Source organism: Arthrobacter sp. UYEF20 (assembly GCF_040546335.1).
Classification (GTDB): Bacteria; Actinomycetota; Actinomycetes; order Actinomycetales; family Micrococcaceae; genus Arthrobacter.
The window spans coordinates 284,278-341,948 of record NZ_JBEPNP010000002.1 but is presented as its reverse complement, the minus strand read 5'-3'; the positions used below and the strand labels follow the sequence as shown (position 1 = coordinate 341,948).

The window sequence follows — 57,671 nt, the reverse complement described above, 5'->3', positions numbered from 1 at the left end:
CTCCCCCTTGGGTGCGAGATTTTCCCAACCGTGCCTATGTTTCCGGCCAGAACTGGCCTCGCTGTCGGCAGTGCCCCAGAATACACGATCCCTCCATTCTACGGGAAGGCACCAAGCGCGCCAGCCAAGGCCGTCCGGAAAGGGATCCCGGGGTGCCCCGGCGGGGTGCCCGGCGCGTCGGGACGGAGTGCCGGAGAGCGCGCCCGGGGCGTCGGGACGGCGCGTCGCGGCGGGGTGCCCGGCGCGTCGGAACGGGCCTCCGGAGAGCGCCCCCGGCGCGACGATTCAGCGCACCGAGCCGGGATAGGCTGGAATAATGCACCAGTTCCGCGCCCCGGTTTCCGCACGCCTGCTTCGACTTCTGGCGATCGCCACAGCCTCCGCAGCGGTCCTTACGGCGTGTTCTCCCGCCGTGGACGTTACCCCGGCGAAGGACAGCGCAAACGCCGCCTGCGCCCCCATGATGGTGGCCCTGCCTGATGCCCTGGGCGAGGCCAAACTTCGCAAGACGAACAGCCAGGCAACGGCTGCCTGGGGGGATCCGTCACTGGTAATCCTGCGCTGTGGTGTCAACGTCCCAGGACCCACAACGGACCGCTGCGTAACGGTGAACGGCGTCGACTGGGTCATCAAGGAAGGCAGCCCGGTGTGGACCTTGACAACGTTCGGGCGCGAACCGGCCACTGAAATCCTGATGGACCCGGACAAGATCAGTTCGGCCACCGTCCTGGCCGACCTTTCCGCCTCCGCCTCGAAGATCAAGGCGACCCGGGGCTGCGTCGGCCAGGAAGAGCTCCAGAACCTGCCGCCCGGCAAGTAGGGCCGGGCGCCTACCGGGCCGGTCCGGGGCCGGTCCAGGAAGCACTACGGCTTAGAAGCAACGGCGGACTGTTGCAGATAGGTACGGAGGGTGTCGTTCTTCAGAGCGTCCCCGATATCAGCAATCGCCGCGTCATCGCGGAGGACAATGGACTGGCCGTCGGCCGAAGTCCCGATACCCAGTGTGGTCAGAGTGAAACTGCTGACATCGGACGCTCTGACATCCCGTAGCCCCACCGCGAGGGCCGCCACCTTTCCGGCGTCCAGGGATGCGTCCACACTGACATACGGCGAGACGGTGTCCACCAGTTTGCTGATCGTCACGGGATTGGAGAGCGTTTCGGCCGTGAGGAACCGGGACAAGATGGCCTTCAGGAACACCTGCTGGTTCTTGACCCGCTGGTAGTCACCGTCGCTGAATGCCTTGCGTTCGCGGACGAAGGCCAGCGCCTGCTCCCCCGTCAGCTCCTGTTTGCCGGCAGGGAAGGCGAACTGCTGGGTGTTGAACGCTTTAGGGACATTCACGTCGACGCCGCCCAGGGCGTCGGTCATGGCTTTGAAGCCCTCGAAGTCGATGATGGCAACGTTGTCCAGCCGGGTATCGAACATGTTTTCCAGGGTCTGCACCGTCAGGGGGATGCCGCCGAAGGCCATCGCGGAGTTAATCTTGGACTCCCCGTGGCCGGGAACATCAACCCAGGTGTCGCGCATAATGGACATGATGTAGATGTTCTTCCGGTCCGCCGGAATGTGGACCCACATCATGGCGTCTGACCGCTGGTCGGTCGGAGCGCCGGCACCGGCCTCATCCACGCCTGCCGCACGGCTGTCGCTTCCGAGCAGCAGCATATTGGTGGCGCCTTCTGCCCCGGCCTTGTCCGGCCGAGTCGATTCGTCGGGGAACACGTTCTCGATCTTCTGCGCCTTGGAATCAAAACTCTGGGCGAGGTTGAAGGCGAACACCCCGGCCACGGCGCCGACGACGAGGAAGAACGCTACGAAGCCCAGCAGCAAGTTGCGGCCAGTGTGCCGTTTCCGGTCCCTCCGCCGCCGCCGCGGCCGGCGGCTGTCGTCTGAAGTCTGCTGCTCGGTTTCAAAACTCATGTGTTCTTTCCCAAAAAGTGTGTTCTTTCCCAACAGTGTGGATCCGGAGGACAAAAAAGCCGTGCTAGCGCAGCCCGGTCTTACGGTGCAGGGCAAGGTAGATCAGCTCGTCGATCAGCTCCGCGTAACTTAGGCCCGAGGCCTTCCACATCTGCGGGTACATGCTCTTGGGCGTGAACCCCGGCATCGTGTTGATCTCGTTGATGATCAACTCGCCGTCAGGGGTGTAGAAGAAGTCGACCCGGCTCAGTCCTTCGGCTCCGACGGCGTCGAACGCGACGGCGGCCAGCTCGCGGACCCGGGTGATGGCCTCTTCGGGGAGGTCGGCCGGGCAACTCAGCGCGGCGGCGTCGTCCTCCACGTATTTGGCGTTGAAGTCGTAGAACTCGTGTCCGCCGCCGGCGACGGAGATCTCCCCGGGCATCGACGCGCGCGGAGCGTCGGTTCCCCGGCCCTCCAGCACGGCGCATTCGATCTCGCGGCCCACGATGCCGGCCTCGATGACGAGCTTCGGATCATGCTTGCGGGCCTCCTGGATGGCGGCGTCGAGCCCCTCGAGGGAGTCCACCTTGGAGATGCCCATGGAGGATCCTGCCCGGGCCGGCTTGACGAACACCGGGAAGCCGAGCTGGTCCACGCGCTTGCGGACCTTCTCCGGGTCGTTGCGCCACTGCCGGTCTGTGACGGCGATGTACGGCCCCACTTGGAGCCCGGCGGATTCGAACACCACCTTCATGAAATGCTTGTCCATGCCGACGGCGGAGGCCAGCACGCCTGCGCCGACATAACGGGTGTCGGACAGCTCAAGAAGGCCCTGGATGGTGCCGTCCTCGCCGAACGGCCCGTGCAGCAGCGGGAAGACGACGTCCACAGAACCCAGCTCCTGCGGGACCTCGTTCGGGGAGGCCACGATCAGCTGGTGTTCGCCACCGATCTCGGCCAGCGCCACGGTCTGCTCCGAGGGAGCGACCTCCGGCAGCGAGGACGCCGATAGCGACCACTCGCGCGTGTCGCCGGAAACCAGCACCCATTGGCCGGTCTTGGCGATGCCGATGGGGATGACCTCGTACTTGGTCTGGTCAATGGCCCCGAGGACCCCCGCCGCGGTCACGCAGCTCACCGCGTGTTCGCTGGAGCGGCCGCCGAACAGCACCGCCACCCGGGGCCTGGACCGGACTGGACGGCCCGCTGTGCTCACGTTATCTTCGGACACTCTCAGTAATCGCCTTCGGGTTTCAGGTCCCGGGACAGCAGCAGCGGTCCCAGTTCGTCGATGGACAGATTTCCGGCCAGCACAGCGACGACGGCAGCGGTGATGGGCATCTCGACGCCGAGCTTTCCGGCCAGTTCGTGAACGGCCAGGCTGGACTTGATGCCCTCAGCCGTTTGATTCATTTCAGCGGTGACCTGCTCGAGGGTGAGGCCCTTGCCCAGCAGCCGCCCGGCGGTGTGGTTCCGGGACAGCGGGGAGGAGCATGTGGCCACGAGGTCGCCCAGACCCGCCAGCCCGGCCATGGTCCGCGCCTCGCCGCCCAGGGCGAGTGTCAGGCGGGAGGTCTCCGCAAGGCCGCGGGTGATGACGGAGGCCTTGGTGTTGTCCCCCATCCGCTTGCCTTCGCAGATTCCGACGGCCAGGGCAATGACGTTCTTGACGATGCCGCCGATTTCGACGCCGATCACATCGGTGGTGGTGTACGGGCGGAAGTAGGGCGCCGTGCAGCTGCGGGCGATCCAGCCGGCTGCCTCGGAGTCGGAGCACGCAACGACGGAGGCTGTGGGCTCCTCGCGCGCGATCTCCATGGCCAGATTGGGGCCAGAGACCACGGCCACCCGTTCGGCGGGAATCCCCAGCTCCGCGCAGATGACCTCGCTCATGCGCGCGTCGGAGTGCAGCTCGAGGCCCTTCATGAGGGACACCACGAATGCGCCCGGCGGCACGAGGTTCTTCCATTCGCGCAGCTGCGGCCGCAGGGTCTGGGCCGGAACGGCGAGAATGACCAGCTCGGCGCCGTCGAGGACCTCTGCGACGTCGGCCGATGCGCTGATGCTGGGCGGAAGGACGATGTCCTTGAGGTACTGCTCATTCCGGTGCTTGAGGTTGATTTGGTCCACGACTTCGGCGCGCCGGCCCCACAGCCGGATCCTGCGTTCGACGCCGGAAGCGCTGGCTGCGTCGGCGACGATCTTCGCGAAGGTGGTTCCCCACGAGCCTGCCCCGAGGACGGCTACGGTGCTGGCGGATGTTGCTCGTTCAAGATTGACCGTCATGCGGTGCTATCCCCAATATTCTCGTTTGACGCGCCGCCGTCGGACGCTTTAGCGGATCCGCCGGTGGCCGTGCCTGGACCGTTCTCGCCACGTTCGATGAAGCGGCCGTGCGCTGACTGGTTGTGTACCGAAGGATCCCAGCGTACCGCCGGCGGCTTTTCGCCGCGCAGTGTGACGAGGAGCCCCGTGATGGCCTCCATAATGACATTTGTTGCCTCGGTGAGCGTCGCCTTGTCCAACGGGCGTCCGGCGAAGGCACTGAGGTCCACGGGTTCACCGACGATCAGGCGCGAGGTCTTCCTCGGGAAGATGTGGAGCCGCTTGGCGTAGCGGGGAAAGACCTCGTGGGCTCCCCAGTGGGCGATCGGCACCACGGGGATGCCGCTCTCAAGCGCCATCCGGGCCGCGCCCGTGTGGCCCCTCATCGGCCACAGCGCCGGATCCCGGGTCAGCGTGCCCTCGGGGTAGATGACGATGGCACCGCCCTCGTCAACTACCTCCCTGGCGATCTGCAGCGATCGGTTGGCGCCCGACGTCGAGCGTTCCACCGGAATCTGCTTGGTGGCCCGCAGCACCGCTCCCACGACCGGGACCTTGAACAATCCTGCCTTGGCCAGGAAGTGCGGCATCCGTTTCTGGTTGTAGAGCATGTGCCCGACCACGAGGGGATCGATTTCGGTGCAGTGATTGGGCGCTGCGATGAAGCCGCCTGCCGGCAGCTTCTCGAGGCCCTGCCATTTCTTCCGCATCAGGAGGTTCATCGCGGGCCGGACGATGCCGGCCACAATGACAAAGGTGATGTGGCTCTTCGCCGGTTCCTTCACAGGTCCCAGCTACTCGGCTGCGGAGATGTCGAAATCGGCGCCAAGCCCGGCGAGCTTCTCGGTGAAGCGCTCATAACCGCGGTTGATGATGTCGATTCCGGTGACCCGCGAGGTGCCGGTGGCCGCGAGGGCCGCGATCAGGTGGCTGAACCCGCCGCGCAGATCGGGCACGTCGATGTTGGTGCCGGTCAGCTGCGTCGGGCCGGAGATCACGGCGGAATGCAGGAAGTTGCGCTGGCCGAAGCGGCACGGCACGCTGCCGAGGCATTCGCGGTGCACCTGGATGTTGGCGCCCATCCGGATCAGGGCATCGGTGAATCCGAAGCGGTTCTCGTAGACGGTCTCGTGCACGATCGAGACACCCTCGGCCTGGGTCAGGGCGACGATCAGCGGCTGCTGCCAGTCGGTCATGAAGCCGGGGTGCACGTCCGTTTCGAGCACCAGCGGGTTGAGCTTGCCGCCCCGGTGGTAGAAGCGGATGCCGTCGTCGCCGATGTCCATTCCGCCGCCGACCTTGCGGTAGGTGTTCAGGAAGGTCATCATGTCGCGCTGGGTGGCGCCCTGGACAAAGATGTCGCCGCGCGTGACGAGGGCCGCCGAGGCCCAGGAAGCGGATTCGTTGCGGTCCGAGAGCGCGCGGTGGTTGTAGCCGCCGAGGTCCTGGACGCCTTCGATCCGGATGGTGCGGTCCGTCTGGACGCTGATGATCGCGCCCATTTTCTGCAGCACGGCGATGAGGTCCACGATTTCCGGCTCGGTGGCCGCGCCGGCAAGCTCGGTGATGCCTTCGGCGCGGGTGGCGCTCAGCAGCACCTGCTCGGTGGCACCGACGGACGGGTACGGCAGGGAGATTTTGGACCCCTTGAGGCCCTGGGGCGCAGAGATGTGGATGCCGCCGGGCCGCTTTTCCACGACGGCGCCGAACTGGCGGAGCACGTCCAGGTGGAAGTCGATCGGGCGGTCGCCGATCTTGCAGCCGCCGAGGTCAGGGATGAAGGCCTCGCCAATCGCATGGATCAAGGGCCCGCAGAGCAGGATCGGAATGCGGGAGTCTCCGGCGTGGGCATCGATTGCCGTGTGGGAGGCCGTCTTCGCGTTGGTCGGGTCCAGGGTCAGGTCCCCCGTGACGGGATCCTTCTCCACCGTGACACCATGGAGCTGGAGCAGGCTGGTGACAACCTCGACGTCCTTGATTTCAGGGACGTTGCGCAGCACGGACGGCTCGTTGCCCAGCAGGGCGGCGACCATTGCCTTCGGGACAAGATTCTTTGCCCCTCGCACGGTGACGCGGCCAGTCAGCGGGACGCCTCCGCGGATTGTCAGAACACTACTCATTTACCGGTTTCCTCACGACTACTCGCCCCCAAATCCTTACAAACGCTCCAGCTAAGCATAGGAGCTTGCCCTACCGATCCGAAATATGGGTTGGTTTGACAGGGGCCACGTTGGTGGCGTGGCCTGCCCTTGCGCTTACGAGCCGCCGTCCCGGCGGCAGATCCGTATTGTGCACCGCGTGTTGGAATGCGCGGGAGGCAGGCTGGGGTCTCACGCCCGCTACAATCACGAGGTCCGTCGTTCGCGGACGCAATAATTGCGGCGGTCTCGCCGCGCGAGCCTGGGGGGCCTGTTGGTGAGCACCAACATTAAATCTGGAACCGCCGTCGCCGTTTGTCTGGCGATCTTTACAATGCTTTCGCTTATCACGGCACTTTCGCTTATCATGGCGCCGGTCGCCAGCGCAGCTTCGGATATCACCGGGCCCGTACTCGTCAGTTCCACCGTGACGCCGAAGTCGCTGAACATCGCCACGGGGCCCGCCGCCGTTAAGATCACCGTTCGCCTGACCGACCGGACCGGAACCAGCGACCCCGTCCTCAGCGTCAGCCACGATGGCACCGGGCAAAGCCACGGCTTTGGCCGCATGACCCTCGTCTCCGGCACCGCCAAAGACGGAACCTGGGAACGATCAGTCGCAATCCCCAAGGGCTCAGCCACCGGCAACTGGACCGTGACGCTCTTCCCGCTCACTGACACCCTCGGCAACGGCTCCGGCGGCTTCCGGGACCTCGCCACCCTCACCGTCACCGGGACGCCGTCGGATATCGCAGGGCCCGTACTCGTCAGCTCCACCGTGACGCCGAAGTCGCTGAACATCGCCACGGGGCCCGCAACCGTTAAGATCACCGTTCGCCTGACCGACCGCACCGGAACCAGCGACCCCGTCCTCAGCGTCAGCCACGATGGCACCGGGCAAAGCCACGGCTTTGGCCGCATGACCCTCCTCTCCGGCACCGCCAAAGACGGAACCTGGGAACGATCAGTCGCAATCCCCAAGGGCTCAGCCACCGGCAACTGGACCGTGACGCTCTTCCCGCTCTCCGACACCCTCGGCAACGGCTCCGGCGGCTTCCTGGACCTCGCCACCCTCAACGTCACGGCGACCATTCCTAAGCTTTCCCTGACAGCTGCGCCTGTACCCATCGTGGCGGGAACAACAAAAGTCGGCTCGACCCTCACCGCCGCCGCAGGGACTTGGTCCCCCGCGCCCGTCACGCTGAGCTACCAGTGGTACCGGTCCGGCGTCGCGATCACCGGCGCCACCGCCGCCACATACAAGCCCACGGCCAGCGACGCAGGGAAGACCATGACGGTTCGCGTAACCGGCAGCAAGAGCGGCTACAGCACCGCAGCCAGAACCTCCGTACCCACGGCGACGATCACGGCCCGCGCACTGACGGCGCCCACACCGTCGGTGACAGGCACGGTCAAAGTCGGCTCGACCCTCACCGCCGCCGCGGGGACTTGGTCCCCCGCGCCCGTCACGCTCAGCTACCAGTGGTACCGGTCCGGCGCCGCGATCACCGGCGCCACCGCTGCCACAAAGAAACTCACAGCGAGCGACACAGGCAAGACCATGACGGTTCGCATAACCGGGACCAAGACGGGGTTTACCACCGCAACCAAAACCTCCGCAGCAACGCGCGCGGTGGCGGGCTAGCGGAACCTGTCCCGGCGCAGGCTGCCGGGCCCGGCCGGCTGACCTGCCGACCTGCTGACCTGCTGACCTGCTGACCTGCTGACCTGCTGACCAACGCATGGTGCCCCCCCAACGCACGGTGCCGCCGTCGACAGATTTCAACGGCGGCCCGTTGCGTTGGAAGTGCGGCACCAAGGTCGAGCCCTGACGAGGGCATGAACGCCAGCCTTGGCGACGGCGGCCCGTTGGGTCATGAATTCGTCAGTTTCCCACGACCTCTTTATTGTCTGACCCCACTTCTAGACTGGGTTCATGGACGGCAAGCGGGAGCCCGAAGTGGTTCCGGGAGGACGGTGCGGCGCTGGGGGCGGCGCGACGGTCCCGGACGTCGTCCGCCTGCTCGGTACTGTCCGGCCCTGCCACACCACGGACGACGACGGCGGCGCCGGGCTGATCGACCAGCTCCGGCAGCTGGAGGACCTGAAGTCCGCCGCGGCCGCACTGCAAGCACGTGTTGCGGTCGCCTTCGATGCCGCCCAGCGGCGGGTCCAGCGCGCGGCGGGGATGCCGGCGGCCGAACTCGGGGCCGGGGTCGCGGCGCAGATCGCCCTGGCCCGGCGCGAATCCCCGGCCCGCGGCGGCCGGCTCCTGGGCCTGGCCAACGCCCTCGTCACCGAAATGCCCCACACGTTGGCCGCCCTGGACACCGGGCAGCTCAACGAATGGCGTGCCACACTGCTCGTGAAGGAAACCGCCTGCCTGAGTGCGGCGGACCGCTGCGCCGTGGACGAGGAACTGGCCGCCGATATGGGCACCTTTGACGGGGTCGGGGACCGCGCCATCGTTGCCGCCGCCCGGAGCGCCGCCTACCAGCTGGACCCCCGCTCCATCACCCAACGCGCCAGCCACGCCGCCACCGAACGGCACGTCAGCCTCCGCCCGGCCCCGGACACCATGTGTTACCTCACCGCACTGCTCCCCGTCGCCGAGGGCGTCGCCGCGCACGCCGCCCTCACCCGCCACGCCGCCGCGCTCGTCGCCAGCGGGGACCCCCGCTCCCGCGGCCAGCTCATGGCCGATGACCTGGTTGAACGCATCACCGGGAAGGCCGGTGGAATCAGCGGCATCGAGATCCAGCTCGTCATCACCGACCGCACCCTGTTCCAAGGAGACAGCGAACCCGCGAGGCTCCCCGGCTACGGCATCGTCCCCGCCGGCTGGGCCCGGAACCTGCTCCAGGACACGCACGTCGGCGACGGCGGCACGCGTGGCGGTGCAGGCGGAAGCAGCAGCGCAGGTCCGGCCGGTGACGGCAAGCTGGACGGACGTCGCCGCGGGGACGGCGCCGGCGGCGACAAAGAAATGGACATCTGGCTCCGCCGGCTCTACACCGCCCCGGCAACCGGAGACCTCGTCGCGATGGACTCCCGCGCCCGGCTCTTCCCCGCCGGGCTCCGCCGCTTCCTCCAAGTCCGGGACAGCACCTGCCGCACCCCCTACTGCGACGCCCCCATCCGGCACATGGACCACGTCATTCCGTGGTCTGAAGGCGGAACGACCAGCGGAGGAAACGGCGCCGGAGCCTGTGAAGCCTGCAACCACACCAAAGAAAACCCCGGCTGGACCGCACGGCCACGTCCTGGGCCTGCCGGCAACAATAGTCACAGGCACACCCTCGACCTCAGCACTCCCACCGGCCACAGCTACCACTCCACCGCGCCACCACTGCCCGGAACAGCCATTTCCCGGGGCACGGCCATGACCCGAAAACCAGGCGGACCGCGGGACCCGGGCGGACCTCCGGACACCACGGACCCCGCCGGTGGACGCCGCAGGAAGGAACTCAAGCACAAGGTGAAAGCACAAAAACGGCCGCGCCCAGCGAGGCAGCCAGCGGCCTGATCCGGCCTTGCCCGGCGAGGGCCTCGTTAAAAGAAGTGTCGCCGTCAGAAGTGCCGCCGTCAGAAGTGCCGCCGTCAGGAGTGCCGCCGTCGAACTCGACGGCGGCACCTCGACAATCGAAGCGGCACTTCGACAGTCGAGGCGGCCGGGGGCCTGGGTGTCGGACGGGCCGAACGGGCCGAACGGGCGGAACGGTGACAGTGGCGCTGCAGCGGTCCCGGCTACAGAAAAAAGCAACGCGGGTCATTTGCGGCCCATCCCAAGTCTCCGGATGGTCCTCAAGTGACCCGCGTTGCAGCGGTGGTGTGGTGCTGTGGTGCGATGCAGTGGTGCTGTGAAGAGTGTCAGGACAGCTTGGCAGGCAACGTCTTCGGCATGAAGGCGGGCCGGGTGGCCTCGAAGGCGGTGATGTCTTCCTCGTGCTTGAGGGTCAGCCCGATGTCGTCCAGGCCCTCCAGCAGGCGCCAGCGGGTGTAGTCGTCGATCTCGAACGGTGCCACGATGTTGCTGCACTGCACGGTCTTGGAGACCAGGTCCACCGTGACCTCGGTGCCGGGCGCGTTTTCGAGCTCTTTCCAGATGAGCTCAATGTCGTCCTGGGCCAGTTCGGCGGCAAGCAGGCCCTGCTTGCCGGAGTTGCCCCGGAAGATGTCCGCGAAGCGCGAGGACAGCACGGTCTTGAAGCCGTAGTCCTTCAGCGCCCAGACGGCGTGTTCCCGGGATGACCCCGTGCCGAAATCGGGTCCGGCCACCAGCACGGATCCGGCGTCGAAGGGTGCCTGGTTCAGGATGAACGCCGGGTCCTTGCGCCACGCAGCGAAGAGGGCGTCCTCGAAGCCCGTGCGGGTGATGCGCTTGAGGTAGACGGCGGGGATGATCTGGTCCGTGTCGACGTTGCTCTGGCGCAGCGGTACACCGATTCCGGTGTGGGTGGTGAACTTTTCCATGCGGATCCTTCCGGGCTGTGTGGATCGAAGGCTGTGTGGATCGGGGCTGTCGGCAGCTACGCTGCGTCGATGCGGGTGGCAACGGACTCGGGAGCGGGCTCCAGATCCGACGGCGAGCTCAGGGTGCCGCGCACCGCCGTCGCCGCTGCTACCACCGGCGAAACCAGGTGGGTGCGGCCGCCCTTGCCCTGGCGGCCCTCGAAGTTGCGGTTGGACGTGGAGGCGCAGCGCTCCCCCACTTCCAGCTGGTCCGGGTTCATGCCCAGGCACATGGAGCAGCCGGCGAAGCGCCATTCGGCCCCGAAGTCCTTGAAGACCTTGTCCAGCCCTTCGGCCTCGGCCTCGAGGCGCACGCGGGCGGAGCCGGGAACCACGAGCATCCGGATGTTCGGGTCCTTGGTACGGCCGCGGATGATGTCCGCGGCGGCCCGGAGGTCCTCCATCCGGGAGTTGGTGCAGGAGCCCAGGAAGACCGTGTCCACCCGGATGTCCCTCATTGGCGTGCCGGCTTCCAGGCCCATGTATTGCAGCGCGCGTTCCGCCGCGGCCTTCGCGTTCTCGTCACCGAAGTCCTCGGGCGAGGGCACCTTCGCGGAGAGGGACACGCCCTGGCCGGGGTTGGTTCCCCAGGTCACAAACGGCTCCAGGGTATCGGCGTCGAGGTCCACCTCGACGTCGAACGTGGCGTCATCGTCCGTGCGCAAGGTGTTCCAGTACTCGACGGCGGCGTCCCACTCGGCGCCCTGGGGCGCGTGCGGGCGGCCGTCCATGTAGTCGTACGTCGTCTGGTCCGGGGCAACGAGCCCGGCGCGGGCGCCGGCTTCGATGGACATATTGCAGATGGTCATCCGGGCTTCCATGGACAGCGCCCGGATCGCGGAGCCGCGGTATTCGAGCACGTAGCCCTGCCCGCCGCCCGTGCCGATCTTGGCGATGACGGCCAGGATGATGTCCTTGGCGGTAACCCCCGGACGCAGGGTGCCCTCGACGTTGATGGCCATGGTCTTGAACGGCTTCAGGGACAGGGTCTGGGTGGCCATGACGTGCTCCACCTCGGAGGTGCCGATGCCCATGGCCAGCGCGCCGAACGCCCCGTGCGTGGAGGTGTGCGAGTCGCCGCAGACCACGGTCATGCCCGGCTGAGTGAGGCCCAGCTGCGGGCCCACCACATGGACGATTCCCTGCTCGGCGTCACCGAGGGAGTGCAGGCGGACGCCGAACTCCTGGCAGTTGTTCCGCAGTGTCTGGATCTGGGTGCGGCTGGTCAGATCGGCAATCGGTTTGTCGATGTCCAGCGTCGGCGTGTTGTGGTCCTCGGTGGCGATGGTGAGGTCCGGCCGGCGCAGCTTGCGGCCGGCCAGGCGCAGACCTTCGAAAGCCTGCGGGGAGGTCACCTCGTGCACCAGGTGGAGGTCGATGAAGAGAAGATCTGGCTGGGCGTTGGCTCCTTCGCCGTCCCCCTTGCGCACCACATGGGCGTCCCAGACTTTCTCGGCCAGTGTCTTTGCCACGGCCTTCTCCCTTCACTGCGGTGATTCGTACTTGCCGACTTGTCTTCTCCACTGAATCAGCAGTCCCCCGCACCGCGCCAGCGAAATGACTTGCATCTCAGATAATGAGACGGCAATATCATTACATGGACAATTCTAGTGGAGTCGGCGTCATCGATAAAGCGGCCCATGTGCTTGACGCACTTGAGGCCGGCCCCACCACCCTGGCGCAGCTTGTGGCCGCCACGGGACTGGCGCGACCCACCGTGCACCGGCTTGCGCTGGCACTGGTCCACCACCGGCTCGTCAGCCGCGATATCCAGGGCCGGTTCGTCCTCGGCAGCCGCCTCGTGGAACTCGCCGCCGCCGCCGGCGAGGACCGCCTGATCGCGTCCGCCGGACCGGTCCTGATGCAGCTGCGCGATGCCACCGGGGAGAGCGCCCAGATCTTCCGCCGGCAGGGCGACTGGCGCGTGTGCGTCGCCTCCGCCGAGCGTCCCATCGGCCTGCGCGACACCATTCCCGTCGGCACGCAGCTGTCCATGAAAGCCGGTTCCGCCGCCCAGGTGCTGCTCGCATGGGAGGACCACGACCGTCTCCTGGAAGGCCTGCAGGCAGCCCGCTTCACGCCCACCGTCCTGGCCGGAGTACGACGCCGGGGCTGGGGACAGAGCCTCGGTGAACGCGAGCCTGGGGTCGCCTCAGTGTCCGCCCCCGTCCGCGGACCGTCCGGCCGGGTGATCGCCGCCGTCTCGATTTCCGGGCCCATCGAGCGCCTGACGCGCCAGCCCGGCCGGCTGCACGCCGAAGTCGTGTGCACCGCCGCCCGCGTCCTGACCGAGGCGCTGCGCAAGACGAGCGACTGACCGCCGCGCTGCGGCTGCCGCCAAGAGCGATGCTGACCGCAGCCGGCTGACGGCAGCGGTGCTGACCGCAGCCCGGCGGAGAGCATAGGCTGTGCGCATGAACAGCTATGCGGTGTTCCTGCGCGGCGTCAACGTGGGCGGGATCAACATCAAGATGGCCGAGCTCAAGGAAGCCTTGAAGGCCCGGCCTTTTTCCGGGGTGAAGACGCTGCTCGCCAGCGGCAACGTGGTGCTTGCCAGCGAACTGCCGCCGGCCGGGGTCAAGGCCGAGTTCGAAGCCTGCCTCCGGGAGGCCTTCGGCTACGACGCGTGGGTGGTGGTGCTGGATGCAGGGCGCGTGGCGGAGCTGGTGGCGGCGTGCCCCTACCCCGCGGACGATGCCTCCACCCATACCTACCTCACCATTGCCTCGGACCCGGAGGTACTCACGGAGCTCCACCACGCCGGAACAGCTTTGGACGGGGTGGACCTGACCCGTCTGGGGCCGGAGGCCATGGCCTGGCTGGCCCCCGCGGGCGGCACGTTGGACAGCCCGTTCAGCAAGCTGTCCTCGAAGCCGAAGTACAAGGCCACCACCACCACGCGGAACCTGCGCACCATGATCAAGGTCCGCGACGCCGCTATGGTGGTCTGACTGAAGCCGCACGACCATAGATTTTTCAAGGCTCCCTGGTCCACGATGGCCGAGGAAGCGCTGTAAGCCGGGTGAAAGACGGATCGTCATGTTCGTGACACGTAGAAGCGCCATAATCGCCGGAGGTCTCGGACTAGCTGCCGCCCCTCAGGGTATCCAGGGCGTCCAAGGCGTCCAAGGCGTCCAAGGCCAAGCCACCACGGCGCTGGATCCCCGATCCGGCCAGGGCGGAGTTTTCGTCAACGCCCGGGATTACGGGGTGACCGGCAACGGAACCACGGATGACCGGGCGGCGTTGCTGGCGGCGGCGAACGCGGCGGTGGCCCTCGGCTACCCGCTGACCATTCCGGCCACCTTCACCATGATCCTCGGCGCTCCCCTGGTCCTCCCCGCGGGGCTCCGGCTGCACACCAACGGCGCGAGGTTCCGGGCCCGTGCCCAGACCGGCCGCGTCCCGCAGATCCGGATCGGCTCGCACACCACCGTCACCGGCGGCATCTACATCACCACACTGGGCGGCGCCAGCGGCTCGGGCCTGTCCATCCAGGATGCAACGAACGTCCGGATCGACGTGGTGGATGTCGAATCGACCACCCCGGGGCAGGGCAGCGGGAACGTCCGGGACAATGGGCTGAACATCAACGGCTCCAGCTATGTCACCATTGACCGGGCCCGGATCAAGAACTTCGACTACGCCCTGTTTGCCGAGACTGTTCCGAACCTGACGATCAACTGGCTCGAAATCGAAAGGTACGTCCGCGGCGCGGACTTCCGCGACGTATCGCACCTCCGCCTCAACGGCGGCTGGATCCGAGGCGCTTCGCCGAACTCGAGATACACGCCCGGACACAACGGGATCCTGCTGGAATCGAATAACCCGGCCGAAGACCTCCGCATTGACAACGTGGCCGTGCACGACGCCGGCGAGCACGGTTTCCGGATCTCCGGCCCGGCGCAGATCAAGAACCTTTGGATCAACAACTGCTCCGCCATCAACTGCACCGGCACCGGGTTCAAGGTCCTCGGCAGCCTTCGCGCCTTGAGCGTCTACAACGAGAACCTGTTCCTTCTGAACTGCCTCGCGGAAGACTGTGGCCTCGTGAACCGGAACACGTGCGGGTTCCTGATCCAGATGGCCAACTACGTCAAGATCGTCAGCCCCATCGTCCGCAACCGGAACAAGGCAAGTTCGGGGCACTCCGGTATCCGCGTCGGCGGCGTGACGCACCTGCAGATCACCGATCCGGACATCCGGAAAGCCAACAACTACGGCATCTTCATCGATTCCGAGCTGGGCAACGTATCCGATGTGAAGATCAACGGCGCGATCATCGACCAGGCGACAGGGTGGGCGGTCTACCTCTCCAACGGTCAGCCCGGCGGGGCCGCAAACAAATTCAACAATCTCGAGATCGACGCCACAATCAACATCACGGACGCCAAGGCCGGCGGCTTCTACGCCGGCAAAGGCACCTACGCCGTTGAGGGGTCCTGGACGGGATTCAACCGGGTAGCCCTCCGGTTCCAGGATTCGGTGGTCCAGACCGTCTCGGCGTCGGCCTCGTCCCGGCAGTTCCACGCGGACATCATCGGAAAGAAGAATACGGCCGCGGTGTTCAAGAACGGTTCACGCTGGACGGACACGGCTACCGGAAACTGCCTGCTCGTCAGGGCCGGTGCCTGGGTGAGGACCTAGCGCCACCCCTGCCTGTGGCTCGGCCTAACGCGCAGCGGCCTGCAGGGCCTTCCGGAAGGAACGAAGCCGGCCGGCCTCGGCGTCCACCGGCTCCACCACGAGTTCCTGCGCCACGGCTGCGACGGCGGCCCTGAGCCGCTTCCGGGCCGACGCCCCGCGGGCCCGTGCGGCGGCGCCCGCAATGAACTTCGCCGCGATCGCGAGGACGATGCCCAGCAGCGCTCCCCCGGCGATCATCACCGTGGGAACCGGCCAGCCCTGCACCAGCGGTACGTCCGGCACGGGCAGCTGCAGATACCCCAGTGCGGCCAGGACACCGAGCCAGGCAAACCCACCCAGCGCCGTCAGCAGAGCCAGCCACTGGATGACGTTGAAGACCATCCACCACCATGACTTCCTGCCCGCTTTGAGATCCGTGGACGCGATCGCCTGGTCCAGGGCATCCGGCAGCTGTTCCCTGCCGTCGCGGGCCGCACCGCGGATGACCGCCCGCCACGGCCCGGGGGCGCCGTCGGATGCCGCGTCGGCGAATTCGCGGACGGCGGCATCGGTGCGGGCCCGCTCCGGAGCGCCGGCCGGCGGCAGTGAGGTCCGGTTCAGCTCCGGTTTGGCACCGTCCCGGCGGAGGTTCAGGCGTCTCAGCGGATCGGGGCGGAACCGGACCAGCCAGCGCGTCACCGGCCAGCCGGTGCGGCGGGCGGCTTCCTGCCGGTAGGAGCGGACCACGGCGTCCACCACGAGCGGGACGTTTGCGGCAACCGCGAGTTCCTCCGCCAGCCGCGCCTTCGAGGCACCGTTCACGCCCACCGCCTCCCCCTCGCCAGAGGCTTCGGCGAGCCGGGCCGAGACGCGCGTGACATCCGCGGCCAGACGCAAGGAGAGGGCCTGGCGCTGGGTGGCCGCCTGGCGGATGGCGGCCCGGACCTTGTCCACCCCGGTGCCCACCACGGCCGACGCGCCCAGGACCTGGACCTTGCCCAGGCCGTCGCGCGCCAGGATGCCGTGCAGGGATTCCAGCACGGGCCGCACCTCGTGATCCGGCAACCGGTCCACCTGGTTAAGCACCACGAGGGTGACTGCCCCGTGGGATGCAAAGGGCGCCAGGAAGTCATTGTGCACCGCGGCATCGGCGTATTTCTGCGGATCGAGCACCCAGACGAGGACATCCACGAGCCCCACCATCCGTTGCACGATCTCCCGGTTGGCTGCCCGTGTGGAGTCGAAGTCCGGCAGGTCCAGCAGGATAAGGCCCGTGCTCTCGTCGGCGAAACCCGGCACCGGCGTGGCATGGTGCCGCTGGCGGACCTCAAGCCAGTCCAGCAGGGGCTCGCTGCCTTCGGCGCCCCAGATGCCGGCGAGCGGTTCCGAGGTGGTGGGCCGCCGGGCCGCCGCCGTCGCAACCTCTTCGCCGCTGACTGCGTTGAAGAGGGAGGACTTTCCGCTGCCGGTCGCACCGAAGAACCCCACCACGGTGTGCTCCGCCGAAAGGGAGCGCCGCGAGCTGGCACGCTCGATCACCTCCAGGGCTTCCTGCAGGATTTCCTCCGGAAGGGCGCCCGCTGCCAGCCCGCGTGCCTCGTCCAGGGCTTCGAGCCGGCGGTGCAGTTGGGAGGCCTCGCGGGCGGCGCTGTGGCGGTTCCTGCGGAGGTTCATGCGGCGGCCGCCAGGCGGCGGAGCGCGGCGGCACGGCCGGCGAGGACGTCCGGGGGCGCCCCTTGTGGGACGTCCAGCCGGGAGAGGAAGCGCTGCTGTTCGGTGCGGAGCAGCTTCTGGCAGCGGGCGTGCAGGTCCTCGCGCGCCGTTTTGGCGAGCCGGCGGACCGCGTCCTCGCCGAACACTGCTTCCAGCAGCCGCTGCCCGACGACGGCCGTGCCGCCGGCGACGCCGATCTCGAGTCCGGTCAGGCCGGCGGTCATCGAAAACACCACGATCATGAGGGCCGCACCGAGGCCGTTGATGCCGAAGGACAGCCAGCGGGCCTGGGTGCGTTTGCCCTGGCCTTCGGTCCGGATGAGCTCCATGAGGCTCCCCTGCCATGCCCGGATCTCGGCAGCGACTGTCTCGGAAAAGCCCTCCGAGGTCCCGGAGAGGTCGTCGCTGCCCAGCAGCTGGCGGCCGGCCGGGTCGGACCGCCAGCGCTGGTCCGCGTCTTCCGCGGCGTGGGCGGCTTCATCGATGATGACGGCCTGCAGCCCGGTTTCGATGGCCGTCTCCACCCTGACCGCCGGAGTCGGCTCGCCGCGGAAGAAGGCACCCATCCGGTCCCGGAGCCGGCCGATGTTCTGTTCCATGGCCCGGAAGAACTCGCCGGTGCCGACGAAGTCCTGCCAGCGGGCCAGGACCTCACCGCGCAGCAGCGCTCCGTCCCGGGTGGCCTCGAGGATTCGCGCCACGGCATCCTGGTAGGCGCCGCGGGCGTCTGCAGCGAGGATTCCGGCCGCACGCTGCTGGGCCCCGGCCGCCAGCGCCACCGCCTCCACGCGTCCGCCAAGCGCCTTGACGGTTCCGTTGAGCGTCCGCCGCGCGATCTCGGACCGCCCGGCGGCGTCCGCGGCGAGCTCCCGGAGCCAGGTCCGCAGCGGTTCCACGGCGTCGGCGGGCAGCATGCCCATCGGGTCCAGCGCCACCTCGGGCACCACGAACAGCCGGGCTTCGCCGAGCCCTTCCCTGCTGAGCATGCCCTGAAGGTCGGCCCGGACCTCCGCCTCGGCGGCCGGCGGCACCCGGTCCAGCACCACGGCCACCATGATGTCCCGGGAGGCGGCGTCCAGCAGCAGCCGCCAGGGGACGGCGTCGGCGTAGCGGTTGGCGGTGGTGACGAACACCCACAAATCGGCGGCGGCGAGCAGCTGGCCGGCCAGCTTGCGGTTGTCATCCGAGATGGAGTCGACGTCGGGGGCATCCAGCAGCGCGATCCCCGGCGGCACGGCGCCGTCGGAGACCAGCACGAGGGAGGAGATCGCGGCCGCGTCGGGAGTTGGCCCGGCCTGGCTGGCGGGCAGGGGGCTGCTCACGAGGCTGCCACGGATCCGGTGCAGGCTCGGCAGGACCCGCTGGTCCTCGAACCAGGCGGCGTCCGAGGGGTGGTGCAGCAGGATCGGCTGGCGGGTGGTGGGCCGGATGGCGCCGGCGCGGGTGACGTTGTGCCCCACGAGTCCGTTCACCAGGGTGGACTTCCCGGCGCCGGTGGAGCCGCCCACCACGGCGAGCAGAGGCGCGTCGAGGCTGCGGTAGCGGGGCAGGATGTAGTCATCCAGCTGGGCCAGGGCGTTGCGGATGTCCTGCCGGGCCTGCGCGGCGTCCGGCAGGGCCAAGGGCAGGGCGATGGCGGCCAGCTCGGCGCGGACCGCTTCCAGGAGTTCGACGGCGGCCAGTTCGACGGCGGCGCCTGGCTGCCCTGCCGACCCTGCCGGTAGTGGCGGTACCTGGCTCCCGGTGTCACCGGGGATCTCTTCGGACGTCACTGCATCATCATGCCAGTTCCGCTCCGGTACCCGGGCTCAGGTCTCCGGTCTCAGGGGAATGAAAAACGGCCCCGGGCTGATGCCCGGGGCCGTTTGATCTGTGACCCCAGCGGGATTCGAACCCGCGTTACCGCCGTGAGAGGGCAGCGTACTAGGCCGCTATACGATGGGGCCGCGTACTCTCCAGAACAGCTTCGCAGCCGTTCGTGCTCAGTGAATATTTCAGCCACTCAGCAAGCTGGGATACCAGGACTCGAACCTAGAATGACGGTACCAGAAACCGTAGTGTTGCCAATTACACCATATCCCAATGGAACTTTCGGGCCGGTTTCACGGGTTCAAACCCGCGCTCCCGGCGCCTCAGCACGAGTAATTACTTTACCCGAGAGTTTTCCATCGCACAAATCGGCCTCGTTCGGCCGTCCGTCCGGCCGTCCGTTTGGGGGCTGTCAGGCCGGCAGGTCCAGCAGTTCCTGGAGTTGCAGCAGGGAGCCGACCTCGTGGCCGGTGTAGCCCGGGGCAGGCTCGCCGCTGCGGTTCAGCCAGACTCCCAGCAGTCCCGCCGCCGTCGAACCTTCCGCGTCGAGCAGGCGGTTGTCCCCGACGTACAGGGTCTCGCCCGCCCCGGTGCCGAGGCGCCGGACTCCCTCAAGGTAGATGGCGGGGTCCGGCTTCGGCACGCCGAGGGTGTCCGTCCCGACCAGCACGCCGATGCGTTCCAGCCCGGCGGCGTCGAGTTTGACGCGCTGGTAGTCGTGCACGTTGTTGCTCACGGCCCCGTACGGGATGCCGGCCGCGTCCAGGGCGTCCAGCAGCGGCGTGACGTCGTCGAAGGCCCGGATGTAGCCGTGTTGCTGGCTCGCATAGGAGCTCACCCAGTGGTGGGACTGCTCGCCCTCCTCCAGCTCGACGCCGAAGTGCCCCAGGGCCGCCCGGCCGCGGAGCAGGCGCTGCTCGTTGAAGCTCAGCTCGCCGGTCAGGTAGCGGTCGTAGAAATGGGTGGTCTCGCGGGTGAAGATCCGTCCGAACTTCTCCCATCCGGCCTGGTCCAGGCCGGGCAGGAGATGTTCGCTGGCGTCACGCACGGCGGCCGTCATCGCGAATTCCAGGTCCACCAGGGTGTCGTCGATGTCGAACAGGACGCCGCGGATGAGGCCCAGTCCGCTCGCCAGGACGCCGTTCGTGGTCTCGGGTGCGGGCATCATCAGCCGCGGAAGGCCCGCAGGCGGGCCAGGGAGGAATCCTTGCCGAGGATCACCATGGATTCGAACAGCGGCGGGGAAATGCGGCGGCCGGAGATGGCCGTGCGCACCGGTCCGAAGGCCAGCCGCGGCTTGACGCCGAGCCCCTCCACGAGAGCTTCCTTCAGGGCAGTCTGGATGTTCTCCGCGGTCCAGTCGGCAACCGGCTCCAGAGCCGCGAGGGCGGCGTCGAGGACCTCTGCCAGGTTCTCCGGAAGCCCCTTGCGGGCGTCGTCGGCGACGTCGATCGCGTCGTCGTTCTTGAACAGGAAGGCGAGCATCTCGGGGGCTTCGCCCAACAAGGAGATCCGCTCCTGGATCAGCGGCGCCGCTTCGGCGAGGATCCCGTCCTGGCGGGCGGTGAGGCTCTCGCCCACGAACCCGGCCGCGCGCAGGTACGGGACCAGCCGGCCGCGGAAATCCTCGGCGTCGAGCATCCGGATGTGGGTGCCGTTGATGGCCTCGGCCTTCTTGATGTCGAAGCGGGCCGGGTTGGCGAGCACGTCGTTGACATCGAAGTTCTTAATCAGCTGCTCCACGGTGAAGATGTCCTCATCGGCGGAGAGGCTCCAGCCGAGCAGCGACAGGTAGTTCAGCAGGCCCTCGGGGATGAAGCCGCGGTCGCGAAGCAGGAACAGGTTGGACTCCGGGTCGCGCTTGGAGAGCTTCTTGTTGCCCTCGCCCATGACGTAGGGCAGGTGTCCGAAGACAGGCATGTAACTGGCGACGCCGATGTCCATCAGTGCGCGGATCAGGACCACCTGGCGCGGGGTCGAGGAGAGCAGGTCCTCGCCGCGGAGCACGTGGGTGATCGCCATGAGGGCGTCGTCCACCGGGTTGACCAGGGTGTACAGCGGGGAACCGTCCGCGCGGACAATCACGTAGTCCGGGATGCTGCCGGCCTTGAAGGTGATCTCGCCGCGGACCATGTCGGTGAAGGTGACGTCCTCGTCCGGCATCCGCACGCGGAGCACGGGCTTGCGGCCCTCGGCCTGGAACGCCGCGAGCTGCTCCGCGGAGAGCTCGCGGTCGAAGTTGTCGTAGCCGAGCTTGGGGTCGCGTCCGGCGGCGCGGTGGCGGGCCTCGACTTCCTCCGGCGAGGAGTAGCACTCGTAGGCGTAGCCGGCGTCCATCAGCTGGGCAACGACGTCCTTGTAGAGGTCCAGGCGCTGCGACTGGCGGTAAGGCTCGTGCGGGCCGCCGACTTCCACGCCCTCCTCCCAGGTGATGCCGAGCCATTTGAGGGCCTCGAGCAGCTGCTGGTAGCTCTCCTCCGAGTCGCGCGCCGCGTCCGTGTCCTCGATGCGGAACACGAAGGTGCCCTTGGTGTGGCGGGCGTGGGCCCAGTTGAAGAGGGCCGTGCGGATCAGGCCGACGTGCGGGGTGCCGGTCGGCGAGGGGCAGAACCGGACACGGACCGGAGTGTCGGCGGTGACTTCAGTGTGGGCGGCGTCGGGCGCAGAAGGAGTAGTCATAGTGCCACCAACTTTACCGCCTGCCCCGCACGCATTACCGGCGGCCGGCCCCGCGCCTCCGCCGCCAGCTCCGACCCCAGCCACCCAGCGCCCGCACGAGGTAGTACCCGGCCAGGGCCAGGCCGGTCGCGAGGAATACCAGGGCAAGCCATTGCGGCCCGTCGAGCCAGTGAACAGCCCGGGCCGCCATCGCGAACGTGCCGATGGACGCCAGTGCGTAGAGCGGGAAGGAGTTGCCGCGCCGGGACCCCGCCCGGGGTCCGCGCCATCCGCCGTCGTTCAATGCCTGTTCCCGCGCTCTGGCTAGCGGCTCTGGCTAGCGGCGGACGATGGGGTTGGAGAGGCGGCCGATTCCCTCGATCTCCACCTCGAAGCGGTCACCGGCCTGGACCAGACCGACGCCGGCCGGGGTGCCGGTCATGATGACGTCGCCGGGCAGCAGCGTGAAGGCCTGCGAGACGATGGAGACGAGTTCGCGGACGCCGCGGATCATCTGGCTGGTGCTGCCGTCCTGGCGCAGTTCGCCGTTGAGCCGGCCCTGGATCTGGAGGTCCTCGGTGTCGAGTTCGGTCTCGATCCACGGCCCCAGCGGGGCGGAGGTGTCGAAGCCCTTGGCCCGGGCCCACTGCAGGTCCGTCTTCTGGACGTCGCGGGCGGTGAGGTCGTTGCCGCAGGTGTAGCCGAAGATGACGTCGTCGACGCGTTCTTCGGGGACATCCTTGCAGATCCGGCCGATCACGACGCACAGTTCCGCTTCAAAGGACACTTCCTCGGAGAACTCCGGCAGGATGACCGGATCATTCGGGCCGATCACCGAGGTGTTCGGCTTCAGGAAGAGCAGCGGCTGCTTCGGGACCTCGTTGCCGAGTTCCTCGGCGTGCTCGGCGAAGTTCCGGCCCACGCCGATGACTTTGCTGCGCGGAATGATCGGGGCCAGGAGGCGCACGTCTTCGAGCTTGTGCCTGACGGCGGTGCGTTCCACACCGTGGAAGAAGGGGTCGCCGACGATCACCGTGACTTCCTCACCGCCGGGCTCACCTTCAACAATGCCGTAGAGGGGATCAGAATCGACTACAAACCGGGCGATACGCATGGGTCCAAGCGTACCGTCTCGCTAGCGCGTGCTTCCGCCGGACCGGAGGTAGTGCAGCTGGGCCGCCACGGAGAGTTCCGCCGCCGGACGCACGGCGGGGTCGACGGCGGCGTAGACGGCGTCGGCCACGTCCGTCACCTCCGCAGCTGCGCCCAGGTCCGCGAGGGCGGAGCGGATCTGGGCGAGGCGGTCCTCGCGGTGGTCCCGGTAGGCGCGGACGATATTGTCCAGGGCGGGCAGCATCGGTCCGTGGGCCGGCAGGACGGTCGCCGGGCCCAGTTGTTCCAGCCGGTCCAGCGAGGTCAGGTAGTCGCCCAGCGTACCGTCGGGGTAGTCCAGGACCGTGGTGCCCAGGCCCAGGATGGTGTCGCCGGTCAGGACCGAGCCTTGGGCGCCGTCGTGCGGAAGGTGGAAGCAGACAGAGTCCGAGGTGTGCCCCGGCGTCGCCAGTACCCTGATTTCGACCCCCGCGGCGTGCAGGACTTCGCCGTCCTGCAGAGGGCTGCCGCCGTGGCAGTGGGCGGGGTCGGCTGCACGCACCGGCGCGCCGGTCAGTTCGGCGAACCTGGCGGCGGCCGCGCTGTGGTCGGCATGGCGGTGCGTGATGAGGATGAGTTCCACCGTTCCGGCGTCCGCGAGCTCCTGGAGGTGCTGCTCGTCCAGGGGGCCGGGGTCGACCACCACCGTGGCCGCTGATCCGGGGGCACCGATGACGTAGGAATTGGTGCCGTGCAGGCTCATCGGCCCCGGATTCGGGGCAAGCCGGAACCGCGTCAGTGCTGTGCTGCGGACAACGTCGCGGGAGTCTTCGGGGATCACAGTTCCATCTTCCCAGAACGACGGCGGCCCCGCACCCAAGGTGGGAGGCCGCCGTCGGGCATTGCGAAAATGCCTTAGGCGAGGCGGGTCAGCCAGCCGTGGGTGTCCTCGACGGTGCCGGTCTGGATGCCCAGGAGCTGCGCGCGGATGGCCATGGTGGTCTCCCCCGCCGCCGCGTCCTCGGAGCCGATGAACTCCGTGCTGTCCTTGAGCACGCCGATGGGCGTGATGACCGCGGCGGTGCCGCAGGCGAAGACCTCGGCGATCTCGCCGGAAGCCACGCCGTCGCGCCATTCGTCGAGGGTGATCTTGCGTTCGGTGACCTCGCGGCCCATGTCCCTGGCCACCTGCATCACGGACATCCGGGTGACGCCTTCAAGGATGGTTCCACTCAGCGCCGGGGTGACGAGCGAGCCGTCTTTCATCACGAAGAAGACGTTCATCCCGCCGAGTTCCTCGACGGCGTTGTCGTTGAACGGGTCCAGGAAGAGGACCTGCTTGCAGCCGTGCGCCTCAGCTTCCTGCTGGGCGATGAGCGACGCGGCGTAGTTGCCGCCGCACTTGGCGGCACCGGTTCCGCCGCGGCCGGCGCGGGCGTACTCGCGGGAGATCCAGATGGAGATGGGCTTGAGCTCGCCGCCGAAGTAGTTGCCGGCCGGGGAAGCGATGACGCGGAAGGACACCTCACGGGCGGCACGGACACCGAGGAAGGCCTCGGTGGCGATCATGAACGGGCGCAGGTACAGAGACTCGCCGTCGCCGGCGGGCACCCATTCCTTGTCCGCCGAGACGAGCTCGCGGATGGCGGCCAGGAAGTACTCCTCGGGGAGTTCGGGGAGTGCCAGCCTGCGCGCGGAATTGTTCAGGCGCGCGGCGTTGACCTCGGGGCGGAAGGTCCAGATGGAACCGTCGGCGTGGCGGTAGGCCTTGAGGCCCTCGAAGATTTCCTGGCCGTAGTGCAGCACCGCCGCAGAGGGGTCCAGCGAGATGGGACCGTAGGCTTCGACGCGCGCATCGTGCCAGCCGCCCTTGCCCCTGGGGTCGACGCTGTAGTCGACGATCGCGGTGTGGTCGGTGAAATAGTCGCCGAAACCCGGGTTCGCCAAGATGGCCGCACGCTCTTCAGCGGACTTCGGGGTCGCCGACAGCTGCTGGGTGAATTCGACGCCATGGGCAGTCTGAGTCATGGTTCCTCCACGGTCGGCTGCCTGGTGTGTGAACGTGGTTCAACCTCGGACCACGGCAGCATGTTGGTGATTCGAAACAGTTTACGCCCGAACGCGGGCCCTGGAGGGCGGCCCTCCAGGGCCCCGGCTACGGGGCGGCCTTACGGTGGCTGGGTCTACAGGGCTGCGTCTACTACAGGGCTGCGGCGATGGCGTCGCCGACGGCGCTGGTGCTGCGGAAGCCGCCGTCGCGGTTGGCGACGTCGGCGACCACTGCTGCCTCGATCTTCCGGGCCGCGCCGGCATGGCCGAGGTGGTCCAGCAGCAGCGCGGCAGAGAGGATGGCTGCGGTGGGGTCAGCCTTCTGCTGCCCCGCGATGTCCGGTGCGGAACCATGCACGGGTTCGAACATGGACGGCGCGGTGCGCTCCATGTTGATGTTGCCGGAGGCGGCCAGCCCGATCCCGCCGGTCACCGCGGCGGCGAGGTCGGTGAGGATGTCGCCGAAGAGGTTGTCCGTGACGATCACGTCGAAGCGTGCCGGGTCCGTCACCATGAAGATCGTGGCGGCGTCGACGTGCAGGTAGTCGTGGGTGACCTCGGGGAATTCCTGCGCCACGGCTTCCACGGTGCGCTTCCAGAGGTGGCCGGCGAACACCAGGACGTTGTGCTTGTGCACGAGGGTCAGGTGCTTGCGGGGGCGGTCGTTGGCGCGGCGGAAGGCGTCCCGGACCACGCGCTCCACACCGTGGGCGGTGTTCAGCGAGACCTCGGTGGCGACCTCGTGCGGGGTGCCGGCGCGTAGCGTGCCGCCGTTGCCCACGTAGGGTCCTTCGGTGCCTTCGCGGACCACGATGAAGTCGATGTTTCCAGGATTGGCGAGCGGGCTGGCGACGCCGGGGTAGAGGCGCGAAGGCCGCAGGTTGACGAAGTGGTCGAGGCTGAAACGCAGCTTGAGCAGCAGTTCGCGCTCGATGATGCCGGAGGGGATCCGGGTGTCGCCCGGGGCCGCCCCCACGGCGCCGAAGAGGATGGCATCGCGGGTGCGGAGGTCTGCGAGGGTCTCCGCCGGCAGCGTCTCCCCCGTTTCGAGCCAGTGCTGGGCACCGAGCTTGTAGCGGGTCTGATGCAGCACGATTCCCTCGGCCGCGGCCGCCTTCGCCAGGACCTTCAGGGCTTCGGCCGTGACCTCGGGGCCAATGCCGTCGCCGGGGATAACGGCCAGATCTATCGTGGATGCGCTCATGTTTTCAGCGTAGCCAAGTCATCCACATGCTGGTCAAGTCGTCTCATTATCCGAACACCCCCTCAGACGCTCCCGCACGTCCTGTCGTCGTCGAACACCAGACGCTCCCGCACCTCCCGTCGTTTAATCCGAAACGCTCCCTCACCCATTTTTCAAAGGTGAGGTAGCGTCTCCCGGAACAGCGCAAGAGGTGAGGGAGCGCTTCCCGGAACAGCACAAGAGGTGAGGGAGCGTCGCCCGGAACAGCGCAAGAGGTGAGGGAGCGTCGACAGGGCTGAGAGGCTACCCCTCGGCGGGTTCCTCGTACTTGGGGAAGACCGGCGCCGGGGCCGGCAGCACGGTGCCCGCGGCGATGGGAGTCCCAAGAGCCGCGAACTCGCGTGCCTCCCCCTCGGGCTGGCCGAGAGTGTCGAGGATGGCCGCGGCCGCCGTCGGCATCACCGGCTGGGCGAGGATCGCGACGATCCGGAGCACCTCGAGGGTGACGTAGAGGACCGTGTTCATGCGTTCGACGTCGGTCTTCCGCAGCACCCAGGGCGCCTGCTCGGCGAAGTAGGCGTTGGTGTCCCCCAGCACGCCCCAGATCGATTCCAGCGCGCGGCTGAATTCCTGCTTCTCGAAGGCGGCGCGGGAATGCTCCAGCAGGCCGTTGGCCTGGCCCAGCAGCGCGGCGTCCTCGGCGGTGAACGCGCCGGGGACCGGAACGCGGCCGTCGCAGTTCTTGGCCACCATGGACAGCGACCGCTGGGCCAGGTTGCCGAAGTTGTTGGCGAGGTCGGCGTTCATCCGGCCCACGATCGCGTCGTGGCTGTAGGAGCCGTCCGCGCCGAAGGGGACTTCGCGGAGCAGGAAGAAACGGACCTGGTCGAGGCCGTACTGCGCAACCCAGTCAGCGGGCGCCACTACGTTGCCCAGCGATTTGGACATCTTGACGCCCTGGTTGTGCAGGAAGCCGTGGATCATGACGCGCTTGGGCAGTTCCAGCCCGGCGGACATCAGGAAGGCCGGCCAGTAGACCGCGTGGAAGCGCGAGATGTCCTTGCCGATCACATGGACGTCGGCCGGCCAGTACTTCTGGAACAACTCGGACCCGGTGTCCGGGAAGCCGACGCCCGTCAGGTAGTTGGTCAGCGCATCCACCCAGACATACATGACGTGGTCCGGGTTGCCGGGGACCGGGACGCCCCAGTCAAAGGAGGTGCGGCTGATGGACAGGTCCTCCAGGCCGCCCTTGACGAAGCTGACCACCTCGTTGAAGCGGTTGTGGGGCGCACCAAAGGAAGGGTGGTCCGCGTAGAGGGCCAGCAGCCGGTCCTGGTAGGAGGCGAGCTTGAAGAAATAGCTTTCCTCCTCGGTCCAGGTGACTTCGGTGCCGGTTTCGGAGGCGTAGCGGAGGCCGTCGGCCCGCACCTCGGTCTCGTCCTCCACGAAGTAGCGTTCGTCCCGGACCGAGTACCAGCCGGTGTACTTGGACAGGTAGATGTCCCCGTTGGCTTCCATCCGCTCCCAGAGGGCCTTGGCCGCCTCGTAGTGGTCCGGATCGGTGGTGCGGATGAAACGGCTCAGGGAGATGCCCAGGTCATCGCTCATCTGGCGGAACGCGGCCGAGTTGCGGTCGGCAAGCTCCTTGACCGGGATGCCTTCCTTCTCCGCCGTCTGCTGCATCTTCAGGCCGTGCTCGTCCGTGCCCGTCATGAAGAAGACGTCATAGCCGTCCAGCCGCTTGAAGCGCGCCATCGCATCCGTGGCGATGACCTCATAGGCGTGGCCGATGTGCGGCACGCCGTTGGGGTAACTGATGGCCGTTGTGATGTAGAACGGGGTCTTTTCGGAAGTTGTCACGGGATTAACCTAGATCAGTTCGGTCAGGGTATCGCTCTGGCGGACCAGTTCGTGGTCATGCGACGCGACCAGGACGGCGATGCCGTCCGAGGTGGTGTCCTTGAGGATGCTGATGATGCGGTTGGCCGCGGAGCGGTCCAGGCTGGCCGTCGGTTCGTCCACCACGAGCACCCGGGTGCCGAGGATCAGGGCCCGGGCGATCGCCACGCGCTGGCGCTCACCGCCGGAGAGCTGGGCCGGGCGGTGGCGCATGCGCCGGCCCAGTCCCACGAGGTCCAAAAGGTCCTTGGCCATGTCGCGGCGCTTGTCCACCTCGCCGTCCGGAACGGCCGGGAGCAGGACGTTTTCCAGGGCACTCATCCCGTCGATGAGGGCACCGCCCTGGTCCACGTAGCCGATCAGGGCGCGGCGGCGGTCGGCGATTTCGTCGTCGCCCATGCTTTCGAGCGAGTCGCCTTCCCAGAACACCCGGCCCGACGTCGGCAGGGTCAGGCCCGCGCCGACCGTCAGGATGCTGGTCTTGCCGGAGCCGGAGCGGCCGGCGATGCAGTGCATCTCGCCGGCATGCAGCGTCATGTTGAAGTCGTCCACCACGTTGACCGCCTCCGCGCCGCCCTTGCCGCCGCCGTAGTGGATGGTGATATTGCTCAGTTCCAGCGGCGTGGCGTGGTCCGTCACCTTCACGATGGTGTTGGCGCGGGTCTTGTGGGCACCGCGGCGGGTGCTCTTCGTCATCCGGTCGTGAGCCGCCCGGTCAAGGTTCAGGTCGTTATTCATCGGACCACTTTCGTTGCAATGGGAATCCAGCAGAGTACAGCCACGAGCCCGGCGACAGCGGCCCAGAGCGCGGCATAGGGAGCCAGGAGCAGTCCGATGCCCAGGGCGCCGACAACGCCCAGCGGCAGTGCAACCGCACCCACCATGGCGTTTTCGAAGAACCGGACTTGGCCGAGCATGTCAGGGTTCCAGCCCATCGCCTGCAGCGTGCCGAGGTACTGGCGCTTGGCCTGCAGCTCGAACCGGCCGGTGACCATGGTCAACAGCAGACCCACGGCCACGCCGGAGACTCCCAGGATGATGCTCGGCAGCGTGATGCTGGCCGCGGCCAGGCCGCCGAGCGCACTCGCGCCGGCTGCCCGGGGGATGTCGATCAGCAGCGCGATCAGCCCGCCCACCGCCGCCCCGAAGACCCCGACGGCGACGGCCAGGGAGACGGTGTTGAACTTGTTGGTGCTCAGCTGCCGGTTCGCGAAGGTCAGCGGCGAGTCAACGGCGATGAGGCGTTCGTCGTGCTGCGGTTCCTGGTCGATGACCTCACGGTGCCGCAGCTGCTGCGCGGCGAAGAGGGCGGCGCCCACGTAGAGCGCCACGACGGAGGCGGAGACAATGGCTGTTGCAAGGTTCCAGCTGATCAGGCTGAGGACGGTTCCGGCGATGGCCAGCAGGGCCGCCCCGACGCCGAATTCTGCCAGCACCCAGGAGCGGATCTTGCGCTGGGTCCAGCCCATGGCACGCAAGGTTCCGGCCTCGCTGCGGCGTTTGCGCACGTAGCTGACGGTGGAGGCACCGGTCAGCAGCGCGGCGCCGCAGAGTGTGATGAACAGCAGCGTCAGGTTTGTCCCGGTCAGCGATCCGGACACGGCGTCCGCGGCGTTCTGCCGGACCCATGACTGTTGCACCGTGCCGAGCGGGGACTCCTTGCCGGCGTCGTCCTTGGAGTAGCCGGGCACGGAGATGCCGGCGTCCTCACGGGCGGAACCGGCAACGACTGTCGCCTGCAGGCCCATGTCGCGGATGTCGTTGGCGAGCTTTTCCACCTCGGGCTGCGCCTGCTTCCAGCTGCCGGGCACCTTGGCGCGGACGCGCACGGCATCGATCACGTTGGCGTTCTGGTCGAAGCCGCGGGCTGCGGCCAGGCCGTAGTAATCGGTGATGGCACCGGCGGACTGGCTTGCCAGGCCGGTGGCGCTCAGCGAGGGCTTGAGTTCGGTGTTCTGGACGTCCTTGCCGGACGCGTCCTTCGTCAGGGTGAAGGGGGTCGGATCGTAGCCGCCGAGCGGGAGGCGGTTGACGTCGCCGGCAGCATTCTTGACCTGGCCGGCGTCGAAGGTCCCGTAGACCATGGCGAGCGGCGTGGCCAGCTTCTTGCCGGTTTCAAGGTTGTCCCGGTAGGAGCGTTCGTCAACCGGTGCGCGCTGCGTCTGGTCGACGGCGTCGCCGTTGGCGGCCTTGTCCGGCAGGCGGTTCACCGTGACCCACTCGCCGGGGGTGGCGCTCTTGTCCACGGCACCGTTGCCGGCGGTCTCGCCGTCCGTGTATTTGGGGGCGGCAGCGAAGTTGGTGCTCCAGGTGGCCGGATTGTAGAGGCCCTGGCTGAAGGTACCGGTGTCGCCCATCAGCTGCGACAGGTCCTTGGAACCGGGCCAGGCCAGGGAGAACGGGGACTTGGAGACGAACGGGAGGTAGTCCTTGTCCAGCGAGCGGGTGACCGTGCCGACGTCCTTGGTGACTTTCCCGGACGCGTCGATCTCCTCGATCTTGACCGAGTACTTCAGATCCAGCGAGGTGCCCGAGCGGACGATCAGCGGGATGGCCTGCGAATCGGCGGTCAGCTGGCCGCTGCGCTTCGCCTGCTGGTACTGGCTCATCAGCGGGGCCCAGTACTTGAGCTTGACGCCGAGGAAGTCCGGGCCTTCCTTCAGTTGGTCCATGCCGATGCCGCTGGTGAAAAGGCTTTCGAAGTGGCGCCCGATCGCGCCGGCGTTGCGGGCGTCTGCGGGCGGCGCCTTCTCCAGCGGGGCCAGGAAGTCACCTGCCGTGCCGAGCAGGGCGCGCTCCGAGACGGGGTCGACGGCGACGACGGATTCGCTCACCTGGGGCGCCTGCGGCAGCGCGACGGAGAGGTTGAAGAGGTTGTGCTCCGAGCCTCCGGCCGGGGCGGGGAACTTGATGCCGGTCTCCCCCGCCGGGCCGGCGATGCGGACGTTCTTGCCGCCGGCTACCTGCTCTTCGATGAGCTTGGCCTTGCCGAGTGAGCCCTCGGCCATCGTCTTGAACAGGGTCTGGTCGGAGTGTCCGTCCGAGCTGACGGCGCTGGCCGTGAGGCGGTACTTCTTGGGCGTATCGGACAGGACGGACTCGGCGGCCGGCCACTTGCTCGGATCGGTGGCGCTCGGATCTCCGGCGGTGCCGGCCAGTCCAGCGTTGAAGCCCAGGTAGTCGGTGGCTTCCAGCCGCGGGGCTTCCAGGTTCTGGGTGACCCGGGAGACGAGGCTGATCGGGGCAGCCACGGAGGTGCCGGCGAGTCTCCGGATGGAATCCAGCTGCTCGAAGCTGACGCCGCCCTGGCCGGTGGCGATCTCCGGCTTCATCAGGCCGCCGTTGTCGTCGGCTTTCGCCTGGACGAGCACGTCGTAGAGCCCCCGGGAGTTCTGGTCAACGGTCCGGTTCAGCGCAGCCTGCGACTGCCCCTGGACGAGGACCGAAAGGCACATGGCCACGATCAAAATGGACGCGGTCAGCAGAAGCACTCGGCTTCTGATGAACCTCTGGACGGCGTTCATTGGGCTCCTGAAAGCTGGATTGCGTGCGCACACCGTAATTCATTCCGTGCGGAAGTGAAGGCGTCCCCTGCCGGGTGTGCAAAAGTAAAGGCCGGGCTGCCGGCCGGATCCGAAATTCGGACCTAGCCATTGTACGCAGACCGGCCGCTCCTTCGCGGACGCCGGCAAGCGATCTGCCCGCCGCCGGCGCCCGCTGAGGGGGTGTCAGAGGGGGTGTCAGTCCTCGAGGTCGACCTCGCGGACCATGTCAGCGCCGATTCCGGCCTTGATCGCGTCAAGGACCTGCTGCGGAACCGAGCTGTCGATGGTGAGCAGGGCGAGTACCTGGCCGCCCTCGGCCTGGCGCGCAACCTGCATGCCGGCGATGTTGATGTTGTTCATGCCCAGGATGTGGCCGATGGTGCCGATCACGCCGGGGCGGTCCGAGTAGACGACCACGACGAGGTGTTCGCTGATCGGGATCTCCAGCTCGAAGCCGTTGATTCCCACGAGCTTCTGGACCTGCTTGGGCCCCGTCAGGGTCCCGGCCACGGAGATCTGGCTGCCGTCGCTGAGGGCGCCGCGCAGGGTCAGGACGTTGCGGTACGACTCGGTGTCCGGCGTCGTGATGAGGCGGACGTTGATGCCGCGCTGCTCGGCGATCACCGGGGCGTTGACGTACGAGACCTGCTCGGTCACGATGTCGGCGAAGATGCCCTTGAGCGCCGCCAGTTCCAGCACCTTGACGTCGAGGGAGGAGATTTCCCCGGCCACCTCGACGTCGAACTGCGTGAGCGAGGCGTGGGTCATGGCGGTGAAGATGCGGCCCAGCTTCTCGATCAGCGCGATGCCGGGGCGGACGTCCTCGTCGATGACGCCGCCGGCCACGTTGACGGCGTCGGGCACCAGCTCGCCGGCGAGGGCCAGGCGGACGGATTTCGCGACGGACACGCCGGCCTTCTCCTGGGCCTCGTCGGTGGAGGCGCCCAGGTGCGGGGTGACCACGACGTTGTCGAGCTTGAAGAACGGCAGGTCCGTGCTGGGCTCCTTGACGAAGACGTCGACGGCGGCCCCGGCGATCTCGCCCGACTCCAGCGCCGCGTACAGGGCTTCTTCGTCCACCAGGCCGCCGCGGGCGACGTTGACGACGTAGGCCGTGCTCTTCATCTTCTTGAAGGCGTCGGCGCCGAGCATGCCGACGGTCTCCGGGGTCTTGGGCATGTGGATGGTGATGAAGTCCGACTGCGCGAGCAGCTCGTCCAGGGTCACCAGCTGCACGCCGAGCTGGGCCGCGCGGGCGGAGGTGATGTAGGGGTCGTACGCGAGGATCCTGGTGTCGAAGCCCTTCAGGCGGGCGGCGACGAGGGCACCGATCCGGCCCAGGCCGATGATGCCGATCTTCTTCTCGAAGAGTTCGATGCCGGTGTACTTGGAGCGCTTCCACTCGCCGTCCTTGAGCGCGGTGCTGGCCTGCGGGATGTGGCGGGCGAGGCTCAGGATGTGGCCGACCGTGAGTTCGGCGGCGGAGACGATGTTCGAGGTGGGCGCGTTCACCACCATGACACCGGCCTGGGTGGCGGCCTTGATGTCGACGTTGTCCAGGCCCACGCCGGCGCGGGCGATCACCTTGAGGTTCTTCGCGGCGGCGATCGCCTCGGCGTCCAGCCGGGTGGCGGAGCGGACCAGGATCGCGTCGACGTCGACGATCGCAGAGAGCAGCTGGGAACGGTCGGCGCCGTCGATCTGCCGGATTTCAAAGTCCGGGCCGAGGGCCTCGATCGTGGCGGGCGAAAGTTCCTCAGCGAGGAGTACTACAGGTTTGGTGCTTGTCACCGGTGACCTCTTTAGCTCTCTTGTATTCAGGTGGGGATTTTGGTGAAACGTCTGGTGTAAAAGGTGCTGCCCGAACGCAGGAAAGCCGGACCCCAGTCAATGGTGTCCGGCTCCCCTGCCGGTCAGTGTCTAGCGGGCTACCGAGCCTTCGGTGTAGTCGTCCTCGTTCTTGATCCAGGAGAACAGCTTGCGCAGTTCGCGGCCGGTGGCCTCGATCGGGTGGTCTTCGCCCTTCTTGCGCAGGGCCTTGAACTCGGGGGCCCCGGCGTCCTGGTCGTCGATGAAGCGCTTGGCGAAGGTGCCGTCCTGGATGTCCTTGAGGACAGCCTTCATGTTTTCCTTCACCTGCGGGGTGATGACGCGCGGGCCGGAGACGTAGTCGCCGTACTCGGCGGTGTCCGAGACGCTCCAGCGCTGCTTGGCGATGCCGCCTTCAACCATGAGGTCCACAATGAGCTTGAGCTCGTGCAGCACCTCGAAGTAGGCCACCTCGGGCTTGTAGCCGGCCTCGGTGAGGGTCTCGAAGCCGTACTGGATCAGCTGGGAGGCGCCGCCGCACAGGACTGCCTGCTCGCCGAAGAGGTCGGTTTCGGTCTCTTCGGTGAAGGTAGTCTCGATGACACCCGCGCGGGTGCCGCCGATCGCCTTGGCGTAGGACAGTGCCAGTTCCTTGGCCTTGCCGGACGGGTTCTGCTCGACGGCGATCAAGTCCGGCACGCCGCGGCCGGCTTCGAACTCGCGGCGCACGATGTGGCCCGGGCCCTTGGGGGCAACGAGGGCGACGTCGACGTCGGCCGGGGCCTTGATGTAGCCGTAGCGGATGTTGAAGCCGTGTCCGAAGAACAGGGCGTCGCCGGGCTGCAGGTTCGGGGCGATGTCCTCGGCGTAGACGTGGCGCTGGACCTGGTCCGGGGTGAGGACCATAATGAGGTCGGCTTCGGCAACGGCGTCGGCGACGTTCAGGACGCGCAGGCCCTCGGCCTCGGCCTTGGCGCGGGACTTGGAGCCGTCCTTGAGGCCGACGCGGACGTCAACACCGGAATCGCGCAGGCTGAGGGCGTGGGCGTGGCCCTGGGAGCCGTAACCGATAACGGCGACGGTGCGGCCCTGGATGATCGACAGGTCGGCGTCGTCGTCGTAAAACATTTCAGTCACTGGGGTGTCTCCTTTTAAGTGGATTCGTGTTGCTTTGTCTGTGGTGCTCGTGTGCGGCGCTTACTCAGCCCTTGCGCTGTGTTCTACGCGCTGCGCAGGGCCCTGTCACTCATGGAGCGGGATCCCCGCCCGACGGCCAGGGTGCCGGACTGCACGATTTCGCGGATGCCGAACGGCTCGAGCACTGAAAGGAGTGCCCTGAGCTTGTCGGGGTGGCCCGTTGCCTCAATGACTACCGACTCTGTGGAGACGTCGACCACTGAAGCGCGGAACAGGTCTGCAGCCTGGGTGACCTGCAGGCGTGTTGCGGCATCCGCACGTACCTTGACCAGGATGTGGTCGCGCTGTACGGAAGTTTCTGGGGTGAGCTCAACGATCTTGAGCACGTTGACCAGCTTGTTCAGCTGCTTGGTGACCTGTTCGATCAGCTCGCCGTCGGCGTCGACGACCACGGTCATCCGGGACATGCCCGGGACCTCCGTCGGCCCGACGGCCAGGGAATTGATGTTGAAGGCGCGGCGGGCGAAGAGGCTGGCGACGCGGGTCAGCACGCCGGGCTTGTCTTCGACCAGAACGGACAGTGTGTGGCGGGTCATGTTCAGTCCTCCTCTTCCCAATCCGGGGTCATGTTGCGGGCAACCTGGATTTGGTCGTTGCTGACTCCGGCGGGGACCATCGGCCACACCATGGAGTTGGGGCTCACGACGAAATCGATGACCACGGGGCGGTCGTTGATCGCCAGGGCCTGCTGGATGGTGGCGTCGATGTCCTCGTCGCGTTCGCAGCGGAACGCGGCGCAGCCATAGGCGTCGGCGAGCTTGACGAAGTCCGGGATCCGGACGGTGTCGTGGCCGGTGTTGAGGTCGGTGTGGGAGTAGCGGCCCTCGTAGAAGAGGGTCTGCCACTGCCGCACCATGCCCAGCGAGGAATTGTTGATGATGGCAACCTTGATCGGGATCTTGTTGATCGCGCAGGTGGCCAGTTCCTGGTTGGTCATCTGGAAGCAGCCGTCGCCGTCGATCGCCCAGACCACGCGGTCAGGTTCGCCCACCTTGGCGCCCATGGCCGCCGGCACGGCGTAGCCCATGGTGCCGGCCCCGCCGGAGTTCAGCCAGGCGTGCGGGCGCTCGTACTTGATGAACTGGGCGGCCCACATCTGATGCTGGCCGACGCCGGCGACGTAGATGCCTTCGGGGCCGGTGAGGGCTCCGATGCGTTCGATCACGCGCTGCGGGGCACTGAGGCCGTCCTCCGGTTCGGTCCAGCCCAGCGGATAGGTCTCCTTGAGGTTGTTCAGGAAGGCCCACCAGCTGGTGAGGTCCGGGGTGCCGGAGGCCTCGAACTGGGCGCGGACCGCCTCGGTGAGCTCCGGGATGATCTCCTTGACAGAGCCGACGATCGGGACGTCGGCCGTGCGGTTCTTGGAGATTTCCGCGGGATCGATGTCCGCGTGGATGACCTTGGCGTTCGGCGCGAAGGACTTCAGGATGCCCGTCACCCGGTCATCGAAGCGTGCTCCCAGGGTGATGAGCAGGTCGGACTGCTGCAGCGCCGTCACCGCGGACACCGTGCCATGCATGCCGGGCATGCCGACGTGCTGCGGGTGCGAGTCGGGGAAGGCGCCACGTGCAGTCAGGGTGGTGGCCACAGGCGCGCCGGTCAGTTCGGCCAGCTCGCGGAGCTCAGCAGAGGCGTGCGCCTTGACCACACCGCCGCCGACGTACAGGACAGGCTTGCTGGCCGCGGCAATGAGTTTGGCGGCTTCGCGGACCTGCTTGTTGTGGCCGCGGGTGACCGGCCGGTATCCCGGCAGATCGATTTTCGGCGGCCAGGAGAACGTCATCTGTCCCTGTTGGGCGTCCTTGGCGATGTCCACCAGCACCGGGCCGGGGCGGCCGGTGGACGCGAGGTGGAAGGCCTCGGCCATGACATGCGGAATATCCTGCGGGTTGGTGACCAGGAAGGAGTGCTTCGTGATCGGCATGGTGATGCCCACGATGTCCGCTTCCTGGAAGGCATCCGTGCCGATTACGGCGCTGGAGACCTGGCCGGTGATGGCAACGAGCGGCACGGAGTCCATGTGGGCATCCATGATGGCGGTAACGAGGTTGGTGGCACCCGGGCCCGAGGTGGCGATGCAGACGCCGACCCGTCCGGTGACCATGGCGTAGCCTTGCGCGGCGTGGCCGGCTCCCTGTTCGTGACGGACCAGAATGTGGTTCATTCGGGAAGCCATCAAGGGGTCATAGGTGGGCAGGATCGCGCCACCGGGCAAACCAAAAATGTCGTCCACGCCGAGTTCTTCGAGCGAGCGGACAATTGCTTGTGAGCCGGTCATCACCGTCGGGGGTACGACGTTGTTCGGCCCGAGGACAGGAGAGACGGCAGCAGCAGTGTCGACGCCGGCATCAGCCGGACGTTCGACGCGTTCCGGAGCCTTGGGGGCTCCAGCGGACTTCGTGGCCATCAGCGAGGGGCTGATCGGCGATCCTTTGCTCATCGGACTCTTCCTTGTGGATAATCTGTGTTTTTGTCGAAACTTCGGAAAATGAAAAAACCCCTCAGCCTGGCGGCTCTTCGAGGGGTTGCGCGTGACGGTTACGTTACCAGTCGGGCTAAGTAGCCACGCGCTTGGTAAGGACGACGACTGCTTCTGCAGCGGCGCAGCCGGTAACGTATGCGATCATGCGTTCAGTTTTCCCTCTGGGTGAGATGCCTGTCAACGGGGGTGGTGCACATCTCACTATGTGGACGTCATGGTCCACCAATTGGCCGCCCTCCCCAACTAGGTAGCAGTTGTTGTCGTTATGAGCGCTCAAAACGACATCGACTGCTACCTAGTTGGGCTCACCCAGCGGCCAGGGTGAGCCCAACTGAACCGTGCTACCCGCAGTAGGCGCCGGTGGAGGCGCTGTGCACGAGCTTGGCGTACTTGGCGAGGACACCCTTGGTGAACTTGGCCGGGAGCGGCTCCCAGCCGATCTTGCGGCCCTCGAGCTCCGCCTCGTCGACCAGGAGGTCGAAGGAACGGGCAGCGATGTCCACGCGGATCCGGTCGCCGTCCTTGACGAAGGCGATGGGGCCGCCGTCGGCCGCCTCCGGTGCCACATGGCCGATGCACAGGCCGGTGGTGCCGCCGGAGAACCGGCCGTCCGTCAGCAGCAGCACGTCCTTGCCCAGGCCCGCGCCCTTGATGGCCCCGGTGATGGCCAGCATTTCGCGCATGCCCGGGCCGCCCTTGGGGCCCTCGTAGCGGATGACGACGACGTCGCCGGCCTTGATCCGGCCGTTGTCGAGCGCGTCCAGGGCGCCCTGTTCGCGTTCGAAGACGCGGGCGGTGCCCTCGAAGACGTCGGCGTCGAAGCCTGCGCTCTTCACGACGGCGCCTTCGGGTGCCATCGAGCCGTGCAGGATGGTGATGCCGCCGGTCTTGTGGATCGGATTGTCCATGGCGCGGAGGATTTTGCCGTCCAGGTCCGGCGGGTTGATCTCCGCGAGGTTCTCGGCAACGGTCTTTCCGGTGACGGTGAGGCAGTCGCCGTGGATCAGGCCGGCGTCGAGCAGCGCACGCATGATGACCGGAACGCCGCCGATCTTGTCGACGTCGGTCATCACGTAGCGGCCGAACGGCTTGAGGTCGCCCAGGTGCGGGATCTTGTCGCCGATCCGGTTGAAGTCCTCGAGGTTGAGCTCGACTTCGGCTTCGCGGGCAATGGCGAGCAGGTGCAGCACGGCGTTGGTGGAGCCGCCGAAGGCCATGGTGACGGCGATCGCGTTCTCGAAGGCCTTCTTGGTCATGATGTCGCGCGCGGTGATGCCGAGCCGGAGCAGGTTGACGACGGCCTCGCCGGACTTGTGGGCGAAGACATCGCGGCGGCGGTCTGCCGAGGGCGGAGCTGCGGAGCCGGGAAGGGACATGCCCAGGGCCTCACCGATGCAGGCCATGGTGTTGGCGGTGTACATGCCGCCGCAGGCACCTTCGCCCGGGCAGATGGCCCGTTCGATGCGGTCCAGGTCCTCAAGGCTCATCTTCCCGGCAGCGCACGCGCCTACGGCTTCGAAGGCGTCGATCAGGGTGACTTCCTTTTCGGAGCCGTCCTCAAGCTTGACCCAGCCGGGCATGATCGAGCCGGCGTACAGGAAGACGCTGGCGAGGTCCAGGCGGGCGGCGGCCATCAGCATGCCGGGCAGGGACTTGTCGCAGCCCGCCAGCAGCACCGAGCCGTCGATCCGCTCGGCCTGCATGACGGTCTCCACCGAGTCGGCGATTACTTCGCGGGACACCAGGGAGAAGTGCATGCCCTCATGGCCCATCGAGATGCCGTCGGAGACCGAGATGGTGCCGAACTGCATCGGGAACCCGCCGCCGGCGAAGACGCCTTCCTTGGCACCCTGGGCCAGCCGGTTCAGCGAGAGGTTGCAGGGAGTGATTTCATTCCACGAGCTGGCAACACCAACCTGGGGTTTGGCGAAGTCGTCATCGCCCATGCCCACCGCCCGGAACATCCCGCGCGCCGGGGCGGCGTGGATGCCATCGGTGACCACCCGGCTTCGGGGTTTGATGTCAGGCTTGGTGTCTGTCGCTGTTTGGGTGTCCTCACTCATGGCTCAAAGTCTAGGGCTCCCCCGAGGACGGCAACGACCCGAACAGGCGGATTAAGCGGAAAACTGGGAATATTTCGATCAAATAGTGGACTCTCGTCTCACCTGACGGAATCAGCACTTTGCTCCGCGCCAGTTGAGGCGGGCATGAGGTGGGATGCGTCAGTTGAGGTGGGCAGCGTCACGCAGTTCCGGGGCCTCGGCAACGGCCCGCGCCTCGGCCTTGAGCAGGGACAGCACCTGCTGGATGGTGGTCCGAGCCGCGACGTCGGGCCGCGCCAGGGCGACGATGCTCCGGCTGGCCTTGACCCCGGCCAGCGGCCGCAGGACGAAGCCCCTGCCCTGGTTCTTCAACGCCGTGTAGCGCGGCAGCAGGCTCAGTCCGTGCCCCGCGCTGACGAGGGCCTCCACGACGCGGAGATCGGGGTACAGCTGGGCGCGGACGGCCTGCGAGTCCGCCTGCACCTCGATCTGCCGGAGCACCGTGTCGAACGGGAAGCCGTCGGGCACCCCCATCCAGGGATATCCGATGACATCCTGCGCGAACAGCGTGTCCTTGCCGGCGAGGACATGGCCTGCCGGCATGGCGACGTCCAGCGGCTCGTCCAGCAAAGGCTCCACAACAAGTCCCAGCCGGGCAAAGACGTCCGGGCCGTCGACGCTGTAGGCCAGGACGATGTCGTAGTCCGCCGTCAGCCCCGCGAATCCGGCGACGTTCGGGTCCTCGAAGTGGGCCTCGAAGCGGAGCCCGTCGATCGCCTTGACCCGGTGCAACAGCCCCGGCAGGAACATCTCCGCGGCACTCGGGAAGAAGGCGGCCTTGACGTGCGTCTGCCAGCCCAGCCGGTAGGTGTCGATGGTGGCTTCCGCGCGCGCCATCGCAGTGGACACCTCTGCCGCTGCCGAAGCCATGGCCAGCCCCGCCTCGGTCAGGCGCACTCCCCTGCCGGACTTCTCCACGAGGACCACCCCCAGTTCCTCCTGCAGGGTCTTAAGCTGCTGGGAGACGGCCGACGGCGTCACCTTCATCGCCTCGGCAGTGGCGCCGACCGTGCCGCGGTCGGCGAGCTCCCGGAGAATCCGCAGTCTCTTGAAATCCATGATCAGAGGCTACAGCCCGGGTGCCGGGAGTATGGACAGCCGCCTTAAGGCAGACGTACGGTCAAGCAACGGCAACCTTGCCTCCTGGACAGAAGGGTTCTGCTATGGATTGGATTATCTGGCTCATCGTCATCGTGGTGATTGTCGCCGTCGTCTGGTGGCTGTTGAACCGCAATTCCCGTAGCGGCACGGGCACCCCGGATGCAGAGACAGGCGCGAATGCGGGAACGGGAAGGGCCGGCAGCCCAGGCGCCGCGGCCGCCACCACCGGCATGCCAACGGCTGCCGGGTTCGGCAACGCCGAGCCCGTGGCGCCCACCACCGCGCAGGACTCCGCGGCGGGCCGGCCGTCCGCCCAAGAGCCTGCCACGGAGACTTCCGACGGCGGCAGCGGAGCCGCCGGGGCCGCGCCGGCCGAGTGGGAGACCCAGTGGTCGGAGACCCCGCCGGCGGATGAAACACATCCCCCCGCCCATCAAGGCCTGTCCCATGGGATGCACGCCGGCCACGAAGAGCAGGCGATGCAGGCCCCGGCCGCAGATGCGCCCGCCGCGGAGCGGGCACCCGTCCATCACCCCGAATACACGGAGGCCCACGCCCCCACCCTTCCCGGCGCGGAATCGGCCGCGGCCGAGGCGGCCCTCCTGGAAGGGGAGAACGCCTCCGCGCCCGCCCCATCCAGGGAACCGCAGGCGCAGGCTGAAACGCAGCAGACGGCGGCGTCGGCAGCCGCCTCCGAGGGATTTGCCAGCCACACCGGGGAGCCGTCCGGGCACCTCGCCCTGGATCAGCCCTACGGGGAGGGGTCGGCGGCACCCGAGGCGGACGGCAGCGGTCCCGCCGGCTTTACTGTCAAGGGCAATGCCTCCTCGATGATCTACCACGACGAGGGCAGCCCCTTCTTCGAAGAAACCCGGGCCGAGGTGTGGTTCCTGTCCGCAGCCCATGCCGAAGCCGCCGGCTTCCGGCCTCCGCGCCGGTCACGGCAGTAGGCGTCGGAACGAGCGGACGGGCCGCGGACAACAGCCGCGCGGGATTGGAGGCATCGATGGCGGGAAAGCACCTCCGGGCGGCCGCCGTCGGCGTCGGCGCGGTTCTGGCGGCCTGCGCGATGCTGCTGGCGGCCTGCACTCCGGGCAGGGACACCGGAACACCGGGCAGCGCCACGGCAGGCACGCCTGCCCCGGCCAGCGGCAGCCCGTCGGCCGGCACCGGTTCCTCACCGGTGCCGGCCGGCCAACTGACGGTCGCCGGCAGAATCAATGCTGGGCTGCAGGTGCCGTGGTCCACGGTTTTCCTGCCCGACGGTACGGCCATCATTTCCGAACGTGACAGTGCCCTGCTCAGAACGGTCAGTGCTGGTTCTGGGACCGCCGGCTCCGGCGGCGACAGCCCGGCCGGAACGCTGGGTAAGGTGCCCGACGTCGTGCCCGGCGGCGAAGGCGGCCTGCTGGGACTGGCCCTCTCCCCGGACTTCGCTGCCGATCGCTACCTGTACGCCTACTTCACCGCCGCGGGGGACAACAGAATCGCCCGCCTCCGCGTCGACGAAGGCAACGGCCAACTGCAGCTCGGCGCCCCGGAGATTATCTTCACCGGGATCCCGAAGGCGTCGACGCACAACGGCGGAAGGATCCGGTTCGGACCCGACGGGTACCTGTACGTCGGGACAGGCGATTCACAACGGCGCGAACAGCCCCAGGATCCGAAGGCACTGGGCGGGAAGATCCTGCGGATCACTCCCGAAGGCCGTCCCGCCCCGGGTAACCCGTTCGGCGACAACCCGGTCTACAGCCTCGGCCACCGCAACGTCCAGGGCCTGGCCTGGGACAGTGCGGGCAGGCTGTGGGCCAGCGAATTCGGTCCCGACGTGGATGACGAGCTCAACCTGATTGTGCCCGGCGGCAACTACGGCTGGCCGGAGGTGACCGGGGCCCCGCACCGCGCCGGCTTCCGGGACGCCAAGGTGGTGTGGCCGTCGACGGCGGACTCCTCCCCCAGCGGACTCGAAATCGTCGGGGATACGGCGTATCTGGGTGCCCTCCGCGGCCAGCGCGTCTGGGCCGTGCCGCTCCGCGGCGAGTTCGCCGCCGACCCTGTGGGCTATTTCACAGGGATGTACGGGCGGATCCGGGACGTTTCACTGGCTCCGGACGGCCGTCTGTGGGTGCTCAGCAACGGCCAAAACCCTGATTTTGTGCTGGTTTTGGAGCTCCCCGGCTAGGACCGCCCGTGGCACCACCGCCGATTTCACAGCGCGTCCAAACTCGTGTAGAGTTTCATGTCGTTGCGGAGAACAACGAGGGAAACAAAAAGCCCCCGATGAACGGAAACAACAGCTGCACCTCTAGCTCAACTGGCAGAGCAATTGACTCTTAATCAATGGGTTCCGGGTTCGAGTCCCGGGGGGTGCACCAAAAGAAGACCCCGTCTTTACTGGCCTAGCGGCTGGCAGAGGCGGGGTTTTGTTTTGTCCGAAAATGTTCCGTCTGGATGCCCTCCTCGCCGATGTCGAGCCAGGTGCAGACGCTTGCTTCAAGTCGCTTCATGCCGGACATGTGTCCGGACTGCTGGCTGGCTGTCACCGGGGGAACTGGCAGCAGCAGGTTGCCGAGGCCAAGGACCGCTGGCGCTGCCAGTCGCTGCCCCCGCGTATCAGGGAGCTGAACGACGACGTCGAATGGCGGCTCTCGCTCCCCGTGATGCCAAGCCCGAGCGCTCAAGTCCGATTCCGTTCACGCTGGAGGCAAAGGCCAAGCGCCTAGCCTGGCGCGAATCGGGCCCCGCACCGGTATGCGGCGCCGGGCCTTCTTGCCCGCTCCTCATTATTTTGCATATATGCACCTCGTTGGCATAGATTGCGTATATGCAAAACATTGTTCAGGATGCGATTCGAGGGTCGCGCTACAACAGGAGAGAGCTCGCCCGGCGGGCCGGCGTCTCCGCGTCCACGATTACACGTATCGAAAAGGGCGACGTCGACCCGACTCTGGGTATGGCTTCGCGCATTCTGGCAGCCGCCGGCCTGCAGATACCGTCCCGCCCCGAGCCGCTCTGCAACACCGATGCCCTGCAAGCGGCAAGGTCCATCATCGGTGGTGTCACCGACGAGCCACCCGCTGAGGCAGGAATGGCAAGCACCCTGATGCGGTGGGCGAGCCCCGACGGCCGGCCACGTCCCCGAACTCTTGCCCGAGAGGCCGGCGCCGCCGCTCCCCCGCGGCTCCGCCCGGGTGCCGTCATCACAACGAGCGACTGGAACTTCTTGCGGATCTGCTCGGCCGCTGCCGCGACCCGAAAGGGCTGGGCGGTCAGCGGTGCCCCCGCGGCCGCGCGTATCGGCGCGGCCGGCCAGGCCGGACCGCTGGTCCTGTACGTCGAGGAACCCTTCCGCGTTTCGTCGATCATCACCCGCCCGGGCCCGTCCGCGGTGGATGTCATCCTGCTTCCGTTCGACGGCAGCAGCGAAAGCAGCTCGTGGAACGATGAAGGCGTCGTCTGGGCCGACCCCATTCAGATCATCCTGGACTGCTACGGCATGGACTCGACCGCCGCCTCGGCCGAGGAACTCACAAGGGAATGGGAGCCGGACAATGACTGATCCAGCACGCTGGGGCATCGGCTCCAACCAGTACAAAAAGCGCCCGGGCCGCCCGCGGCCCCATGAGCCGGCCCCTGGCATGCTCAGCAGCACGGCCAAAGATCAGGAGCAGGAACTCGGCTTCGCATGGAACTCGACCGCAGTGCCCTGGGCACTGCTGCCGGACATGGAAGTCGCCAGGGCCGTGGCCCGCTTCGAAGGCCAGCTCGCCGGACATGTCTGGGACGCTGCCGCACTCGAAGGCAATCCCTATACCCTTCCCGAGGTCCAGACCCTGCTTGAAGGCGTCACCGTCGGCGGGCGCCGGCTCGAGGACGAGCAGCAAGTCCTTGCTCTGGCCTCATCCACGCGGATGCTGCACGACATGGTTCAGGACGGGACATTCGAGCCAGTCAAAGAGGTCTCTGACCGGCTCCACGGCGTTGTAGCCCCACACGAAGCGATCGAGGCCGGGCACTTCCGCGGCGAAGGATCCGTTCGGGGCGGCGGGACGGTGAACCTCGGTGAAGCCGGCACGTTCTACGCGACCGGCTGTGAAGACGGCGGTGAAGGGCTCAGAGCCGAATACGACCGCGGACTGGCGTACCTGTCCACCCTGGAGAACCCTGTCGAACGTGCCGTAGCGTACTTCTGCTTCGGCACCCGGCACCAGTTCTACTTCGATGGCAACAAGCGCACGTCACGACTGATGATGAACGGGATCCTGATGAGTTCCGGCCACGACGCCATCTCCATCCCGTTCAGCCGGCGGCTCGAATTCAACCGGGACCTGGTGGTCCTCTACGCAGACGGGGACGCGACCCCGCTGATGCAGTTCATCCTTGACTGCCGGCCCGAGCGATAACCGCCAGAAAGCCCCGCGCCGATCACCGGTACAGGGCCTTCTGCCCGGCAGCCAGGGTCAGCGGCCACGCGTCCTCGGAGGCTTCGGCGTCGTAAGTCCATGTGGTGGTGACGTTGAAGAAGGCGTGGCCGGTTCCGGGATAGACGAATCCGCGGACCGGGAACTCAGCTGGGCCGGGTCGCCTCGACGGCTATGCCGGGCTAGGCACCTTTGACCATGGCCTTGGTCTCGGGGGAGGAAATGCGGGTGGCCAGCTCCCTGACGACGGCCTGGAGTTCCTGCCGCAGCACGTCGGGGTCAATCGAGGCGGCGGCCAGCACGGCGCGCTCCATGTCCGCGGCTTCGGCGACGGCGTCGCGGCCCCGGTCCGTCAGGGACACGACGTGACTGCGCCGGTCGGAGGTGCTGCGTTGCCGGGAAATGTGGCCGTGCGCTTCCAATCGGCTCAGCGTCTTCCCCATGGTCTGAGCTTGAACCCGAACCAGTTGAGCCAGTTGGGCCTGCGTCATGGGTCCGTTGACGGAGAGCACTTCCATGGCGATGACCCCGGCGTGCGTCAGGCCGATGGCCCCCAACTTTTCGTTCCAGGAGTGTTCAACAAGGCGTGCCGCCGTGGACAGTAAGCGCCCAGTGGGCCAGCGATCCATGTCAGGCATACCACTGAGTATAGCGAGCGGCGGATTCGTCGCCCGCACGAACGCTCATTAGGCTGGTATACCCGCACCCTGCGAAGGAGAATAACTTGCCTGAACGACTCATTCCCGGAACCCCGGCACCGGACTTCACGCTGAAAAATTCGGACGGGCAGGATGTCAGCCTGCGCGACTTCCGGGGCCGCAGCACGGTGATCTACTTCTACCCGGCCGCTTCCACTCCCGGGTGCACCAAGCAGGCCTGCGATTTCCGGGACTCCCTGGCGTCCCTGCAGCAGGCCGGTTATGACGTGGTGGGGATCTCCCCCGACGCGGTCGGCAAGCTCGCCACGTTCGCCGCCACGGAGGGCCTGACCTTCCCATTGCTCTCCGACGAGGACCACGCCGTGGCCGAGGCCTACGCGGCCTGGGGTGAGAAAAAGAACTACGGCCGCAGCTACGAAGGGCTCATCCGGTCCACCGTCGTCGTCGATCCGGAGGGCAGGGTGGTCGTGGCGCAGTACAACGTCCGGGCCACCGGGCACGTCGCCAAGCTCCGCCGGGACTTGAAGGTGGACGCCTAGGCCCACCGGCCCGCCGTCGCCCCGGTCCGCCGTCGCCCTGGCCCGGGACGTCCGCCGCAGGTGGAGGCAACCGGCGAACCGTGCCGGTGAACGGTATGATGGAGCCTGGCATCCGCCGTCGAGGGTCAACTGACCCGCAACGGCCGGCGCCGCGCGCGAGTGGTGAAATTGGCAGACACGCAGGATTTAGGTTCCTGTGCCTTCGGGCGTGGGGGTTCAAGTCCCCCCTTGCGCACAGAGAGTAAAACTGAATCGAACAGCAGGATCCCGGACCCACGGTCCGGGATCCTGCTGTTTAACCACCCACTGGACCGGCCCCCGGACCGGCGCCGGACTACCCCTGAACCGGCGCCCGGACCGGCGCCGGAGCACGGATGCAGCCGGACGTTGGGGCATCCAAAAAAGAATTTCAATCCTTCACCCATCCGTTTCTCCCGACCCCGCGAATACCCATTGAGACACCAACCACGGGTCGGTGCCCACCAGTCGGAAAAGGGCCAGAGCGGCAAAGTCCGCCGCCGGCAATGATCGGCAAACAAATAGGAGAAACCAAAATGCAGACCATCAAGCGCACGACTTTCGCCGTTGCAGGTATCGCCGCTTCGGCCATGCTGAGCCTCACTGCCTGTGGCGGTTCCAGCACCACGGCGCCCAGCTCGTCGGCTCCGGCTTCCACGCCGTCGGCCTCCAGCATGGCGCCGACGCCGGCCAAGAGCTCCTCCGCCGCCGCCATGGACCCGGCCGCCGACCTCGTCGGTCCCGGCTGTGCCGGCTACGCCGCCCAGGTTCCCAGCGGTGCGGGCTCCGTGTCCGGGATGGCCCTCGATCCGGTAGCCACCGCGGCCTCCAACAACCCGATCCTGACCACCCTGACCGCCGCCGTCTCCGGCAAGCTCAACCCAAAGGTGGACCTGGTGGACACCCTGAACGGCAGCGAATTCACGGTCTTCGCCCCGACGGATGACGCGTTCAAGAAGATCGACGCCGCCACCATCGAGACGCTCAAGACCGACGACGCCCTCCTGAGCAAGATCCTGACCTACCACGTGGTTCCCGGCAAGATCAGCCCGGACAAGATCGTGGGCACGCACAAGACCGTCGAGGGCGGTTCCGTGACGGTCACCGGCACCAAGGACGCCCTCATGGTTGACGGCGCCAATGTGGTCTGCGGCGGCGTCAAGACCGCCAACGCCACGGTCTACATGATCGACTCCGTTCTGATGCCCAAGTAGGCACCACCAGGCGCTCCTGCTGCGGTTCCAGCCTGACTCCCTGGACCAACTAGGAGAAACGAAGGCCCGCACCGATGGTGCGGGCCTTCGCCTTGCCCGGTGCGGGCCTTCGCCTTGCCGGGTGCGGGGCCTTCGCCTTGCCGGGGCTGCCGGACCCGGCCGTCAATTAGACTGGGGGCTGTTCCGCACCGGCGGGCCATCCAGACTCCCAGAGGTGATTCACGAGTGCCCAGCAGTTCAGTGGCCAGCAATACTTTGCGCCGCGTTGCAGCCGGTATCGGCGCCGTCCTACTCATGCTGCCGCTGGCATCCTGCACCGGAGCCCCCACGCCCGGCCCGGCGCCGTCGACTGCTGCAACAAGCACCGTTAGTGCCGACCCCACCGCCGTGTTCACGTTCGGCACGGCCTCGCAGCCGCTGGGCCTGGACCCGGCCCTGACCTCGGACGTGGAGTCCTACCGGATCACCCGGCAGGTGCTGGAAGGACTCGTCGGCGTGGACCAGACCACGGGCCAGCCCACGCCGCTGCTCGCCACCGAGTGGAACATGAGCGATGAAGGCCGGAGCTACACCTTCAAGCTCCGCGACAAGGTGACGTTCCAGGACGGTTCCCCGTTCGACGCGGCCGCCGTCTGCAGCAACTTCAACCGCTGGTTCAACTTCCCGGAAGCGCTCCGGCAGCAGTCCACCGGGAGCACCTTCAAAAGCGTCTTCAAGGCGCACGCGGACCAGGCCGCGCTTTCCACCTACAAGGGCTGCACGGCCCTGGCCCCGGACAACGTCCGGATCGAGCTCACCCAGCCCTTCACCGGGTTCATGCAGGCCCTGACGCTCCCCGCCTTCGCCATGTCCTCGCCCCAGGCACTCACCGCGCAAAACGCGGACGTCCTGAACCAGAGCCGCGACGGCCAGGCCGTCTCCGCCTACGCGCTGCACCCGGTGGGCACCGGGCCCTACGTCTTCAGCTCCTGGGACGAGGGCAGCATCACACTCTCCAGCAACACGGCCTACTGGGGGGACAAAGGGCAGATCGGTACCATTAAGTTCGTCACGTACGATCACCCGCAAACGCGGATGCAGGCCCTGCTGGACGGCAAGATCGATGGCTACGACACCGTGACAGTGGGGAACTTCGACCAGTTGGTCAAGCGGGGCAAACAGATCATCCAGCGGGACCCGTTCTCCGTGATGTACCTGGGCATGAACCAGGAAGTACCCATCCTGCAGAACCTCAAGGTCCGGCAGGCCATCGAAATGGCGCTGGACAAGGACACCCTGATCCGGCGGTTCTTCATCGACAACACCGCCCAGGCCACCCAGTTCGTCCCGCCCAAGCTCAGCGGCTTCAACAACAACGCCCCGTCCCTGGGCCACAACCCGGCCAAGGCCAAGGAGCTGCTCGCCGAAGCCGGCTATCAGGGCGAGGAACTGAAGTTCTACTACCCGCTGAACGTCACCCGCCCCTACCTCCCGACGCCGGAAAAGGTGTACGCGGAGATCAGCAGTCAGCTGACCGCCGTCGGGCTGAACATCAAGCCGGTGCCGGTGGACTGGTCCGAGGGGTACCTGCAGAAGGTCACGTCTCCCGGCGACCATGCCCTCCATCTGCTGGGCTGGAACGGTTCCTACGCGGACCCGGACAACTTCGTGGGTCCGCTGTTCGGCGAGAAGACCGGTGAATTCGGCTACCAGGATCCCCAGGTCTTCTCCAAGATCGCCCGGGCCCGCGGCCTGCCTGACGGCAAGGAGCGGACCGAGCAGTACCAGACCATCAATGCGCAGATCGCGGCGACGGTTCCGGCCGTCCCGATTGCCTTCCCGATCTCGGCGCTGGCCCTGTCCGACCGGGTCCTGAAGTACCCGGCATCGCCGGTCCTGAACGAAGTTTTCACCAAGATCGAGCTAAAGCCTTGACGGACAGCCCCAATTTCAGTTAGTGGGCCACGCGGGGATATTCTGTGACAGCCAGACCCGCTGCTATCGGAGACTGATTGTGACCTTCATTTCCAAGACCCAACATGCCGACGTCGTCCTGATTGGCGGCGGCATCATGAGCGCCACGCTGGGCGCTTTCCTCAAGCAGCTCGAGCCGGACTGGACCATCTCCCTGTTCGAGAAGCTCGACGAGCCGGGCCTGGAAAGCTCCGGACCGTGGAACAACGCAGGCACCGGGCACGCCGCACTCTGTGAGCTTAATTACTCCCCCGCTGCCAAAGACGGCTCGGTGGATCCTGCCAAGGCCCTGCTCATCAACGAGCAGTTCCAGCTCTCCCGGCAGTTCTGGTCGCACCTGGTCACCAACGGGCTGATCGGCTCGCCCAAGGGCTTCATCAACACGGTTCCGCACATGAGCTTCGTGATCGGCGAAGCCAACGCCAAGTTCCTGCGCACCCGCTACGAGGCGCTCAAGCCGAACCCGCTGTTCCGCTCGATGGAATACTCCGAGGACCACGCCCAGATCGCCAAGTGGGCCCCGCTGATCGTCAATGGCCGCGACCCGAACCAGCGCATCGCCGCCACCCGCGCGGCGGAAGGGACCGACGTCGACTTCGGCGCCCTCACCCGCGAACTGGCCGGCTACCTGGGGAACAACGGCGTGGAGGTCAATTACGGCCACAACGTCTCCGGCATCAAACGCGCGTCCGACGGCGGCTGGGACCTCGCGCTCAAGCACCCGCAGTCCGGCGAGCACGGCTCGATCCACGCGAAGTTCGTGTTCGTGGGGGCCGGCGGCGGCGCGCTGCACCTGCTGCAGGCCTCGGGCATCCCGGAAAGCAAGGGCTACGGCGGCTTCCCGGTCTCGGGCCAGTTCTTCCGCTGCACCGACGAGACGCTCGCGGCCCAGCACAGCGCCAAGGTCTACGGCCAGGCGTCCGTCGGCGCCCCGCCCATGTCCGTGCCGCACCTGGACACCCGCTACGTCAACGGCAAGCGCTCCCTGCTGTTCGGCCCGTACGCCGGTTTCTCCACGAACTTCCTCAAGAACGGCTCCTACCTGGACCTGCCGCTGTCCATCCGGCCCTCCAACATCATCCCGATGCTGGCCGTGGGCAAGGACAACATGGACCTCACCGCGTACCTGGTCAGGGAAGTCGCCAAGCGCCACGGCGCCAAGGTGGAGGCCCTGCGCGAGTACTACCCGGAAGCAACAGACGGCGACTGGGAACTCATCACGGCCGGCCAGCGTGTCCAGATCATCAAGAAGGATCCGAAGAAGGGCGGCGTGCTGCAGTTCGGCACCGAAGTCATCGCCGGACGCGACGGCTCCATCGGCGCCCTGCTCGGCGCGTCCCCGGGCGCATCCACCGCAGTGCCGATCATGATCGAGCTGCTGCAGAAGTCCTTCCCGAAGAATTTCAAGGGCTGGCAGTCCAAGTTCAAGGAAATGATGCCCGGCTACGGCGTCAAGCTCAACGAGAACCCGGAACTCGCCGCCCGGCTGGAAGCCGGGACGGCCAAGGCGCTGCAGCTCGAACCGGTCGGCGCCGCACGGAGCTGATGCCCCTCCGGGTTGCGGCTGGCTGATCGCTTTGCAGGCTGATCGCTTTGCAGGTTTGACCCCGTCGAAGTACGTCCGTCGACCCATCAGGAGACCATAAGATGTTCCGGCTCGCAAAGCTGTCCCTGGCAAACCGGGCACTGATCGCGCTGATCACCGTGTTCGCGTCGGTCTTCGGCGTGATCACGATGTCCTCGCTCAAGCAGGAGCTCATCCCGTCCATCGAGTTCCCGCAGATCACGGTCCTCACCTCGATGCCGGGGGCCTCGCCGGAAGTCGTGGACAAGCAGATCAGCGGACCGCTGGAGACGGCGCTCAAGGGCGTCGAGGGCCTGGAGTCGACGTCGTCCACCTCGCGCAACGGCGTGTCCCAGATCAGCATGGTGTTCACCTACGGTTCGAACCTGGACCGCGCCCGGAACCAGATCGACCGCGCCATCTCCAACGCCAAGCGGTCCCTGCCGGACGACGTCCAGCCGCAGGCCATCGCCGGCAGCATCAGCGATTTCCCGATCGTCTTCCTCGCCGTCTCCTCCGACAAGCCCCTGAGCGAGCTGAACGCCGACCTCGCCCGGCTCAGCGTGCCGCGGCTGCAGAAGCTCGACGGCGTCCGCGGCGCCGAGGTGACCGGCGGCGCCACCCAGCACATCGGCATCCTCCCCCGCGCCGACGCGATGGCAGCGTCCGGGGCGAGCATCCAATCGATCAGCAATGCCCTCAAGAACAACGGGGCCCTCGTTCCGGCCGGAACCATCGAGGAACAGGGCAAGACGCTTTCGCTGCAGATCGGCAGCCCGGTGGACTCGCTCGACGCGATCAAGGCCCTCCCCCTGTCCGGCGCCAGGAACGCCGCCACGATCGGCAGCGTTGCTGACGTCAGCATCACCGAGGACGCCCGCACCTCGATCACCCGGACCAACGGCAAGGAAACCCTGGCCCTGTCCGTCACCAAAAAGCCCGAGGGCGACACGGTGGGCATTTCCCACGCGGTGAAGGACTCCATCCCCCAGCTTGAGGCCGAGCTGGGCTCCAACGCGAAGTTCACGCCCATCTTCGATCAGGCGCCGTTCATCGAGAAGTCCATCAAGGACCTCACCACCGAGGGCCTGCTGGGCCTGGGCTTCGCCGTCGCAGTGATCCTGGTGTTCCTGATGTCCGTGCGCTCCACCCTGGTGACCGCCGTATCCATCCCGCTGTCCCTGCTGATCACGTTCATCGGGCTATCGGCCACCGGCTACTCGCTGAACATCCTGACCCTCGGGGCACTGACCATCGCGATCGGCAGGGTGGTGGACGACTCGATCGTGGTCATCGAGAACATCAAGCGCCACCTCAGCTACGGCGAGCAGAAGATCACCGCCATCCTGACCTCCATCCGCGAAGTCGCCGGCGCCATCACGGCGTCGACCCTGACCACCGTGGCCGTGTTCCTGCCGATCGCCTTCGTCGCAGGCCTCGCCGGGGAGCTCTTCCGCCCCTTCGCGCTCACGGTCACCATCGCGCTGCTGTCCTCGCTGCTCGTCTCGCTGACGATCGTCCCGGTGCTGGCGTACTGGTTCCTGCGGACGCCCGCCGTCTCCGGCGCCTCGGAAGCCGGCGGCCCCGGGGGCGCCTCGGAAGCCGGCGGCGGTGGGGGCGCCCCGGAAGCCTCCGCCCGGGAGACCGCGGCCAAGGCCCACGCGGCCGAGCAGCGCACGCTTTTGCAGCGCGGCTACCTGCCCGTCCTCACCAAGACCCAGAAACATCCGGTGGTCACCCTGGTCGCGGCCGTCCTGGTGCTGGGGGCCACCGCCGCCATGACCCCGCTGCTCGCCACCGACCTGCTGGGCCGCTCCGGCGAAAACAGCATGACCGTCCGGCAGGCCCTGCCGGCGGGCACCAGCCTGGCCGAGGCCAGTGCCGCCGCCGTCAAGCTCGAAGACGTGCTCCGGGACATTGACGGCATCAAGGACGTCCAGGTCACCACCGGAAACGCCCAGACCGGCTTCTCCGCACTGCTTTCCGCCGGCGCCTCCAATTCCAGCTTTACCGTGGTGACCGACGAGAAGGCCAACCAGGGCAGGCTTCAGGACACCGTCCGCAACGAGCTCGCCAGGGTCCCCGGCGCCGGCAAGATCACCGTCGGTTCCCAGCAGGGCGGCTTCGGCACGGCATCGACGGTGGACATCACGCTCAAAGCCGCCACCACCGCCGATCTCCGCACCGCCAGCGATGCGCTGGTCAAGGCCCTGGACGGGGTGCCCGGCAGCAGCGAAGTCGCCACCAACCTGGCCGCCAGCCAGCCCGTGGTCCAGGTGAAGGTGGACCGCGCCAAATCCGTTGCCGCCGGCCTCAACGAGGAACAGGTGGCCGGCGTGCTGGCTTCCACCATCAGCCCGGTCCCGGCCGGAACCGTCCGCATTGACACCAACGACTTCCCCGTCCGGATCGGCGAAGGCACCCGCTTCACGAGCATCGATGCCGTCCGCGCCATCCCGCTGCCGACGGCGGCGGGTCCGGTTCCGCTGGCCAGCATCGCCGCCGTCGAGCAGGTGGACGTGCCCGTCTCCATCACCGCCAGCAACGGCCAGCGGACCGCGCGGGTGTCCGTCACGCCGTCGGGCTCCAACCTCGGCGCGGTGAGCACCGAAGTGCAGGCCCGGCTCAAGACCGTCGGGCTGCCGGCCGGCGTCACCGCCACGATCGGCGGCGCGACGACGCAGCAGGCCGAGTCCTTCGGACAGCTGGGACTGGCGCTGCTGGCAGCCATTGCCATTGTCTACGTGATCATGGTGGCAGCGTTCAAGTCCCTCGTGCAGCCGCTGATCCTGTTGGTCTCCGTCCCGTTCGCCGCCACCGGGGCCATCGCCCTGCTGCTCGTGACGGGTGTGCCGCTGGGCCTGCCGTCACTGATCGGGATGCTGATGCTCGTGGGCATCGTGGTGACGAACGCGATCGTGCTGATCGACCTCATCAACCAGTACCGCCGGCCGCGCAACGGCGCGCCGGGGATGAACGTGGCCGAGGCCATCACCCATGGCGCCCGCCAGCGGCTCCGGCCGATCCTGATGACGGCCCTGGCCACCGTGTTCGCGCTGACGCCGATGGCGCTGGGCCTGACCGGGGGCGGCGGCTTCATCTCGCAGCCGCTCGCGATCGTGGTGATCGGCGGCCTGATCTCCTCCACCGCCCTGACCCTGGTTTTGGTGCCGGTGCTCTACCGGCTGGTGGAAGGACGGCGCGAGAAGCGGGCGCTGCAGAAGGCCGATGCCGCCCCGCCGGTCCCCGCCCCGCCGGTCCCCGCCACGCAGGCCGCCGCCACGCGTGGCCGCCGGGCAAAGCCCACGCCGCCGGACGCGGAGGCCGGTTCTGACACCGACTTCGACCCCGATTCCGAAGAGCTTCCCCTCCCGACCGGCTCGCACTAGCCCCTCCGCTTCTCCCCTCCCCCAACTGGCTAGCAGTAGTTGTCGTTTAGAGCGCTCCAAACGACAACTACTGCTAGCCAGTTGGGCCGAACGGCAAGGGACCTGTGGATAACCCTCAGCGCATCCCCGGGATTTGCCACCATGGGGAAATGAAGATTCCTCGACCACTGCCGGCCGGGCTCGCCGCCGCCCCGTTCACCTTCAGGGAAGCGCTCGACGCCGGGGTCAGCTACCGCAGGCTTCGGCACCGCGGTCTGCCGGCACCCAGTCGTGGCGTCCGGAGCCCGGAGCTCTTGTCCGAGCCCGGGCTCGGGCCGCTGGTCCGCCCGTTCACACTGGTCACGGAATTTTCGGCCGCTTCCCATGCCACGGCCTTCCGGCTCTGGGCGATGCCTGGATTTCTTCCGGGATCGGACGGGCCGCTCATCCACATCTCTCGGCCGGACACCCATGCAATACCCCGACGCACCGGTGTGGCGGGGCACGTGGGCCAGTTCTTCGCCGATGAGATCACGAGTCTGGACGGGCTCCTGATCACCACCCGCGCCCGGACCTGGCTGGATCTCTCGCGTCGGATGAGCATTGACGAGCTCACCGTGGTCGCAGACCATCTGATCCGCCGTCCGCGCCTCGAACTGGAGGGCCGCGGCGAGGCCTACGCCGGCCTGGCGGAACTCGCCGAGATGCTCGACCGGCACAAGGGCACACCCGGCATCCGCAAGGCGCGGTTGGCCCTGGAACAGGCCCGGGTCGGCGCCGATTCCGCGCCCGAAACCCGGCTCCGCCTCGCCCTCGAGCGGGCTGGCCTCCCGGAGCCTCTGCTGAACCCGCCCACGGGGCTGCGCGCCGGCGTCGTGCGTCAACCTGACCTGGCCTATCCGGACTACCGGGTGGCCGCAGAATACGACGGCGACGGTCATTCCGAGGCCGAGCAGATCGTCCGTGACATTGCCCGCGAGGAGGACTTCAGCCGGGCGGGCTGGAGGCTGGTCCGGCTCTCCAAACGGCATATGGCCAACGATGCCCGCTCCTCCGTCGCGAAGGTCAGCGCCGCTCTCCTTGACCACGGCTGGGCCCCGCGCCATTGAGGGGGCGAGGGAACGGTTGCGGGAATATCCGGCCGTGGCGGGCGTTGTACAGGTCGATAGATGCAAATGCATGTAAATCGGCTATACTGGAAACAGCTCCCGGATCCACCCGCCACGGAAAGGCACACCATGCAGATCGGCGTATTCAGCGTCAGCGACATCACCACAGACCCCACCACGGGCCGCACCCCCACGGAGCACGAGCGCATCAAGGCGTCCGTGGCGATCGCCAAGAAGGTCGAGGAAATCGGGATGGATGTCTACGCCATCGGCGAGCACCACAACCCGCCATTCTTCTCGTCCTCCCCCACCACCACCCTCGCGTACATCGCGGCCCAGACAGAGCGCATCATCCTGTCCACGGCCACCACGCTGATCACCACGAATGACCCGGTGAAGATCGCCGAGGACTTCGCGATGCTCCAGCACCTCTCCGACGGCCGCGTGGACCTGGTCCTGGGCCGCGGCAACACCGCCCCGGTGTATCCCTGGTTCGGCAAGAACATCCAGGACGGGATCGAACTCGCGATCGAGAACTACAGCCTGCTGCGCAAGCTCTGGGACGAGGACACCGTCAACTGGTCCGGCAAGTTCCGCACCCCGCTGCAGAACTTCACCTCGACGCCGCGCCCGCTCGACGGCGTCGCCCCCTTCGTGTGGCACGGCTCCATCCGCACCCCGCAGATCGCTGAAGTGGCGGCCTACTACGGCGACGGCTTCTTCGCGAACAACATCTTCTGGCCCAAGGAGCACTACCAGCAGCTGATCAGCCTCTACCGCGAACGCTACGAGCACTACGGGCACGGCAAGGCAGACCAGGCGATTGTGGGCCTCGGCGGCCAGTTCTTCATGCGCAAGAACTCCCAGGACGCCGTCAAGGAGTTCCGCCCGTACTTCGACAACGCCCCGGTCTACGGCCACGGCCCGTCGCTGGAGGACTTCACCTCGCAGACCCCGCTGACCGTCGGCAGCCCGCAGGAGGTCATCGAAAAGACCCTCACCTTCCGTGAGTACTTCGGCGACTACCAGCGCCAGCTCTTCCTGATCGATCACGCCGGCCTGCCGCTGAAGACCGTGCTGGAACAGCTGGACCTGTTCGGTGAGGACGTGCTGCCGGTGCTGCGGAAGGAATACGCCGCCCTCAAGCCGGCCCATGTGCCGGAACCGCCCACCCATGCCGGACGCGTTGCAGCCTCGCTGATCGCAGCCTCCCAGGCCGGAGCGTCCCAGACCGGAGCCGGCCAGCCTTCCAGCGAAACCGCCAGCCAGGAAGCGTGATGTCCGCCAAGGCCACAGAATCGCCGGTGCGCCTGGCCGCGGAGACCTGGGAATCCCTGTTCCGCGCCCAGGTGGCCGTGATGCGCAGGCTGCAGGCGGGCCCGGCGTTCAAGAACCTCGCCCTCAACGAGTACGACGTGCTGTTCACCCTCTCCCGCTGCCCGTCCGGGTGGCTCCGCCTGAACGAGCTCAACGACCACGTCCTGCTGAGCCAGTCCAGCCTGAGCCGGCTCGTCGAGCGGCTCGAAAAGCGCGGATTCGTGGAGCGGATGCCTGCCCCCGACGACGGCCGCGGAGTCCTGATCAAGCTCACGGAAGCCGGCAGGGAGCTCCAGAAGCAGATCGGCAGGGAACATGTCCGCGACATCGCCGCGCTCGTGGGGCCGGCCCTCACAGGCCCCGAACAGCAGGAGCTGCTGCGGCTGACGGAGAAGCTGCGTGCCTCGGTGGCCATGCACTGAGGACCCGGAGTGGGTCCGCGACGGGGTCCGCGACGGCGAGTCCCGGCGCCGTCGCTAGTGGATAACGACGAGCTTCGCCGGATCCTCGTCCGGCAGTTCACCGTGGACGATCGCGGTGACCCGGAGTTCCTGCAGGGACAGGCTGCCGCCCACCGTGGACAGGAAGGCGGTGTCCGAGGAATCCCGGCCCGCCGCGATCCGAAGCATGCTCCCGCGCGGCGCCAGTCCGGTGGGGTCAATGACGTGCCATGCCCCGTTGATGTGCGCCTCGGCGACGGCATGGAAGTCCATCGGGCTCAGCCCCGGCGCATAGACCGCGGCCAGCCGGGCCGGGACGTTTTTGGACCGGAGCAGCGAAATCGCCAGGTGGGCGAAGTCCCGGCAGACCCCGCGGCGGTGCAGCAGGGTCTCGACGGCGCCGTCGGTCCCCCTCGAGGAACCGCTCACGTAGCGCAGCTCGCTGAAGACCCAGTTGCGCACAGCGTGCAGCAGCTCCACGCCCTGCAGCCCGCCGAATTCCGCGTAGGCGGTCGGCAGCAGCTGGTCCGACTCGGCGTAACGGCTAGGCCGCACGTAGCGGATGAGCTCCATCAGCCCCGGTTCTTCCGGCAGCGCGAAACCGGCCACCGTGGCGGAGTAGTCCACCAGCACCTCGGCGGGCTCAGCGAATTCCATGTAGTGGAACCGCCCGCCGTGGTGGTCCGAGAGTTCCGTCAGGGCGACGTCCGCGCCGCCGGCCGTCACGGAGAGCGATTCCTCGAAGCCGCTGTAACCGGCGTTGCGTGCCACCGACACCGCCAGGGCCACCTTGGTGTCGGCCACGGTCTTGAAGGCCAGGCGTGCGGCGACAGAACGTTCCATGGATCTCCGGGGTGTGAGGAAGCAACAGATTGGCAGAAGGCCGTCCGCCGTCGACGGCCCGTCAGTGGGGCGTGCGGT

General features: G+C 67.3%; 45 protein-coding genes, 4 tRNA genes and 1 pseudogene. 20 read left to right on the top strand and 30 right to left on the bottom strand.

The window, feature by feature from the left end; translation table 11 throughout:
• The first annotated feature begins 316 nt into the window (after positions 1 to 316).
• On the top strand, positions 317 to 820 hold the full coding sequence (locus tag ABIB26_RS04065) for a DUF3515 domain-containing protein (RefSeq protein WP_354239799.1): 504 nt from the start codon (positions 317 to 319) through the stop codon (positions 818 to 820).
• 44 nt (positions 821 to 864) lie between these two features.
• On the opposite strand, the gene ABIB26_RS04060 is transcribed toward ABIB26_RS04065, so the two are convergent.
• From ABIB26_RS04060 to murA, 5 genes are all read right to left on the bottom strand, one after another.
• Positions 865 to 1,923 carry an LCP family protein gene (locus ABIB26_RS04060; RefSeq protein ID WP_354239797.1) on the bottom strand — a complete coding sequence of 353 codons (1,059 nt, stop codon included), beginning with the start codon at positions 1,921 to 1,923 and terminating at the stop codon, positions 865 to 867.
• A 64-nt stretch (positions 1,924 to 1,987) separates the two neighbouring features.
• The gene (locus ABIB26_RS04055; RefSeq protein ID WP_354239795.1) at positions 1,988 to 3,136 is read right to left on the bottom strand and encodes a D-alanine--D-alanine ligase family protein; all 1,149 of its coding nucleotides are present in this window, start codon (positions 3,134 to 3,136) and stop codon (positions 1,988 to 1,990) included.
• Positions 3,137 to 3,138: 2 nt separating this feature from the next.
• Positions 3,139 to 4,191 carry an NAD(P)H-dependent glycerol-3-phosphate dehydrogenase gene (locus ABIB26_RS04050; RefSeq protein WP_354239793.1) on the bottom strand — a complete coding sequence of 351 codons (1,053 nt, stop codon included), beginning with the start codon at positions 4,189 to 4,191 and terminating at the stop codon, positions 3,139 to 3,141.
• Entirely contained in the window at positions 4,188 to 5,015 is an 828-nt protein-coding gene (locus tag ABIB26_RS04045; RefSeq protein ID WP_354239792.1) for a lysophospholipid acyltransferase family protein, read from the bottom strand. The genes ABIB26_RS04050 and ABIB26_RS04045 overlap by 4 nt, the downstream gene beginning before the upstream one ends.
• Before the next feature lie 9 nt (positions 5,016 to 5,024).
• Positions 5,025 to 6,350, bottom strand: a complete 1,326-nt coding sequence (murA, locus tag ABIB26_RS04040) for a UDP-N-acetylglucosamine 1-carboxyvinyltransferase (RefSeq protein ID WP_354239790.1) — start codon at positions 6,348 to 6,350, stop codon at positions 5,025 to 5,027.
• Positions 6,351 to 6,702: 352 nt separating this feature from the next.
• On the opposite strand from murA, the gene ABIB26_RS04035 reads away from it, so the two are divergent.
• The gene (locus ABIB26_RS04035) at positions 6,703 to 8,013 is read left to right on the top strand and encodes a hypothetical protein (protein ID WP_354239788.1); all 1,311 of its coding nucleotides are present in this window, start codon (positions 6,703 to 6,705) and stop codon (positions 8,011 to 8,013) included.
• A 291-nt stretch (positions 8,014 to 8,304) separates the two neighbouring features.
• Positions 8,305 to 9,894 (top strand): HNH endonuclease, encoded by a 1,590-nt coding sequence (locus ABIB26_RS04030; protein ID WP_354239786.1) that lies wholly within the window; start codon positions 8,305 to 8,307, stop codon positions 9,892 to 9,894.
• A 344-nt stretch (positions 9,895 to 10,238) separates the two neighbouring features.
• Here ABIB26_RS04030 and leuD read toward each other — a convergent pair whose 3' ends face one another.
• Together leuD and leuC are read right to left on the bottom strand one after the other, a co-directional pair.
• Positions 10,239 to 10,841 carry a 3-isopropylmalate dehydratase small subunit gene (gene leuD, locus ABIB26_RS04025; protein WP_354239785.1) on the bottom strand — a complete coding sequence of 201 codons (603 nt, stop codon included), beginning with the start codon at positions 10,839 to 10,841 and terminating at the stop codon, positions 10,239 to 10,241.
• Between the two features lie 56 nt (positions 10,842 to 10,897).
• A complete protein-coding gene (leuC, locus tag ABIB26_RS04020; protein ID WP_354239783.1) occupies positions 10,898 to 12,352 on the bottom strand; it encodes a 3-isopropylmalate dehydratase large subunit in 1,455 nt (484 codons plus the stop codon).
• A gap of 125 nt (positions 12,353 to 12,477) precedes the next feature.
• Between leuC and ABIB26_RS04015 the strand changes: the two genes are divergently transcribed.
• The 3 genes from ABIB26_RS04015 (at position 12,478) to ABIB26_RS04005 (ending at position 15,527) form a co-directional block, all read left to right on the top strand.
• The gene (locus tag ABIB26_RS04015) at positions 12,478 to 13,197 is read left to right on the top strand and encodes an IclR family transcriptional regulator (protein WP_354239781.1); all 720 of its coding nucleotides are present in this window, start codon (positions 12,478 to 12,480) and stop codon (positions 13,195 to 13,197) included.
• 97 nt (positions 13,198 to 13,294) lie between these two features.
• The gene (locus ABIB26_RS04010) at positions 13,295 to 13,831 is read left to right on the top strand and encodes a DUF1697 domain-containing protein (RefSeq protein WP_354239779.1); all 537 of its coding nucleotides are present in this window, start codon (positions 13,295 to 13,297) and stop codon (positions 13,829 to 13,831) included.
• Positions 13,832 to 13,919: 88 nt separating this feature from the next.
• The gene (locus ABIB26_RS04005) at positions 13,920 to 15,527 is read left to right on the top strand and encodes a hypothetical protein (protein WP_354239777.1); all 1,608 of its coding nucleotides are present in this window, start codon (positions 13,920 to 13,922) and stop codon (positions 15,525 to 15,527) included.
• A gap of 24 nt (positions 15,528 to 15,551) precedes the next feature.
• On the opposite strand, the gene ABIB26_RS04000 is transcribed toward ABIB26_RS04005, so the two are convergent.
• From ABIB26_RS04000 to ABIB26_RS03905, 20 genes are all read right to left on the bottom strand, one after another.
• Entirely contained in the window at positions 15,552 to 17,180 is a 1,629-nt protein-coding gene (locus ABIB26_RS04000; RefSeq protein ID WP_354239775.1) for a GTPase, read from the bottom strand.
• On the bottom strand, positions 17,177 to 18,901 hold the full coding sequence (locus ABIB26_RS03995) for a dynamin family protein (protein WP_354239862.1): 1,725 nt from the start codon (positions 18,899 to 18,901) through the stop codon (positions 17,177 to 17,179). Before ABIB26_RS03995 ends, ABIB26_RS04000 begins: the two co-directional genes overlap by 4 nt.
• 191 nt (positions 18,902 to 19,092) lie before the next feature.
• Positions 19,093 to 19,165 (bottom strand) — tRNA-Glu (locus tag ABIB26_RS03990).
• Positions 19,166 to 19,229: 64 nt separating this feature from the next.
• Positions 19,230 to 19,301: transfer RNA gene (locus ABIB26_RS03985), tRNA-Gln, on the bottom strand.
• Between the two features lie 139 nt (positions 19,302 to 19,440).
• A complete protein-coding gene (locus tag ABIB26_RS03980; protein ID WP_354239860.1) occupies positions 19,441 to 20,193 on the bottom strand; it encodes an HAD family hydrolase in 753 nt (250 codons plus the stop codon).
• A 2-nt stretch (positions 20,194 to 20,195) separates the two neighbouring features.
• Entirely contained in the window at positions 20,196 to 21,707 is a 1,512-nt protein-coding gene (gltX, locus tag ABIB26_RS03975; RefSeq protein ID WP_354239773.1) for a glutamate--tRNA ligase, read from the bottom strand.
• A gap of 34 nt (positions 21,708 to 21,741) precedes the next feature.
• Positions 21,742 to 21,990 (bottom strand): hypothetical protein, encoded by a 249-nt coding sequence (locus ABIB26_RS03970; RefSeq protein WP_354239772.1) that lies wholly within the window; start codon positions 21,988 to 21,990, stop codon positions 21,742 to 21,744.
• A gap of 33 nt (positions 21,991 to 22,023) precedes the next feature.
• A complete protein-coding gene (locus ABIB26_RS03965; protein ID WP_354239770.1) occupies positions 22,024 to 22,800 on the bottom strand; it encodes a fumarylacetoacetate hydrolase family protein in 777 nt (258 codons plus the stop codon).
• A gap of 21 nt (positions 22,801 to 22,821) precedes the next feature.
• Positions 22,822 to 23,619: an MBL fold metallo-hydrolase gene (locus ABIB26_RS03960; RefSeq protein ID WP_354239769.1), complete on the bottom strand. Its 798-nt coding sequence runs from the start codon at positions 23,617 to 23,619 to the stop codon at positions 22,822 to 22,824.
• A gap of 74 nt (positions 23,620 to 23,693) precedes the next feature.
• Positions 23,694 to 24,806, bottom strand: coding sequence for a branched-chain amino acid aminotransferase (locus ABIB26_RS03955; protein WP_354239767.1), 1,113 nt, complete (start codon positions 24,804 to 24,806; stop codon positions 23,694 to 23,696).
• Between the two features lie 172 nt (positions 24,807 to 24,978).
• Positions 24,979 to 26,031 carry a 3-isopropylmalate dehydrogenase gene (locus ABIB26_RS03950; RefSeq protein WP_354239766.1) on the bottom strand — a complete coding sequence of 351 codons (1,053 nt, stop codon included), beginning with the start codon at positions 26,029 to 26,031 and terminating at the stop codon, positions 24,979 to 24,981.
• A 282-nt stretch (positions 26,032 to 26,313) separates the two neighbouring features.
• The gene (gene metG, locus ABIB26_RS03945) at positions 26,314 to 27,873 is read right to left on the bottom strand and encodes a methionine--tRNA ligase (protein WP_354239764.1); all 1,560 of its coding nucleotides are present in this window, start codon (positions 27,871 to 27,873) and stop codon (positions 26,314 to 26,316) included.
• A 9-nt stretch (positions 27,874 to 27,882) separates the two neighbouring features.
• Positions 27,883 to 28,650, bottom strand: coding sequence for an ABC transporter ATP-binding protein (locus ABIB26_RS03940; RefSeq protein ID WP_502913616.1), 768 nt, complete (start codon positions 28,648 to 28,650; stop codon positions 27,883 to 27,885).
• Positions 28,647 to 31,436, bottom strand: coding sequence for an ABC transporter permease (locus ABIB26_RS03935; protein WP_354239762.1), 2,790 nt, complete (start codon positions 31,434 to 31,436; stop codon positions 28,647 to 28,649). Before ABIB26_RS03935 ends, ABIB26_RS03940 begins: the two co-directional genes overlap by 4 nt.
• Before the next feature lie 216 nt (positions 31,437 to 31,652).
• The gene (gene serA, locus ABIB26_RS03930; RefSeq protein ID WP_354239760.1) at positions 31,653 to 33,248 is read right to left on the bottom strand and encodes a phosphoglycerate dehydrogenase; all 1,596 of its coding nucleotides are present in this window, start codon (positions 33,246 to 33,248) and stop codon (positions 31,653 to 31,655) included.
• Between the two features lie 129 nt (positions 33,249 to 33,377).
• Positions 33,378 to 34,403, bottom strand: a complete 1,026-nt coding sequence (gene ilvC / locus ABIB26_RS03925; protein WP_354239758.1) for a ketol-acid reductoisomerase — start codon at positions 34,401 to 34,403, stop codon at positions 33,378 to 33,380.
• Between the two features lie 83 nt (positions 34,404 to 34,486).
• On the bottom strand, positions 34,487 to 34,999 hold the full coding sequence (ilvN, locus tag ABIB26_RS03920) for an acetolactate synthase small subunit (protein ID WP_354239756.1): 513 nt from the start codon (positions 34,997 to 34,999) through the stop codon (positions 34,487 to 34,489).
• A 2-nt stretch (positions 35,000 to 35,001) separates the two neighbouring features.
• Complete coding sequence (locus ABIB26_RS03915) at positions 35,002 to 36,903, bottom strand: acetolactate synthase large subunit (protein ID WP_354239754.1); 1,902 nt, start codon at positions 36,901 to 36,903, stop codon at positions 35,002 to 35,004.
• A 383-nt stretch (positions 36,904 to 37,286) separates the two neighbouring features.
• Positions 37,287 to 39,008: a dihydroxy-acid dehydratase gene (gene ilvD, locus ABIB26_RS03910; RefSeq protein WP_354239753.1), complete on the bottom strand. Its 1,722-nt coding sequence runs from the start codon at positions 39,006 to 39,008 to the stop codon at positions 37,287 to 37,289.
• 159 nt (positions 39,009 to 39,167) lie between these two features.
• Positions 39,168 to 40,106 (bottom strand): LysR family transcriptional regulator, encoded by a 939-nt coding sequence (locus ABIB26_RS03905; RefSeq protein ID WP_354239752.1) that lies wholly within the window; start codon positions 40,104 to 40,106, stop codon positions 39,168 to 39,170.
• A gap of 104 nt (positions 40,107 to 40,210) precedes the next feature.
• On the opposite strand from ABIB26_RS03905, the gene ABIB26_RS03900 reads away from it, so the two are divergent.
• The 5 genes from ABIB26_RS03900 (at position 40,211) to ABIB26_RS03880 (ending at position 44,551) form a co-directional block, all read left to right on the top strand.
• Complete coding sequence (locus ABIB26_RS03900; RefSeq protein WP_354239751.1) at positions 40,211 to 41,098, top strand: sunset domain-containing protein; 888 nt, start codon at positions 40,211 to 40,213, stop codon at positions 41,096 to 41,098.
• 56 nt (positions 41,099 to 41,154) lie between these two features.
• Positions 41,155 to 42,330, top strand: coding sequence for a PQQ-dependent sugar dehydrogenase (locus tag ABIB26_RS03895; protein WP_502913615.1), 1,176 nt, complete (start codon positions 41,155 to 41,157; stop codon positions 42,328 to 42,330).
• Between the two features lie 117 nt (positions 42,331 to 42,447).
• Positions 42,448 to 42,523, top strand: a tRNA-Lys gene (locus tag ABIB26_RS03890).
• A 449-nt stretch (positions 42,524 to 42,972) separates the two neighbouring features.
• Positions 42,973 to 43,707, top strand: a complete 735-nt coding sequence (locus ABIB26_RS03885; RefSeq protein ID WP_354239750.1) for a helix-turn-helix domain-containing protein — start codon at positions 42,973 to 42,975, stop codon at positions 43,705 to 43,707.
• Positions 43,700 to 44,551, top strand: a complete 852-nt coding sequence (locus ABIB26_RS03880; RefSeq protein ID WP_354239749.1) for a Fic family protein — start codon at positions 43,700 to 43,702, stop codon at positions 44,549 to 44,551. Before ABIB26_RS03885 ends, ABIB26_RS03880 begins: the two co-directional genes overlap by 8 nt.
• A 22-nt stretch (positions 44,552 to 44,573) precedes the next feature.
• Here ABIB26_RS03880 and ABIB26_RS03875 read toward each other — a convergent pair.
• Positions 44,574 to 44,687, bottom strand: a pseudogene (locus ABIB26_RS03875) (dienelactone hydrolase family protein); the annotation flags it as partial.
• Between the two features lie 64 nt (positions 44,688 to 44,751).
• Positions 44,752 to 45,198: a MarR family winged helix-turn-helix transcriptional regulator gene (locus ABIB26_RS03870; protein ID WP_354239857.1), complete on the bottom strand. Its 447-nt coding sequence runs from the start codon at positions 45,196 to 45,198 to the stop codon at positions 44,752 to 44,754.
• Positions 45,199 to 45,293: 95 nt separating this feature from the next.
• Between ABIB26_RS03870 and bcp the strand changes: the two genes are divergently transcribed.
• The 9 genes from bcp to ABIB26_RS03825 all read left to right on the top strand — a co-directional run bounded on the left by bcp (position 45,294) and on the right by ABIB26_RS03825 (position 56,732).
• Entirely contained in the window at positions 45,294 to 45,767 is a 474-nt protein-coding gene (gene bcp, locus ABIB26_RS03865) for a thioredoxin-dependent thiol peroxidase (RefSeq protein WP_354239748.1), read from the top strand.
• A 153-nt stretch (positions 45,768 to 45,920) separates the two neighbouring features.
• Positions 45,921 to 46,002: transfer RNA gene (locus ABIB26_RS03860), tRNA-Leu, on the top strand.
• A gap of 319 nt (positions 46,003 to 46,321) precedes the next feature.
• Complete coding sequence (locus tag ABIB26_RS03855; protein ID WP_354239747.1) at positions 46,322 to 46,999, top strand: fasciclin domain-containing protein; 678 nt, start codon at positions 46,322 to 46,324, stop codon at positions 46,997 to 46,999.
• A 294-nt stretch (positions 47,000 to 47,293) separates the two neighbouring features.
• Entirely contained in the window at positions 47,294 to 48,913 is a 1,620-nt protein-coding gene (locus ABIB26_RS03850; protein WP_354239855.1) for an ABC transporter substrate-binding protein, read from the top strand.
• A gap of 79 nt (positions 48,914 to 48,992) precedes the next feature.
• Positions 48,993 to 50,498, top strand: coding sequence for a malate:quinone oxidoreductase (locus tag ABIB26_RS03845; protein WP_354239746.1), 1,506 nt, complete (start codon positions 48,993 to 48,995; stop codon positions 50,496 to 50,498).
• A 101-nt stretch (positions 50,499 to 50,599) separates the two neighbouring features.
• Positions 50,600 to 53,905: an efflux RND transporter permease subunit gene (locus ABIB26_RS03840; protein WP_354239744.1), complete on the top strand. Its 3,306-nt coding sequence runs from the start codon at positions 50,600 to 50,602 to the stop codon at positions 53,903 to 53,905.
• Between the two features lie 149 nt (positions 53,906 to 54,054).
• Complete coding sequence (locus tag ABIB26_RS03835) at positions 54,055 to 54,993, top strand: endonuclease domain-containing protein (protein ID WP_354239742.1); 939 nt, start codon at positions 54,055 to 54,057, stop codon at positions 54,991 to 54,993.
• A gap of 129 nt (positions 54,994 to 55,122) precedes the next feature.
• A complete protein-coding gene (locus ABIB26_RS03830) occupies positions 55,123 to 56,271 on the top strand; it encodes an LLM class flavin-dependent oxidoreductase (RefSeq protein ID WP_354239740.1) in 1,149 nt (382 codons plus the stop codon).
• A complete protein-coding gene (locus tag ABIB26_RS03825) occupies positions 56,271 to 56,732 on the top strand; it encodes a MarR family winged helix-turn-helix transcriptional regulator (protein ID WP_354239738.1) in 462 nt (153 codons plus the stop codon). The genes ABIB26_RS03830 and ABIB26_RS03825 overlap by 1 nt, the downstream gene beginning before the upstream one ends.
• A 54-nt stretch (positions 56,733 to 56,786) precedes the next feature.
• Here the strand turns inward: ABIB26_RS03825 and ABIB26_RS03820 are convergent, their stop codons facing one another.
• The gene (locus tag ABIB26_RS03820) at positions 56,787 to 57,593 is read right to left on the bottom strand and encodes a transglutaminase-like domain-containing protein (RefSeq protein WP_354239736.1); all 807 of its coding nucleotides are present in this window, start codon (positions 57,591 to 57,593) and stop codon (positions 56,787 to 56,789) included.
• Positions 57,594 to 57,671: the final 78 nt, after the last annotated feature.

What these genes read in the sequence shown, in the direction of transcription:
- ABIB26_RS04065 (WP_354239799.1), top strand. Translation starts at nt 317, where the DNA reads ATGCACCAGTTCCGCGCCCCGGTTTCCGCACGCCTGCTTCGACTTCTG.
- ABIB26_RS04060 (WP_354239797.1), bottom strand. Translation starts at nt 1,923, where the DNA reads ATGAGTTTTGAAACCGAGCAGCAGACTTCAGACGACAGCCGCCGGCCG.
- ABIB26_RS04050 (WP_354239793.1), bottom strand. Translation starts at nt 4,191, where the DNA reads ATGACGGTCAATCTTGAACGAGCAACATCCGCCAGCACCGTAGCCGTC.
- murA (WP_354239790.1), bottom strand. Translation starts at nt 6,350, where the DNA reads ATGAGTAGTGTTCTGACAATCCGCGGAGGCGTCCCGCTGACTGGCCGC.
- ABIB26_RS04035 (WP_354239788.1), top strand. Translation starts at nt 6,703, where the DNA reads ATGCTTTCGCTTATCACGGCACTTTCGCTTATCATGGCGCCGGTCGCC.
- ABIB26_RS04030 (WP_354239786.1), top strand. Translation starts at nt 8,305, where the DNA reads ATGGACGGCAAGCGGGAGCCCGAAGTGGTTCCGGGAGGACGGTGCGGC.
- leuD (WP_354239785.1), bottom strand. Translation starts at nt 10,841, where the DNA reads ATGGAAAAGTTCACCACCCACACCGGAATCGGTGTACCGCTGCGCCAG.
- ABIB26_RS04015 (WP_354239781.1), top strand. Translation starts at nt 12,478, where the DNA reads ATGGACAATTCTAGTGGAGTCGGCGTCATCGATAAAGCGGCCCATGTG.
- ABIB26_RS04010 (WP_354239779.1), top strand. Translation starts at nt 13,295, where the DNA reads ATGAACAGCTATGCGGTGTTCCTGCGCGGCGTCAACGTGGGCGGGATC.
- ABIB26_RS04005 (WP_354239777.1), top strand. Translation starts at nt 13,920, where the DNA reads ATGTTCGTGACACGTAGAAGCGCCATAATCGCCGGAGGTCTCGGACTA.
- ABIB26_RS04000 (WP_354239775.1), bottom strand. Translation starts at nt 17,180, where the DNA reads ATGAACCTCCGCAGGAACCGCCACAGCGCCGCCCGCGAGGCCTCCCAA.
- ABIB26_RS03980 (WP_354239860.1), bottom strand. Translation starts at nt 20,193, where the DNA reads ATGCCCGCACCCGAGACCACGAACGGCGTCCTGGCGAGCGGACTGGGC.
- gltX (WP_354239773.1), bottom strand. Translation starts at nt 21,707, where the DNA reads ATGACTACTCCTTCTGCGCCCGACGCCGCCCACACTGAAGTCACCGCC.
- ABIB26_RS03965 (WP_354239770.1), bottom strand. Translation starts at nt 22,800, where the DNA reads ATGCGTATCGCCCGGTTTGTAGTCGATTCTGATCCCCTCTACGGCATT.
- ABIB26_RS03955 (WP_354239767.1), bottom strand. Translation starts at nt 24,806, where the DNA reads ATGACTCAGACTGCCCATGGCGTCGAATTCACCCAGCAGCTGTCGGCG.
- ABIB26_RS03950 (WP_354239766.1), bottom strand. Translation starts at nt 26,031, where the DNA reads ATGAGCGCATCCACGATAGATCTGGCCGTTATCCCCGGCGACGGCATT.
- ABIB26_RS03940 (WP_502913616.1), bottom strand. Translation starts at nt 28,650, where the DNA reads ATGAATAACGACCTGAACCTTGACCGGGCGGCTCACGACCGGATGACG.
- ABIB26_RS03935 (WP_354239762.1), bottom strand. Translation starts at nt 31,436, where the DNA reads ATGAACGCCGTCCAGAGGTTCATCAGAAGCCGAGTGCTTCTGCTGACC.
- ilvN (WP_354239756.1), bottom strand. Translation starts at nt 34,999, where the DNA reads ATGACCCGCCACACACTGTCCGTTCTGGTCGAAGACAAGCCCGGCGTG.
- ABIB26_RS03915 (WP_354239754.1), bottom strand. Translation starts at nt 36,903, where the DNA reads ATGAGCAAAGGATCGCCGATCAGCCCCTCGCTGATGGCCACGAAGTCC.
- ilvD (WP_354239753.1), bottom strand. Translation starts at nt 39,008, where the DNA reads ATGAGTGAGGACACCCAAACAGCGACAGACACCAAGCCTGACATCAAA.
- ABIB26_RS03905 (WP_354239752.1), bottom strand. Translation starts at nt 40,106, where the DNA reads ATGGATTTCAAGAGACTGCGGATTCTCCGGGAGCTCGCCGACCGCGGC.
- ABIB26_RS03900 (WP_354239751.1), top strand. Translation starts at nt 40,211, where the DNA reads ATGGATTGGATTATCTGGCTCATCGTCATCGTGGTGATTGTCGCCGTC.
- ABIB26_RS03895 (WP_502913615.1), top strand. Translation starts at nt 41,155, where the DNA reads ATGGCGGGAAAGCACCTCCGGGCGGCCGCCGTCGGCGTCGGCGCGGTT.
- ABIB26_RS03885 (WP_354239750.1), top strand. Translation starts at nt 42,973, where the DNA reads ATGCAAAACATTGTTCAGGATGCGATTCGAGGGTCGCGCTACAACAGG.
- ABIB26_RS03880 (WP_354239749.1), top strand. Translation starts at nt 43,700, where the DNA reads ATGACTGATCCAGCACGCTGGGGCATCGGCTCCAACCAGTACAAAAAG.
- ABIB26_RS03870 (WP_354239857.1), bottom strand. Translation starts at nt 45,198, where the DNA reads ATGGATCGCTGGCCCACTGGGCGCTTACTGTCCACGGCGGCACGCCTT.
- ABIB26_RS03855 (WP_354239747.1), top strand. Translation starts at nt 46,322, where the DNA reads ATGCAGACCATCAAGCGCACGACTTTCGCCGTTGCAGGTATCGCCGCT.
- ABIB26_RS03850 (WP_354239855.1), top strand. Translation starts at nt 47,294, where the DNA reads ATGCTGCCGCTGGCATCCTGCACCGGAGCCCCCACGCCCGGCCCGGCG.
- ABIB26_RS03840 (WP_354239744.1), top strand. Translation starts at nt 50,600, where the DNA reads ATGTTCCGGCTCGCAAAGCTGTCCCTGGCAAACCGGGCACTGATCGCG.
- ABIB26_RS03835 (WP_354239742.1), top strand. Translation starts at nt 54,055, where the DNA reads ATGAAGATTCCTCGACCACTGCCGGCCGGGCTCGCCGCCGCCCCGTTC.
- ABIB26_RS03830 (WP_354239740.1), top strand. Translation starts at nt 55,123, where the DNA reads ATGCAGATCGGCGTATTCAGCGTCAGCGACATCACCACAGACCCCACC.
- ABIB26_RS03825 (WP_354239738.1), top strand. Translation starts at nt 56,271, where the DNA reads ATGTCCGCCAAGGCCACAGAATCGCCGGTGCGCCTGGCCGCGGAGACC.
- ABIB26_RS03820 (WP_354239736.1), bottom strand. Translation starts at nt 57,593, where the DNA reads ATGGAACGTTCTGTCGCCGCACGCCTGGCCTTCAAGACCGTGGCCGAC.